The 56,046-nt window shown below is 70.9% G+C and carries 50 protein-coding genes and 1 pseudogene (1 of these 51 cut by a window edge); 24 read left to right on the forward strand and 27 right to left on the reverse strand.

What is annotated here, in order from left to right; translation table 11 throughout:
- Window positions 1–155 precede the first annotated feature (155 nt).
- Window positions 156–677 (reverse strand): GNAT family N-acetyltransferase, encoded by a 522-nt coding sequence (locus tag ACWFRU_RS12115; protein ID WP_453686030.1) that lies wholly within the window; start codon window positions 675–677, stop codon window positions 156–158.
- Between the two features lie 288 nt (window positions 678–965).
- Window positions 966–1,265: a DUF6506 family protein gene (locus tag ACWFRU_RS12120; RefSeq protein WP_363206917.1), complete on the reverse strand. Its 300-nt coding sequence runs from the start codon at window positions 1,263–1,265 to the stop codon at window positions 966–968.
- A 196-nt stretch (window positions 1,266–1,461) separates the two neighbouring features.
- On the opposite strand from ACWFRU_RS12120, the gene ACWFRU_RS12125 reads away from it, so the two are divergent.
- The 5 genes from ACWFRU_RS12125 (at window position 1,462) to ACWFRU_RS12145 (ending at window position 6,709) form a co-directional block, all read left to right on the forward strand.
- Window positions 1,462–2,133, forward strand: coding sequence for an enoyl-CoA hydratase-related protein (locus ACWFRU_RS12125; protein ID WP_453686031.1), 672 nt, complete (start codon window positions 1,462–1,464; stop codon window positions 2,131–2,133).
- Between the two features lie 30 nt (window positions 2,134–2,163).
- Window positions 2,164–2,667, forward strand: a complete 504-nt coding sequence (locus tag ACWFRU_RS12130; RefSeq protein WP_453686032.1) for a hypothetical protein — start codon at window positions 2,164–2,166, stop codon at window positions 2,665–2,667.
- Window positions 2,664–2,921 carry a hypothetical protein gene (locus ACWFRU_RS12135; protein ID WP_453686033.1) on the forward strand — a complete coding sequence of 86 codons (258 nt, stop codon included), beginning with the start codon at window positions 2,664–2,666 and terminating at the stop codon, window positions 2,919–2,921. The genes ACWFRU_RS12130 and ACWFRU_RS12135 overlap by 4 nt, the downstream gene beginning before the upstream one ends.
- A 110-nt stretch (window positions 2,922–3,031) precedes the next feature.
- Complete coding sequence (locus ACWFRU_RS12140; RefSeq protein WP_453686034.1) at window positions 3,032–3,472, forward strand: STAS domain-containing protein; 441 nt, start codon at window positions 3,032–3,034, stop codon at window positions 3,470–3,472.
- Between the two features lie 108 nt (window positions 3,473–3,580).
- Window positions 3,581–6,709: a discoidin domain-containing protein gene (locus ACWFRU_RS12145; RefSeq protein ID WP_453686035.1), complete on the forward strand. Its 3,129-nt coding sequence runs from the start codon at window positions 3,581–3,583 to the stop codon at window positions 6,707–6,709.
- 42 nt (window positions 6,710–6,751) lie between these two features.
- On the opposite strand, the gene ACWFRU_RS12150 is transcribed toward ACWFRU_RS12145, so the two are convergent.
- Window positions 6,752–7,645: an NADP-dependent oxidoreductase gene (locus ACWFRU_RS12150; RefSeq protein WP_453686036.1), complete on the reverse strand. Its 894-nt coding sequence runs from the start codon at window positions 7,643–7,645 to the stop codon at window positions 6,752–6,754.
- 87 nt (window positions 7,646–7,732) lie between these two features.
- On the opposite strand from ACWFRU_RS12150, the gene ACWFRU_RS12155 reads away from it, so the two are divergent.
- The 3 genes from ACWFRU_RS12155 (at window position 7,733) to ACWFRU_RS12165 (ending at window position 9,817) form a co-directional block, all read left to right on the forward strand.
- A complete protein-coding gene (locus tag ACWFRU_RS12155; protein ID WP_453686037.1) occupies window positions 7,733–8,317 on the forward strand; it encodes a TetR/AcrR family transcriptional regulator in 585 nt (194 codons plus the stop codon).
- 450 nt (window positions 8,318–8,767) lie between these two features.
- Window positions 8,768–9,181, forward strand: a complete 414-nt coding sequence (locus ACWFRU_RS12160; protein ID WP_453686038.1) for a (R)-mandelonitrile lyase — start codon at window positions 8,768–8,770, stop codon at window positions 9,179–9,181.
- Between the two features lie 72 nt (window positions 9,182–9,253).
- Window positions 9,254–9,817, forward strand: a complete 564-nt coding sequence (locus tag ACWFRU_RS12165; protein WP_453686039.1) for a GNAT family N-acetyltransferase — start codon at window positions 9,254–9,256, stop codon at window positions 9,815–9,817.
- Between the two features lie 16 nt (window positions 9,818–9,833).
- Here ACWFRU_RS12165 and ACWFRU_RS12170 read toward each other — a convergent pair whose 3' ends face one another.
- On the reverse strand, window positions 9,834–10,784 hold the full coding sequence (locus ACWFRU_RS12170; protein ID WP_453686040.1) for a hypothetical protein: 951 nt from the start codon (window positions 10,782–10,784) through the stop codon (window positions 9,834–9,836).
- 154 nt (window positions 10,785–10,938) lie between these two features.
- Window positions 10,939–12,210, reverse strand: coding sequence for an aminotransferase class I/II-fold pyridoxal phosphate-dependent enzyme (locus ACWFRU_RS12175; protein ID WP_453686774.1), 1,272 nt, complete (start codon window positions 12,208–12,210; stop codon window positions 10,939–10,941).
- Between the two features lie 315 nt (window positions 12,211–12,525).
- Here ACWFRU_RS12175 and ACWFRU_RS12180 point away from each other — a divergent pair, with 315 nt between their 5' ends.
- The 4 genes from ACWFRU_RS12180 (at window position 12,526) to ACWFRU_RS12195 (ending at window position 15,889) form a co-directional block, all read left to right on the forward strand.
- The gene (locus tag ACWFRU_RS12180) at window positions 12,526–14,097 is read left to right on the forward strand and encodes an alpha/beta hydrolase (RefSeq protein WP_453686041.1); all 1,572 of its coding nucleotides are present in this window, start codon (window positions 12,526–12,528) and stop codon (window positions 14,095–14,097) included.
- A gap of 85 nt (window positions 14,098–14,182) precedes the next feature.
- A complete protein-coding gene (locus ACWFRU_RS12185) occupies window positions 14,183–14,590 on the forward strand; it encodes a hypothetical protein (protein ID WP_453686042.1) in 408 nt (135 codons plus the stop codon).
- An 82-nt stretch (window positions 14,591–14,672) separates the two neighbouring features.
- Window positions 14,673–15,233 carry a DoxX family protein gene (locus ACWFRU_RS12190; protein WP_453686043.1) on the forward strand — a complete coding sequence of 187 codons (561 nt, stop codon included), beginning with the start codon at window positions 14,673–14,675 and terminating at the stop codon, window positions 15,231–15,233.
- A gap of 176 nt (window positions 15,234–15,409) precedes the next feature.
- Window positions 15,410–15,889, forward strand: a complete 480-nt coding sequence (locus ACWFRU_RS12195) for an RDD family protein (RefSeq protein ID WP_453686044.1) — start codon at window positions 15,410–15,412, stop codon at window positions 15,887–15,889.
- Between the two features lie 31 nt (window positions 15,890–15,920).
- Here the strand turns inward: ACWFRU_RS12195 and ACWFRU_RS12200 are convergent, their stop codons facing one another.
- Window positions 15,921–17,603, reverse strand: a complete 1,683-nt coding sequence (locus ACWFRU_RS12200; protein WP_453686045.1) for an ABC-F family ATP-binding cassette domain-containing protein — start codon at window positions 17,601–17,603, stop codon at window positions 15,921–15,923.
- A gap of 337 nt (window positions 17,604–17,940) precedes the next feature.
- Window positions 17,941–19,110, reverse strand: a complete 1,170-nt coding sequence (locus ACWFRU_RS12205; protein ID WP_453686046.1) for a damage-control phosphatase ARMT1 family protein — start codon at window positions 19,108–19,110, stop codon at window positions 17,941–17,943.
- 100 nt (window positions 19,111–19,210) lie between these two features.
- On the opposite strand from ACWFRU_RS12205, the gene ACWFRU_RS12210 reads away from it, so the two are divergent.
- Window positions 19,211–21,268, forward strand: coding sequence for a phosphocholine-specific phospholipase C (locus tag ACWFRU_RS12210; protein WP_453686047.1), 2,058 nt, complete (start codon window positions 19,211–19,213; stop codon window positions 21,266–21,268).
- Window positions 21,269–21,288: 20 nt separating this feature from the next.
- Here the strand turns inward: ACWFRU_RS12210 and ACWFRU_RS12215 are convergent, their stop codons facing one another.
- The gene (locus ACWFRU_RS12215; RefSeq protein ID WP_453686048.1) at window positions 21,289–21,909 is read right to left on the reverse strand and encodes a helix-turn-helix domain-containing protein; all 621 of its coding nucleotides are present in this window, start codon (window positions 21,907–21,909) and stop codon (window positions 21,289–21,291) included.
- A gap of 84 nt (window positions 21,910–21,993) precedes the next feature.
- Here ACWFRU_RS12215 and ACWFRU_RS12220 point away from each other — a divergent pair, with 84 nt between their 5' ends.
- Window positions 21,994–22,695: a class I SAM-dependent methyltransferase gene (locus ACWFRU_RS12220; RefSeq protein WP_453686049.1), complete on the forward strand. Its 702-nt coding sequence runs from the start codon at window positions 21,994–21,996 to the stop codon at window positions 22,693–22,695.
- A gap of 3 nt (window positions 22,696–22,698) precedes the next feature.
- Here the strand turns inward: ACWFRU_RS12220 and ACWFRU_RS12225 are convergent, their stop codons facing one another.
- The 6 genes from ACWFRU_RS12225 to ACWFRU_RS12250 form a co-directional block, all read right to left on the reverse strand.
- Complete coding sequence (locus ACWFRU_RS12225; RefSeq protein ID WP_453686050.1) at window positions 22,699–23,214, reverse strand: GNAT family N-acetyltransferase; 516 nt, start codon at window positions 23,212–23,214, stop codon at window positions 22,699–22,701.
- A 199-nt stretch (window positions 23,215–23,413) separates the two neighbouring features.
- Entirely contained in the window at window positions 23,414–23,845 is a 432-nt protein-coding gene (locus tag ACWFRU_RS12230; RefSeq protein WP_453686051.1) for an ATP-binding protein, read from the reverse strand.
- A complete protein-coding gene (locus ACWFRU_RS12235; RefSeq protein WP_453686052.1) occupies window positions 23,845–24,726 on the reverse strand; it encodes an MEDS domain-containing protein in 882 nt (293 codons plus the stop codon). Before ACWFRU_RS12235 ends, ACWFRU_RS12230 begins: the two co-directional genes overlap by 1 nt.
- Window positions 24,727–24,956: 230 nt before the next feature.
- Complete coding sequence (locus ACWFRU_RS12240) at window positions 24,957–25,517, reverse strand: TetR/AcrR family transcriptional regulator (protein ID WP_453686053.1); 561 nt, start codon at window positions 25,515–25,517, stop codon at window positions 24,957–24,959.
- 61 nt (window positions 25,518–25,578) lie between these two features.
- A complete protein-coding gene (locus tag ACWFRU_RS12245) occupies window positions 25,579–26,979 on the reverse strand; it encodes an amidase (protein ID WP_453686054.1) in 1,401 nt (466 codons plus the stop codon).
- On the reverse strand, window positions 26,966–27,187 hold the full coding sequence (locus ACWFRU_RS12250) for a hypothetical protein (RefSeq protein ID WP_453686055.1): 222 nt from the start codon (window positions 27,185–27,187) through the stop codon (window positions 26,966–26,968). Before ACWFRU_RS12250 ends, ACWFRU_RS12245 begins: the two co-directional genes overlap by 14 nt.
- Window positions 27,188–27,361: 174 nt before the next feature.
- Between ACWFRU_RS12250 and ACWFRU_RS12255 the strand changes: the two genes are divergently transcribed.
- A complete protein-coding gene (locus ACWFRU_RS12255; protein ID WP_453686056.1) occupies window positions 27,362–28,282 on the forward strand; it encodes an MBL fold metallo-hydrolase in 921 nt (306 codons plus the stop codon).
- Window positions 28,283–28,318: 36 nt separating this feature from the next.
- Here ACWFRU_RS12255 and pulA read toward each other — a convergent pair whose 3' ends face one another.
- The 7 genes and pseudogenes from pulA to ACWFRU_RS12290 form a co-directional block, all read right to left on the reverse strand.
- Window positions 28,319–31,024 (reverse strand): pullulanase-type alpha-1,6-glucosidase, encoded by a 2,706-nt coding sequence (gene pulA / locus ACWFRU_RS12260; protein ID WP_453686057.1) that lies wholly within the window; start codon window positions 31,022–31,024, stop codon window positions 28,319–28,321.
- A gap of 190 nt (window positions 31,025–31,214) precedes the next feature.
- A pseudogene (locus ACWFRU_RS12265) lies at window positions 31,215–32,636 on the reverse strand (alpha-amylase); the annotation flags it as partial.
- A 396-nt stretch (window positions 32,637–33,032) separates the two neighbouring features.
- Entirely contained in the window at window positions 33,033–34,091 is a 1,059-nt protein-coding gene (locus ACWFRU_RS12270; RefSeq protein ID WP_453686058.1) for a LacI family DNA-binding transcriptional regulator, read from the reverse strand.
- Window positions 34,079–35,728 (reverse strand): glycoside hydrolase family 13 protein, encoded by a 1,650-nt coding sequence (locus tag ACWFRU_RS12275; protein ID WP_453686059.1) that lies wholly within the window; start codon window positions 35,726–35,728, stop codon window positions 34,079–34,081. The genes ACWFRU_RS12270 and ACWFRU_RS12275 overlap by 13 nt, the downstream gene beginning before the upstream one ends.
- Before the next feature lie 61 nt (window positions 35,729–35,789).
- Window positions 35,790–36,692, reverse strand: a complete 903-nt coding sequence (locus ACWFRU_RS12280; protein ID WP_453686776.1) for a sugar ABC transporter permease — start codon at window positions 36,690–36,692, stop codon at window positions 35,790–35,792.
- Window positions 36,693–36,697: 5 nt separating this feature from the next.
- Window positions 36,698–37,726, reverse strand: a complete 1,029-nt coding sequence (locus ACWFRU_RS12285) for a carbohydrate ABC transporter permease (protein WP_453686060.1) — start codon at window positions 37,724–37,726, stop codon at window positions 36,698–36,700.
- The gene (locus ACWFRU_RS12290) at window positions 37,727–38,998 is read right to left on the reverse strand and encodes an extracellular solute-binding protein (RefSeq protein ID WP_453686061.1); all 1,272 of its coding nucleotides are present in this window, start codon (window positions 38,996–38,998) and stop codon (window positions 37,727–37,729) included. It abuts the gene before it with no gap.
- Between the two features lie 334 nt (window positions 38,999–39,332).
- Here ACWFRU_RS12290 and ACWFRU_RS12295 point away from each other — a divergent pair, with 334 nt between their 5' ends.
- The 3 genes from ACWFRU_RS12295 to ACWFRU_RS12305 are packed head-to-tail and all read left to right on the forward strand — an operon-like array spanning window position 39,333 to window position 42,347.
- Complete coding sequence (locus ACWFRU_RS12295) at window positions 39,333–40,373, forward strand: LacI family DNA-binding transcriptional regulator (RefSeq protein WP_453686062.1); 1,041 nt, start codon at window positions 39,333–39,335, stop codon at window positions 40,371–40,373.
- Window positions 40,374–40,418: 45 nt separating this feature from the next.
- The gene (locus tag ACWFRU_RS12300; protein WP_453686063.1) at window positions 40,419–41,357 is read left to right on the forward strand and encodes an adenosine kinase; all 939 of its coding nucleotides are present in this window, start codon (window positions 40,419–40,421) and stop codon (window positions 41,355–41,357) included.
- Window positions 41,358–41,402: 45 nt separating this feature from the next.
- The gene (locus ACWFRU_RS12305) at window positions 41,403–42,347 is read left to right on the forward strand and encodes an aldo/keto reductase (protein WP_453686064.1); all 945 of its coding nucleotides are present in this window, start codon (window positions 41,403–41,405) and stop codon (window positions 42,345–42,347) included.
- A 9-nt stretch (window positions 42,348–42,356) separates the two neighbouring features.
- Here the strand turns inward: ACWFRU_RS12305 and ACWFRU_RS12310 are convergent, their stop codons facing one another.
- Entirely contained in the window at window positions 42,357–43,868 is a 1,512-nt protein-coding gene (locus ACWFRU_RS12310) for an alpha/beta hydrolase (protein WP_453686065.1), read from the reverse strand.
- A 210-nt stretch (window positions 43,869–44,078) separates the two neighbouring features.
- On the opposite strand from ACWFRU_RS12310, the gene ACWFRU_RS12315 reads away from it, so the two are divergent.
- Entirely contained in the window at window positions 44,079–45,146 is a 1,068-nt protein-coding gene (locus ACWFRU_RS12315; RefSeq protein WP_453686066.1) for a YncE family protein, read from the forward strand.
- Window positions 45,147–45,231: 85 nt separating this feature from the next.
- Here the strand turns inward: ACWFRU_RS12315 and ACWFRU_RS12320 are convergent, their stop codons facing one another.
- Complete coding sequence (locus ACWFRU_RS12320) at window positions 45,232–46,527, reverse strand: MFS transporter (protein WP_453686067.1); 1,296 nt, start codon at window positions 46,525–46,527, stop codon at window positions 45,232–45,234.
- A gap of 88 nt (window positions 46,528–46,615) precedes the next feature.
- On the opposite strand from ACWFRU_RS12320, the gene ACWFRU_RS12325 reads away from it, so the two are divergent.
- Both ACWFRU_RS12325 and ACWFRU_RS12330 read left to right on the forward strand, forming a co-directional pair.
- Window positions 46,616–47,935 carry an aminotransferase class I/II-fold pyridoxal phosphate-dependent enzyme gene (locus tag ACWFRU_RS12325; RefSeq protein WP_453686068.1) on the forward strand — a complete coding sequence of 440 codons (1,320 nt, stop codon included), beginning with the start codon at window positions 46,616–46,618 and terminating at the stop codon, window positions 47,933–47,935.
- A gap of 69 nt (window positions 47,936–48,004) precedes the next feature.
- Window positions 48,005–48,544: a GNAT family N-acetyltransferase gene (locus ACWFRU_RS12330; protein WP_453686778.1), complete on the forward strand. Its 540-nt coding sequence runs from the start codon at window positions 48,005–48,007 to the stop codon at window positions 48,542–48,544.
- 15 nt (window positions 48,545–48,559) lie between these two features.
- Here ACWFRU_RS12330 and ACWFRU_RS12335 read toward each other — a convergent pair whose 3' ends face one another.
- Complete coding sequence (locus ACWFRU_RS12335; RefSeq protein WP_453686069.1) at window positions 48,560–49,405, reverse strand: aldo/keto reductase; 846 nt, start codon at window positions 49,403–49,405, stop codon at window positions 48,560–48,562.
- Between the two features lie 161 nt (window positions 49,406–49,566).
- On the opposite strand from ACWFRU_RS12335, the gene ACWFRU_RS12340 reads away from it, so the two are divergent.
- On the forward strand, window positions 49,567–50,706 hold the full coding sequence (locus tag ACWFRU_RS12340; protein ID WP_453686070.1) for a hypothetical protein: 1,140 nt from the start codon (window positions 49,567–49,569) through the stop codon (window positions 50,704–50,706).
- On the opposite strand, the gene ACWFRU_RS12345 is transcribed toward ACWFRU_RS12340, so the two are convergent.
- On the reverse strand, window positions 50,703–51,512 hold the full coding sequence (locus tag ACWFRU_RS12345; RefSeq protein ID WP_453686071.1) for an SDR family NAD(P)-dependent oxidoreductase: 810 nt from the start codon (window positions 51,510–51,512) through the stop codon (window positions 50,703–50,705). The two genes, ACWFRU_RS12340 and ACWFRU_RS12345, sit on opposite strands and share 4 nt — an antisense overlap.
- A gap of 110 nt (window positions 51,513–51,622) precedes the next feature.
- A complete protein-coding gene (locus tag ACWFRU_RS12350) occupies window positions 51,623–53,101 on the reverse strand; it encodes an esterase (RefSeq protein WP_453686072.1) in 1,479 nt (492 codons plus the stop codon).
- A 194-nt stretch (window positions 53,102–53,295) separates the two neighbouring features.
- Between ACWFRU_RS12350 and ACWFRU_RS12355 the strand changes: the two genes are divergently transcribed.
- Window positions 53,296–53,967 carry a hypothetical protein gene (locus ACWFRU_RS12355; RefSeq protein ID WP_453686073.1) on the forward strand — a complete coding sequence of 224 codons (672 nt, stop codon included), beginning with the start codon at window positions 53,296–53,298 and terminating at the stop codon, window positions 53,965–53,967.
- Window positions 53,968–53,982: 15 nt separating this feature from the next.
- Here ACWFRU_RS12355 and ACWFRU_RS12360 read toward each other — a convergent pair whose 3' ends face one another.
- Complete coding sequence (locus ACWFRU_RS12360; protein ID WP_453686074.1) at window positions 53,983–55,764, reverse strand: carbamoyltransferase family protein; 1,782 nt, start codon at window positions 55,762–55,764, stop codon at window positions 53,983–53,985.
- 91 nt (window positions 55,765–55,855) lie between these two features.
- On the opposite strand from ACWFRU_RS12360, the gene ACWFRU_RS12365 reads away from it, so the two are divergent.
- Window positions 55,856–56,046, forward strand: the start of a protein-coding gene (locus ACWFRU_RS12365; protein ID WP_453686075.1) for a hypothetical protein. 256 nt of this gene lie beyond the right edge of the window; the window shows 191 of its 447 coding nt (coding positions 1–191); the start codon lies at window positions 55,856–55,858; the stop codon falls past the right edge of the window.

The raw sequence follows: 56,046 nt of genomic DNA on the forward strand, positions 1-56,046 counted from the left end.
GGGGGGTTTTGTGGTCTGGGGGCAACTCTCCGTTGCCCGGCTGTGGGTCCGCACGGTTTTTTCGGCGCCGCGGGGCCCACCTTCGGTGCGGGCCCCGCGTGGGCCCCGCCACGGAAGGCTTCGGCAGGTTTCAGCAGAGGGACCCTAGAGGGACCCTAGATACCGAACGGCGCCGCGTAGCGCACCATGCCGCCGGGCAGCGGGCGACCGGCGTCGAGGGCGAGGGCCATCATGGCCTCGTCCGGGACGTCGATGCTGATGCCGATGCCGTGCGTCGAGGCGCGGGTGAAGCCGAACCGCGGGTAGTACTCCGGGTGCCCGAGGACGGTGACGAAGCGCTCGCCCCGGCTCTTGGCCGCGTCGAGCGCGGCGCGGATCGCCGCGGAACCCGCACCGGTCTTCTGGTACTCGGGGAGTACGGCGACGGGGGCCAGGCACAGCGCCGGGGTGTCCCCGATGTGACAGCGGGTCAGGAGCGCGTGCCCGACGAGCTTGCCGCCCTGGTCGGTGGCCACGACGGACAGACCGTCGATCCACGCGGGGCCGGCGCGCAGAGCGTCGACGAGGTCGGCTTCCGCGGGGGTGTCGAACGCGGCGGCGACGACTGCGCGAACGGCGGGGATGTCGGCGCTGGTCTCGGCGCGCGTGATCCAGGTGTTGCTCATGCTGTTGCTCATGATGGACGAAGATCCATTTCATGGTGGGTTCGTGTGGGTGGGTGCCCCGCGAGCTCACGCTCCCGGCGAGGCGCATCCGGCTGGGATCAGGCCACGGCCCGGGACGTGAGAGCGGTCCGGGCGGTGCGCATGGCAGTGGCCTTGTGCGCGGTCATCAGCCCCAACTCCTCACTCCATCGATCCGGATCACACGAACGCCGTCGACTTTATCATCCGGCCGCTGTCGGCCACATGGCACGCAGCGAGCCCGGGGCGGGCCAACACTCCCCGCCCCGGGCCTTCACGTGCTCAGGAGAAGATCGCGTGGACCTGGTCGACCGCTTCGGGCCCGTAACCGACGACGCCCACCGGCACCGCGCCGTCGATCGCCTCGATGATGCGCCCGGCCCACACGGGCCCGAAACCACCGCAGAGCTCGATCAACTGAACCCCCTCGTCGACCAGGCGGCGCGCCGCCGCGATGCCCTCCTCGGGCTTGGCCACCCCCACCAGCACCGTGCGGCACTGCCCCGTGTCGACGACGTTCACGTCGCCCTTCGCGTCGCTGCCTGCCGCGGTGTAGATGAAGCCCCAGCTGGTGAGCGCCATGAGCGCTGCCCCCTCACTTCCGGTCGCCCGGAATCGGTCATCGGCGTCGAGGCCGCGCGAACGGTGCGACCCCTTGAATGTTCTATGCCATGCCCCATAAGTTACCGATCAGTATCGACAGTCGCCCGGTTCGCGGCCCCCTCTTCGCCGCTTCAAGAGCGGCGCTTGTCGGCCCCATCGACCCGAGGGAGCGATCATGCCCACACTCGACCGCCAGGACGACGTCTTCATCCTCGACCTCGGGGACGGCGAGAACCGCTTCCACCCCGACTGGCTCGCCTCCGTCGACGCGGCACTCGACGAGGTCGAGAAGGCGGACGGGCCCCGCGCCCTGGTCACCGCCGCGACGGGCAAGTTCTTCTCCAACGGCCTCGACCTGGACTGGCTCTTCGCCCACGCCGACCAGCACCAGGACTACGTCATCACCGTCCAAGCCCTGCTGGCCCGCGTGCTGTCCCTGCCGGTCATCACCGTGGCCGCGCTGCAGGGGCACACCTTCGCGGCCGGGGCGATGCTCTCCCTGGCCCACGACTTCCGTGTGATGCGCGCCGACCGCGGCTTCTGGTGTCTGCCCGAGGCCGACATCAACATCCCCTTCACCCCGGGCATGTCGGCGCTCATCCAGGCCAGGCTCACCCCGCAGACCGCGCACGAGGCCATGACGACCGCCCGGCGCTACGGCGGCCACGACGCCCTGGCGGCCGCGCTGGTCGACCGGGCGGTGGACGAGGGCGCCGTACGCGAAACCGCCGTGGAGCTGGCTCAGGCCCTGGTCGGCAAGGCCGGTCCCACGCTCGGCACCATCAAGGCCCGGATGTACGCGCCCGCCCTGACCGCCCTGCGCGACAAGGACAACCCTCTCGGCTGACGCCGGCGGCCGCTGCGCGAAAATGCGTGGATGAACCCCGACCCCGAACGTGTCGGCCACGCACGCGTCGACCCCTCACTCCTCGACTCCTCCCTCGTCGGCCACTGGAGCAGCCTCCCGTTCTCCTACGGCGTCATGGAAGCCTCCGAACTGGGTCTGCTCGGCGACGGCCGGGGCTGGAGCTCGTGGTTCAACTTCGAGACGCTGTGTGTCACGCGCCTTGTCTGGAGCTGCCCCGAGCCGGGAGTCGTCGAGCTGCGCGCGCGGTGGATCGTGGAGGGGACACTCGCCGACGGCCCGGGCTCCCCGGCGTTCTCCCTCGTGGAGTCGACCACGCAGGTGGACGACGTCACCCGCCATCCGTTCGTCATCGGACCGGCTACACCCCTACCGGGAGCGGATGCCGTGACAGCGCTCACCTTCGACAAGCCGGTCGAGTTCTGCCACCAGTACGCCAGGAGGCCCGGACAGATCCGGCCCGAGGACGACCCTTCTCGCCCCGTACTCGACGTGGCCCGGGAGACACAGCCGTGAACAACGACGCCGCCACCGGCCTGCTCCACCTGATCGCCGCCGAGCCGACCCTGCTCGCCGCCGCGCCGCCCGGCACCCCCGACGAGATCCTGCTGCACCGCGCCCGCGACGAACACCACCCCTGCCTGGCCTGCGGCCGCCCGGCGAACTGCGCCGTCATCGTCCACTCCCCCGTGGACGACCGCGTACTCGACCTGTGCTCGCCCTGCTGGGACACGGTCCGTCAGGCCAATGAGACGGGCAGCCAGGCGTAGAGAGGGATGGACGGGGGACTCGGGACCGAGGCAGATTGTGTGCCGCTCGGGACCGAGGCAGATTGTGCCGGCATGCACACGGGCTTCCGCGACGACCACAGGGAGGCGCGATGTCGACGCAGACCCATCGCCTCATCATCCACGAGCTGGCACGGTGCGAAGAGTGTGCCGTGTTGCGTGTGAGCGGTGAACTCGACCGGAGCGGCGAGAAGTTCTTCCTTCGCACCCTCGGCGCTTCCGTCATGGCGGGTCATCGACATCTCGTGCTCGATGTGACGGCCCTGGTGTTCTGCGATTCGCGTGGGCTCAACTGCCTGCTCGGGGTGCGGTGGTTGCTGCGGCGCCGCGAAGGGCAGTTGCTGCTGGCCGGAGCGGGGCGGCACCTCGCCGAACTGCTGGCGGCGACCGGCAGCACCGAGATCTTCCCCCGCTATCTGACCGTGGGCCAGGCCCTGCTGACTCTGCCGCCCGCACACCGCCCGACCTGGCCGCCCACGCCCGCACCCCGCCCGGACGGCGCGCCGACCGATTCCCCGCCGCTCGGTTCCTGAGTACGCCGCTCGGTTCCTGAGTACCTCGGCACAACCCTTGACGTGCTCGCGAGGCACCCGAAGAATGATCGGACTTTGACAACGTTGTCTACGGGAAGGTCGCGCCCGATGCCGCAGCACCCCTGGGGAACCACACGCCGTCAAGCTCTGCAGCTGCTCGGGGTGTCCGGTGCCGTGGCGGCCTTCCCGCTCGCCCTCGGCACGGGACCGGCCGCGGCTGCCACGGAGGCGCGGGCGGAGACGGAGGCGGACGCCGTCGCGGACACGTACTACCGCGTCCTGCTCTCCCACACGCGCTGGTCCGAGACCCAGTGGGACGCCGCTCAAGGCCACTACACCAACAAGGACTTCGGCTTCGCCGTCGTGCTCGGCAACGCGGTGCTGCTGACTCGCGGCCCCTACGACGCCGAGCGCGCCGGAGTCGCCAAGGACACGCTGCGCACCCGTACGCTCGCCACGCTGAAGCACTTCGCGGCCTCGAACCGGCTGACGGGCGGCACTCAATGGGGCCGCAAGCTGTTCTTCGACACCACCTTCCAGTCCTACTTCGTCCTGGCGGCCCGCCTGCTCTGGGACGACCTCGACGAGGCGACGCGGCGGAACGTCGACACCATCGTCCGCGAACAGGCGCAGTACACCGAGGCGTTGGGCACGAACGACGACCCGGCCTCGGGCGACTGGTCTCCGCACGGGCTCACCGGCGGCTTCAAGGGCGACACCAAACTCGAGGAGATGGGCATCTACGCCCAGGCGCTCGCCCCGGCCCTGGCCTGGGCGAGCGACGACCGGCGGCAGGACGCGTGGCGTGCCGCCTTCGGCCGATGGAGCCGCAACGAGGCGGGACTGCCCGCGGCCGACCTCGCAAACCCCGCCCGGGTGGACGGCGTCGCCGTCAGCGAGAACACCGCGCAGAACCTGTACGACACCTTCATCGTCGAGAACCACGGGTCGTTCGGCCCGCACTACCAGGAAGAGCTCTGGCGCACCTCCGGCCGCAACTCCGCGCACTTCCTCGCGGCGGGTCGGCCCCTGCCCGAAGTGCTGACCGCCCAGCCCAACGCCGCTCCGCTGTGGCGCACCCTGCTCGGCGTGATGAGCGACGCCGGTGAGCCCCTGATGCCGATGGTCGCGGACCGTGAGCACCTCTACGGCCGCGACATCATCCCCCTCGCCTTCCTGGCCCAGGTCCTCGGCGACCGGACCGCGGCCGCCTGTGAACGCGCGCTCGCGGAACGCCTTGAGGGGTATCAGCAGTATCCGCCGCAGTACCGCATCGCGAAGTTCTCCGGTGAGCCCAAGTACGAGCCGGAGGCACGTGCCGAGCTGGCCATCAGCTACCTCCTGCACGAGTGGCGGGACCGGTCCGGGCAGCGGCGCGTCCGTCCCCTTTCCCAGCGCGAGCTCTTCGAGCAGGCCAGCGGTGTCACCGACCACGGCGTGGGCCCAGGCCTCGTCTCCCACCAGTCCCCCGGCGCCTGGGCCGGCGCCGTCACCAAACCGGGCTTCGTGAAGTTCGCCTGGCAACCGGCCCACGACGACTGGCTGTTCGCGCTCAGCGGTCCGACGCCCATGTTCCTGCCGAGCACACGGGCGAAGGTCGTCGAGCGGTCCGCGGTCACGTACACGCGACTGCGGGACGGCTTCGACGGGAGCGCGAGCCTGCTGACCCTGGACCGCGGCTTCGCGGGGTTCACCACGCTGCCGTCGGGCGCCGTGGTCTACGCGACGTCCGGCACAGCGGACGGCGAGGGCCACCTGGAGGTGCGCAACCTGTCCATGGAGGGCGTACCGGGACTGGACGGCAGCCGTACCTATCGCGCCGCCGAGGGAAGTACCACCGTCAAGGCGAAGACCGGAGGCCAGCCGTCGGCCGGGGCGCGCGCCGACGAACTCAGCTTCCCGCGCGGGGAGTTCCGGCACGTGCGGATGCTGGGGGTGCACCCCGACCCGTCGTACGGCTACTCGCTGTACGCCTTCGAGATACGTGACGGCGCCTCGGGCGACGACCTGGCCCGCAGTGGTGGGGCGAAGGCGTCCGCCTCCTCCTTCGAGCCCGGCAGGGAGCCCGCGCTCACGATCGACGGCGACGGTTCCAGCCGCTGGGCGGTGTCGCGCGCGGACCGGCCGCGGGCCGACAGCTGGATCGCCGTCGACCTCGGCTCCGCCCGGTCCATGGACCGCGTGACGCTGCGCTGGGAGGCCGCGGCGGGGCGCGCCTACCGGCTCCAGGGGTCGGCCGACGGGCAGGAGTGGAGTGACCTGGTCGTCTGGCCGCGACCGGATCTCACCAGCCGCGGTCAGTGGCTCGACATCGACGGCCGTGCCGGTCTCGTCGTGCGCGGTGGAGCCCATCCGATCGCGGTGTACGGCGACACGGTCGTCCTCTCGGACGGCCCGGCGGAGAGTCTGGTGATCGAGGGGCTGCCGGGCGCGACGGCGGACGAACTGCGCGCGGCGGCCTCACACAAGACACCCTCGACGGACTCCGAGAGCGTCAAGGCCGCCCTCACCGAGCAGCACCTGAGCCTCTTCAACCTCTCCGCCGAGGCCGTGACCACGACGGTGACGATCCCTCACGCACCCTCGTCCCGGGAGGTCCGGCTGTATGAGGGAACGCAGACCCTCACGGAGTCCGGCACGGCCTTGCGCATCGAACTCCCCTCCGCCACGGCCGTGTTGGCGCCTCCGCGCATCACCCTGTCCGCGAACCGCCTTCCCGTGGGCCTGCGGGCCGAGGTCGTCGACGGCGGCACCGTGCGGCTGAGCGGTCCCGCCTGCCGGGTCACGGTCTCGGCGCAGGGCAGACCGGTCGGCGCCACGGTGCGCGCCGGCCGCACGACCACGGTCACCGTGCCTCGTGCCACGCCGTATCCCAGCTCCGACCTGGCGCTGGGCCGCAACACTTTCCCGACCTCGCCGCTGCCGCCCGGCATGACGGACCCGCGGGCCGCCGTGGACGGCGACGAGAGCACCGCGTGGAAGGCCGGGCAGGACGACCGCATGGTCGTCGACCTCGGCAGCGAGCAGCACATCAGCGAGATCCGCACCCGGTGGCGCGGCGGCCACGCCCCGGCATCCCAGGTGGAGTTCAGCCTCGACGGCCGTACGTACGACGGCTCCGCCCGGCTGTCGACGCGCGGCACCCTGCGCGTCGACCGCACCGCACGCTATGTGGCGCTCCGTGTCACCGCCCGCGCCGGGGGTTCCCTGACCGCGTTGACCATCACCTCGCGGTGAGGCCCGGCGGCTGAAGAATGCACGGGTCAACGGGTCAACGGGTCAGATCACGATGACCCGTCGGCCCCGCGAGTGACCCGCATGGCTGTCGACGTGCGCCGCGGCGGCCTCGGCGAGCGTGTACGACTTCTCGACCGGGATGTGCAGCTTGCCTCGCGAGATGAGGGCCGCGGCCTCGGCCAGCGCGTCCGGGACGCTGCCGGCCACGCCGGAGAACCGGACACCGAACTCGGGCGCACCGAGATCCGCGATGGAGATCACCTTGCCCGGGTCCCCGGTCAGCTCGACGAGTTCACGGAGCACGCCGGAGCCCGCCAGGTCAAGGGCCGCGTCGATCCGGCCGAACTGCCGCACTCGCTCGACCCAGCCGTCGCCGTAGGTCGTGGCGAGCGCACCCAGGCCCCGCAGATAGTCCTGGTTCGCGGCCCCGGCCATGCCGATCACCGTGATGCCGCGGTCGCGGGCGATCTGCAGGACCGCTGATCCAACGCCCCCGGACGCGCCGCTGACCAGCAGCGTCTGCCCGGGCCGCACACCGACCTCGCTGATGACGCGCAGGGCGGTCTCCACGACGGAGGGGTACCCGGCCGCTTCCTCGAACGTCAGGCCCTCGGGCATGCGGGCCCAGGCCGAGAGGACCGCGAACTCGGCGTACGTGCTCGATCCCTCGCCGAACACGTGGTCGCCGACCGCGACTCCTTCGACTCCCTCTCCGACCTCGTCCACCACTCCGGCGGCGTCCAGCCCGACTCCGGAGGGCAGCACGGTCGGGTGCGCCCCCAGTACCTGGCCTTCGCGAATCCTCCAGTCGACGGGGTTCACTCCCGCTGCCCGCACGGCGATGCGTATCTGGCCGGGGCCCGCGTGGGGCTCCTCGGCATCCAGGAGTTGCAGGACCTCGGGGCCGCCGAACTCGGCGAAGCTCACTCTCTTCATGCGACAGACCGTAACACTAACCGTTAGCCTTTCAGAACGGTTAGCCTTTAGAAGCGATTACGGCTTTGTATTTGATAGCGTCAGGCCATGACCGAGCCGTCCGGACGCCGTGAGCGCAAGAAGGCAGCGACCCGCCAGAAGATCGCTGACGCCGCCCTGCGGCTCTTCATGGAGCGCGGGTACGACGCGGTGGGCATCCGCGACGTGGCCGCCGAGGCCGACGTGGCCGTCACCACGCTCTTCTCCCACTTCGCCTCGAAAGAGGCCCTGGTCTTCGAGCAGGACGAGGACTTCGAGCAGCGCCTCACACGCGCGGTCACCGACCGGACGCCGCACGACCCGCTCGTCCCCGCGCTGCGCCGCGAGGTCCTGGCCCTGGTGCGGCATTGCACGGCGCCCGGCTCCGCCCCGATGTGGCGCATGATCGAGGGCTCGCCCGCCCTGCGGGAGTACGAGGAGTCGATGAGGCTGCGCCACGCGGAGTCGCTGGCAGCGGCCATCGCCGCCGATCCCGGCCTTGCACGGACCCCGACGGCCTGCGGAGCCATCGCGAGGTTCGTGATCGACGCCTACGCGGTCGCCCGCGAGGCGGCCGAGCCGGAGGCCGCGGTGGACGAGATCTTCCTGATGATCGAGGCGGCCTGGGAGGTCAGCGCGAAGTCGCGACCTTGACCCGTGACCGATCAGGACGGCGAGCACGCCGGTGCCGGGGCGTCGTCCGTCGCTCGCTCCGGGTGGACCGCTCACCGACGAGATCGCGTCCAGCGTCCAGGGCGTCGGAGCCGTCGGCGGCCTGCGCAAGATTGTGCGGGCGTCTCCCCGGGCGCCCTCGAAGCGGTGGCTCGGGTGCTGCGACTGGACGAGGCCGAACGCGCCCACCTGCGTACTCGACGCCCCTCGTCCGTAACTCGCTGCGCGCCGGAATGCGAGGTTCCCTGGAGGGTGTGGCTCCCCCCGGCGACCCGGCACCCCCGGGGTCCGCCCGAGCCGACCGCACACGGGCTCGGGCTACCGGGCCATGGACGAGCGCCGCGCGATCAAGGCACTCCTCAAGCCGTGACACCGGCCGCGTCCGCGCTCTCTCTCCACCGTCACGCCGCCATCGAACCGACAGGAAGCCCCATGGAATTCATCAAGCCCCAGTCCACCAGCAAGGCACCGGCCGAATGGTTCACCGGAGACGTGTGGTGGGACGTCATCGTCGCCGGCCAAGAGCCGTCGAGGATGCGCGCGAACCTCGTCCGCTTCTCCCCCGGCGCCCGCACCAACTGGCACTCCCACGCCGTGGGCCAGACCCTGCACGTGGTCTCCGGCGTCGCCCTGATCGGCACCCGCGACGGCACCGTCCTCGAAGCTCACCCCGGCGAGACGGTCGGCTGCCCGCCCGACGAGGAGCACTGGCACGGCGCCGCCCCCGACCGGTTCATGGAACACATCGCCATGTGGGAGGGCACCGGCGACGACACCCCCGAGACCCAGTGGGCGGAACCCGTCACCGACGAGCAGTACAACGGCCCGCGCAACTCCAACCGGTAGAAGCACCCGCGGAGCGGTGACCTGCGTAAATGCAGAGGTGCTCCGGAGTGGGGTCGCGTAAGGTGCGGCGGCATGAACCAGGTTTCCGATCACACCGTCCGTCCGATACGCGCCGAAGAGTGGGCCAAGGTCAAGGAGTTGCGGCTCCTCGCGCTCAAGGACCCGGCGGCTCCCATCGCCTTTCTCGACACGTACGAACAGGCCGCCGCCGAACCAGACTCCTACTGGCAGAAGCGGGCGGAGGGCGCGGCAAACGGGACGCGGTTGCGCCAGTTCGTGGCCGAGGGCGAGGACGGGACCTGGAACGGGACGGTGGCCGTGCTCATCGAGGACGCGGACACCGAGGACGTGTTCGGCGGGGCGATCGACCAGCGCCAGGCGCATGTCGTCGGAGTCTTCGTCCGCCCCGAGCACCGCGGAAGCGGAGTGATCGACGCACTCTTCACGACCGCGGTCGCATGGGCATGGTCGGTACCGGACGTGACGCGTGTGCGCCTGTACGTGCACGAGGACAACGCGCGGGCCGAGCGCTTCTACCGGCGCTACGGGTTCGTACCCTCCGGGGCGACCGTCCCGATGAAGGGCGATCCCTCCAAGAGGGAGCACGAGATGATCCTCCACCCGGCCGGCCGCTAGCCCCTTCTGACGGACCTCAGTGGCGGATGCGCACGCCGTGGCGGACGCGCATGCGGCGCAGTTCCCACAGCGCCACCGCCGTCACGGTCACGGGGCCGCCGAGAACCGCGCACCACTGCGCGGCCGGCGGCCCGTGCGGCAGGCCGCCGTCCAGCGCGACACTGAAGACCATCAGCTCCCAGACGAGTACGACGGTGAGCGCGGCCGGCAGAGCGGCGTGCACGTTGGACGTGTTGAAGGCGTAACGGGCGGCGTACGCGGAGGCGAAGAGCAGGAACGGCAGCAGCCAGACGAGACCGATGAGCAGCGCGAGCGCGATGAGGCCGTTCACGAGCGTGCCGTGATTCTGCTTGAGCACCAGGGCGCTGCCCGCCAGTACGAGCGCCACCCCCACCAGGATGCCGACGTACCAGGCCACGGCCTTGAGCGGCGCGCGCAGCCGGGAGCGGAGCACACTCCGCCGCTCGGCGGGCGCGTAACGGATGAAGCCGAGAATGACCAGCGGGCCCGTGAAGATCAGCAGCAGCGGCGCGAGGATCAGCTTCACGACGCCGTCGTTGGCGACGCCGCTCCAGCCGTCGTCCGCGCCGTAGGCGTAGATCAGGCCGAAGCTGGCGGCCGCACCGACGATCGCGCGCCCCAGCTGCACCTTCGACACGAGCGGGTCCGCGACATGACCGGCACCGGGCTGGTTGAAGATCGCCTCGGCACGGCGGCGGGCCGAGCGGATGAACGGGATGAGCGGCGAGACGAAGAACAGCGCGCACCCGGAACGCCCCCGCCGTACGGGCTGCGGCGGGAGCGGATACGGATACGGCTGCGGGGGCGGCGGCGGGTACGGCCCGGGTTGCGGCGGCCCGTACGGATGCGGGCCGCCGCCTCCTTGTGGGTCGTACGGAGCGGGACCGCCGCCCTGCGGATGGCCGTTCCCCGGCGGGCCCCAGCCCTGATATCCCCCGTGTGCCACGGTTCCCCTCGCCTCCTGCGACGCTTCTGAGCGCGCGCAGTTTACTGGCGGGAACCGGACGGGCGTGATCAGGGCCGAGGACCGGGATCGGGATCGGACTCGGGATCGGCCGATCCGCCACACCGGGCGCCCTCGGCGCCCGGCTTCCTCGGAGCTAGGCGGCGACCTGCTGCTCGTAGCCCACGAGCCGTACGCACACGGCGAGGCCGGCGATGGCCTGCTCCAGCTCCGCCAGGCTCGGGTAGCTCGGCGCGATGCGGATGGTGGCGTCGCGCGGGTCGTCGCCGTACGGGTGGGTGGCGCCGGCCGGGGTCAGCACGATGCCCGCCTCGGCGGCACGGCGCACGACCTCCTTGGCGCAGCCGTCGGTCACTTCGAGCGTGACGAAGTAGCCGCCCTTGGGGTCGGTCCAGCGGGCGAGACCGGTCCCGCCGAGCTCCGCCTCAAGAATCCGGGCCACGGCCTCGAACTTCGGCTGGAGCAGGGCGCGCTGGCGCTCCATGTGCGCGCGCACCCCGTCGGCGTCCCGCAGGAACATGACGTGCCGCAGCTGGTTGATCTTGTCCGGGCCGATCGACCGCTTGGCGTTGTTGGCGAGCAGCCACTTCAGGTTCGCGGGCGACGAACCGAAGAAGGCGACGCCCGCACCCGCAGCGGTGATCTTCGAGGTGGAGCCGAAGACGAAGACGCGGTCCTCGTTCCCGGCAGCCGCGGAGGCGGCGAGCAGGTCGGCGATCTCGACGGGCTCATCGGTGAGGTGGTGCGCGGCGTACGCGTTGTCCCAGAAGATCCGGAAATCGGGCGCGGCGGCCTGCATCGAGGCGAGCCGGGCGACGGTCTCGTCGCTGTAGCAGACGCCGTCGGGGTTGCTGTACTTCGGGACGCACCAGATGCCCTTGACCGACGCGTCCTCGGCGACGAGCCGCTCCACGACGTCCATGTCCGGGCCCTCGGCGGTCATCGGCACGGGGATCATGTCGATCCCGAAGCGCTCACAGAGGGCGAAATGCCGGTCGTATCCCGGGGTCGGGCACAGGAAGGCGATCCGCTCCTGGTCCACCCAGCGCGACTCGGCGCCCGGCACCACGCTCAGCAGCGCGTGCACCAGGCAGTCGTGCATCAGCTCGAGGCTGGAGTTGCCGAGCGCGAGGAGCTGGCCCGCGGGCACCTGGAGCACATCGGCGAAGATCTCCCGGAGCTCGACCAGACCCTGCAGACCGCCGTAATTGCGTACGTCCGTGCCGTCGGCGGAGGTGTGCCGCCCGCCCGGCAGGCTCAGCAGGTCCTCGGAGAGGTCGAGCTGCTCCGGCGACGGCTTGCCGCGCGTGAGGTCGAGCGAGAGCCCGCGTCCTGCGAGGTCCTGGTAGTCCTGGCGGGCCCGCTCAAGGAGCCCGGTCACGGCGTCGGGGCTCAGCTCGGTGGTCATCATGTGTCCTTACGTTGTCGGCACTGCCCGGCCTGTGAGCTGCGCGGGCGCGCGCCGGGGGCATCGGCACTGCCCGCCGAGGATACAAAGCAATGGCCCGCCCGTGCCCAGCCAGGTGGCGCGGGTCACTCTCCGGGAGTCCAGGTCACTCTCCGGGGGCGCGGGTCACGCTCCGGGATGCGGGCCGGGCTCCGCGCAAGGCGGGGGCTAACCCCCGCAGGCATCGGCCGGGTGACCTGATGTTCTGTCGCTCTCCGTGCTCATAGCGTCGGCCGCGTCCCTGTTTCTTGCGCCAGTCGACCCCCTAGGAGCACGATGCGCCGCCGTCTCACCCCCTTACTCGCTGTCGGTCTCGGCCTGGCCGGGCTGCTTGCCGGAACGGTGCCCGCAGTGGCGGAGTCTTCCCCGGAGACCCGCCCTGCTTCGGGACCCCGCCCCCTCTCTGCCCACCATCAGCAGCGGCTCCACTGGGGGCCGTGCTCGAAGGCGCAGGAGGAGCTGAACGCCGCGGGGGCGCAGTGCGCCGAGGTGACCGTTCCTCTCGACTACTCCGCTCCCGGCGGGCGCACCCTGCAGATCGCGGTCTCGCGCATCAAGGCCAAGGCCTCCTCACAGCGTCGCGGCATCCTGCTGTCCAATCCCGGTGGGCCCGGCGGCAGCGGCATCGCCAACACCCTCGCGCTGCGGCCCGCGTTGAAGGGGGTGGCGGACGGCTACGACCTCATCGGGTTCGACCCGCGGTTCCTCGGCGAGAGTTCCCCGATCACCTGCGCACCGGCCGGTCCACCGACCCCGCCGGAGCCCTCGACCTCACCCCGCGCGGACTTCGACGCGTCGGTGCGCGGCGCGCGGGACACGGCGCGGCGTTGCCACGAGCACGGAGACAACGCGGAACTGCTGCCCCACGCGTCCACCCGGAACGTGGCCCGGGACATGGACGTCCTCAGGGCAGCCCTCGGCGAGCGGAAACTCTCGTACTACGGCATCTCCTACGGCGCCGATCTGGGCGCCGTCTACACCCAGATGTTCCCCCGCCGCACCGACCGCATGGTCATCGACTCCTCGACGGACCCGGCGGCCACCCAGTACGAACTGTTCCAGAGCTCCGGCGAACCGGCCGAGGAAGCACTGGACGACTGGGCCGCATGGACCGCCCGCCACCACGACACGTACGGGCTCGGCCGAACGGCCTCCCACGTGCGCACGCGCGTCGAGCGGCTCCTCATACAGGCCGAGCGCCGGCCGGTCGACGTCGACGGGCAGCGGCTCAACGCGCCCATCCTGCGGCTGCTGTTGAAGCAGCCCCTTCAGCACGAGGAGAGCGATCCGACGCTGGCCGCCATCGTGCGTGACCTCGTCGACGCCGCGGCCGGCAAGCCCGTCGAGCCGGGCCCCGAACTCGCCGCGTGGCTGGAGCTGCTCGCCTCGCCCGGCCTGGCGGACAGCATGGTGGGCGGTGCGCTGTTCATGTGCGGCGACGGCGGGTGGCCCGCGGGCGGCTGGCCCAAGGACCCGGAGACGTACTGGCGCAACAGCGAGCGCAGCCGCAGCACCCAGCCCGTGTTCGGCCCCTACGTCAACGGCATGATCGCCCCGTGTGCGTTCTGGCCCGCCGCGCCCCGCGAACCGGGCACGGCCATCGCCAACGACGTACCCGTACTGATGCTGCAGGCCCGTCGCGACAACAACACCCCGTACGACGGGGCGCTGGCCCTGCACCGCAAGCTGACCGGCTCACGCCTGATCACCGCGGACATCCGCTCCCACGGCGTCTACGGCCGGGGGCTCGAAGGTCTTCGCCCCGTCCCCTGCGCCGACCGCGCGGTCAACGACTACCTGCGCACCGGCGTCCTGCCCGCCCACGACATCAACTGCGCCCGACGGTAGAGGCAACGGGCACGACCCTGTTCACGGCGGGTGCCTCATTTCCCTCCTGTGCCCGCCGCCGACTCTGGCCTACCATCACTCGGACATGGCCACACGGGAGACGCGACCCCAGGGCGGTGCGGTGCGCACGGCCCTGTTCGCCATGGCCTTCCTCTTCCTCGTCCCGCTGCTCGGGATCGACGGTCCGTCGGGCACCGCGGTCGCCGAGGACCGCGGCGCCACCGCTGTCGCTTTCGGCCCGTACGCCGAGCGCGCGGCCGACAGCCGTGACAGCGGCCGTGACCGGTCCCGCGACGGTGGCCGTGGCTGTCACGAGGGCGAGAACAGGACGCCGCGCGGGGCGTTGCCCGCTCCCGAGCGGATCAGTTCGCCCGCCTTCGAGGCGGCCCCCGCGCCATACGAGCCGCCGGACGAGGCACCCGCGCTGCCCGCCACCTCTCCCCCGGACGCGACATCCGTCGACCTCTACAGAACCCAGGTCATCAGAACGTAGACGGGATCTCTCCACCCGCACCCCGCCGACAGGACCGGTCGGCAGCAGCACATCACCTTCATCGACACCAGGAGAGATCCGCATGCCCCTTTCCACTTCCGCCAGCACCCACACCGCCGCCCCGGGCGGCCCCAACTCCCCGCTCACCTCCGCCCACTACGGCGGTGACATCGGCCTGCTCCTGCTGCGCTGCGCGGTCGGTCTGACCATGGCCGTGCACGGCAGCCAGAAGCTCTTCGGCTGGTTCAACGGCGCGGGCCTCGACAGCACCGCGGGCTTCTTCGCGAGCGACGGCTACTCCGCCCCCAAGGCCATGGCCACGGTCGCCGGTCTGACGGAGACGCTCTGCGGCCTCGGTCTGGCCATCGGCCTGCTCACCCCGCTGGCCGGGGCGGGCATCGTCGGCATCATGCTCAACGCCATCGCCATGAAGTGGGGCAACGGCTTCTTCAACCCGGCCGGCATCGAGTACGACCTGGTCCTGCTCACCGCTGCCGTGAGCCTGGCCCTCGCCGGCCCCGGCAGGTTCGCCATCGACCACGTCCTGCCGGTCCCGCGCACCCACCGCCTCTCCCACGGCATCGCCGCGGTGGCCCTCGGCGCCGTCTCGGCCGCCGTGGTCCTTGTGGTCCTGCACGACTGACCAGGAAGAAGTCCCCTGCCGTCCCCGCCGGGACGGGCCTGCGGCCCGGACCGGTGGGGGCCAAGGGAGCACCCCGCTCACCGGTCGCGCGATCCCGGAAAGTAGCGTGCGGGCCAGGCGGGGGCAGTTCCCGGCCCGTGCGGACACCGAACAGGGAAGAGACCGGAAACAGGACCGTGGTCGATCAGCAGCACGCCCCCTCCCACACCCCCACCCGCACCCCCGCCCGTGCCGTGCTCCCCTCGCAGGCGCGCAGAGCCACGGCGGCGGTCGTGGACGCGCTGTTCGCCCTGCTGTGTGGCATCGCAGCCGGCGCGGCGACCGGTGTGAAGGTGAGTGACGGAGTGGTCGAACTGCGGCCCCAGTCCCCCACGGTGTGGGGGCTGGCGCTCGGCGTCGCCGTGGGAGTCTCCTTCGTCAACCACGTCCTGCTCACGCAGGCGGCCCGGGTCAGTCTCGGGAAACTGCTCACGGGGCTGCGTGTCGTACGCGCCTCCGACGGCCGGCGCCCGGGCCTCGTCCGGCTCACCGGCCGGTGGCTGTTCGGCTTCTACTGGATGATCGTCTTCGTCCCCCTGCACGTGGCGGCGGACAGCGATGTGGAGCAGCAGGACGCGGTGGGAGTGCGCGTGCGGCGACGGACGGTTCGGCCCTGATCCGTCCGTCGCCGCTGGTCCTCTTCCCCACCTACGGCGACGCTTCTCCCGCATCACCCTGGCCCGGCGCCGCCAGCAGGTCGCGTACCTCCTCCGCGGTGGTCTCCGTCAGTTCCTCCCCGACCAGCACCCAGCGGGTGACGCCGACCGACTCCAGGAAGGTCAGGTCGTGGCTGGCGATCAGGAGCGCGCCCTCGTACGACTCCAGGGCTCCGGTCAGCTGGCGGACGCTGGCCAGGTCCAGGTTGTTGGTCGGCTCGTCCAGCATCAGGAGTTGAGGGGCCGGTGCGGCGAGCATCATCGCCGCGAGCGCGGCGCGGAACCGCTCGCCGCCCGAGAGGGTGCCCGCCAGTTGTTCGGCACGTGCCCCCTTGAAGAGGAAGCGCGCCAACTGGGAGCGGATGTGGTTGTCGGTGAGCCCGGGAGCCAGGCGGGCGACGTTCGCCGCGACACTCAGACCGTCGTCCAGGACGTCCAGGCGCTGCGGCAGGAACCGTAGCGGCACCGACGTCTTGACCTCGCCCGACAAGGGAGCCAGTTCCCCGGTGAGGGTGCGCAGCAGCGTCGTCTTGCCGGCGCCGTTGCGCCCCACCAGGGCGATCCGTTCGGGGCCCTGCACATGCAGGTCGCCTTCCTTCAACTTGCCGTATTGGGGGCGCAGTTCGCGCACGCTCAGCACCGTGCGGCCCGCCGGGACGGCGGTGTGCGGGAGGCTGACGCGGATCTCGGCGTCGTTGCGGATCGCGTCGGCGGCCTCCTCGCGCCGCTCGCGCGCCTCGTTGAGCCGCTCCTCGTGCAGGCCACGGAGCTTGTCCCCCGACTCCTGCGCGGAGCGCTTCTTCTCCCCCGCCACGATGCGCGGGGCGCGCCGCTGGGCGTCCATCTTCTTGCTGTGCCGCTGGCGGCGGGCCACCTTGACCTGGGTCTCCTCCAGTTCGCGCTTCTGACGGCGTACGTCGGCCTCGGCGGCCCGCAGCATCCGTCCCGCCGCTTCCTGCTCGGTGGCCAGCGCTTCCTCGTAGGCGGACCAGCCGCCGCCGTACCAGTTCACCGACCCGGCACGCAGTTCGGCGATGCGGTCCACGCGTTCGAGCAGGTCGAGGTCGTGGCTGACCACGACCAGGATGCCGGAGCGCCAGGAGTCGACGGCTTCGTAGAGGTTGCGGCGCGCGAACAGGTCGAGGTTGTTGGTCGGTTCGTCGAGGAGGAGCACGTCCGGGCGCTCCAGGAGCAGCGCCGCCAGGCGCAGGAGCACGGTCTCCCCGCCGGACATCTCCCCCACGGTCCGGTCGAGCCCGATGTCGCCGAGGCCGAGGGTCCCCAACTGGGCAAGGGCCCTCTCCTCGACGTCCCAGTCGTCGCCGATCGTCTCGAAGTGCTCCTCGCGTACGTCTCCGGACTCGATGGCGCGCAGGGCGTCACGCCGCTCGGCGATGCCCAGGGCCTGGTCGACGCGCAGGTTCGTGTCGAGGGTGATGTTCTGCGGCAGGTAGGCGAGGCTGCCGCCGACGGTCACCGACCCCTGCGACGGACGCAGTTGCCCGGCCAGCAGGCGCAACAGGGTGGATTTTCCGGTGCCGTTGGTGCCGACGAGCCCGGTGCGGCCCCGGCCGATGCTGACGGACAGCCCGTCGAAGACGTTCGTGCCGTCCGGCCACTGGAACGACAGGGCCGAGCACGTCAGGGAGACGCTGGGGGTGGTGGGTACGGACATGATGAATCTCGCAGTCGCAGGCGCGGGCAGGGGGCGTCGTATGCGAGCACCACGCGGCGACCGACCGAGGAAAAAGGGGGTGCGGCGGTCCGGGAGACGGAGGGACGGCTCATGCACCGAGGTCGCATCCACGCGGGGTCACGGGCAGGACGGCAAGGCCGCCTGTGGCGTGACGGGCGTACGGCGAAGGCCGTACGGCGCGATGATCGCGAACCTCAGATGCGCAACGTCCACCTCTATCGGAGACAACAGGACCCTGGAAACGATAACGACCGCGCGGGGGAAAGGCAAAGCTTTGTGATCACGGCGGCGCTCTCCGCCGTACTCTTCGCCCTGCTCACCGCCGTGCCTGGATGAGGGCGTGGGTGCCGCTGGTGCGCCAGCCCTGGCCGTGTGCGGCGTTCAGCTCCGCCTCGGTCCGCTCGTCGAGTCCGACGATCACGTCGGACTTCAGCGTCCGCAGGGCCGCCACCGGTCCGGGGAAGTACGCGGTGGGCTCCTCGAAGGGTGTGGTGGCGGGCCAGAGCCGGTCGCCGACCAGGCGTCGGTAGTTCAGGTCGCCCTTCATGACGGTCACGTCGGCCTCGGCGAACTCCTGGCGCAGGTCGTCGGGCATCCGCTCGTACGGCAGCGGGGCGCAGGAGAAGGCGTGGCTGCGGACGGTGAGCCGGCCGGCGCCCATGGCCGACCACAGGCGGTCACCCACCTCTGCCGCGGCGCCCCGCGCGCCGGTCAGGCGGCGCAGGCAGTCGATGACGTCGGCGGTCATGGCGTCCGAGACGTAGTACGGGTAGGGCTTGACGTGCAGCACAACGCGCTCGGCGCGCCCATGGCGCAGGAGGTGGTCGACGAGGATGAGGTCGGGCAGCAGCTCGCGTCCCGCGTTGTCCGCGACCAGGCACAGCGTGGCCGCGCCCCCCTCGGGCAGCAGGGACCACAACAGCTCGGAGTCGTCGGCGACGAGGCGTGAGTCGGCGGCCCCGGCCCCGCCGCCGCCCACGGCGAAGCCCAGGTCGGCGCGGTTGCCCCACAGCGAGCCCAGGAGCAGGGCCTGGCGCTGCTCGTCCAGGGGCCGCGGGGCCAGCCGGTCGAGCGCGGCCAGTTCCTCGTCGGCCTCATCGGTGTGCAGTTCCGCCTGCTTGAACGGGCGGAACGGGTCGATCCCCCGCCAGCGGCCGTCACCGAAGTAACCGACTGCCGCGAGGAGTTGGCGGTAGAAGTAACTCTCGGACCACAGGAAGGGCACGTCGAACCAGGACAGGCCGACGTACTCACGCCCCCACTCCTGCCACAGGTGACGGTCGTGCGCCCCGGGGTCCGGCGGCTCGATCACGCCCTCGGTGGCCTGGGTGAGGAGGGCGTCGAGAGCGCGATGCTGGCGCGGCCCGTAGGGGAAGGCGTCGCGCACCTTCTTGATGAGCGCGGGGTGCCGCTCGGCGAGCACGCTCCTGGGAAAGGAGCCGGGTACGTCACTGAGGATGACGGGGGCTTCGACTGCGTCCGGCATGGCTGCTCCTTCACCTTTTCTTCTCACTATTTGACGGCTTGTGGGCAAGCAGGCCTACGGTGACCCGCCCTCTATCCCCCACGTTCAGAGGTACTGCTTCATGCCCGCATTCAACCGTCGGCGCTTCCTCCAGGCAGCGGGTGGCACCGCCGGCGTCGCGGCTCTGTCCGCAAGCATCATGCGCGCCGTCGACATCCCCGCCTCCACCCGGTCGGGATCGATCGACGACGTCGAACACATCGTGGTCCTCATGCAGGAGAACCGCTCCTTCGACCACTACTTCGGCACGCTGGGCGGCGTCCGGGGATTCGGCGACCCCCGCCCGATGATCCTGGAGAGCGGAAAGCCCGTATGGCATCAGTCCGGTGGCGGCAAGGAAGTCCTGCCCTACCACCCTGAGGCCGACGACCTGGGAATGCAGTTCATCGCCGGGCTGAGCCATGACTGGGAAACCGGCCACCAGGCGTGGAACAAGGGCAAGTACGACGACTGGATCGCGGCCAAGACCTCCGGGACGATGGCCCACCTGACCAGGGACGACATACCGTTCCACTACGCGCTGGCCGACGCCTTCACTGTCTGCGACGCCTACCACTCCTCGTTCATCGGCGCGACCGACCCCAACCGCTATTACCTCTACTCCGGTCACACCGGAAATGACGGCAAGGGCGGCGGCCCCGTCCTCGGCAACGAAGAAGTCGGCTACGACTGGACCACCTATCCCGAGCGCCTGGAGAAGGCCGGGGTGTCGTGGAAGATCTACCAGGACACCGGCGACGGACTCACCGAGAAGGGACTGTGGGGCGTCCTGGAGGACGCCTACCGCGGAAACTACGGCGACAACTCGCTGATGTTCTTCAACAAGTACCGGAACTCGAAACCCGGCGACCCCCTTTACGAAAAGGCACGCAAGGGCACGAACATCAAGAAGAGCGGCCACCTTCTCGACGACCTCCGCGCGGACGTCACGTCCGGGAAACTCCCGCAGATATCCTGGATCGCGGCCCCGGAAGCGTTCAGCGAGCACCCCAACTGGCCCGCGAATTACGGCGCTTGGTACATCTCGCAGGTCCTGGACGCACTGACGTCCGACCCCGAGGTGTGGAGCAGGACAGCCCTGTTCATCACCTACGACGAGAACGACGGCTACTTCGACCACGTGCCGCCGCCCTACCCCCCGGCCGACTCCTCCTGGGGCGCTTCCACCGTCGACACCGAACTCGACCATTTCCCCGGCGACAGCGAGTACAGCGCGGGCCCCTACGGCCTCGGCATGCGGGTCCCCACCCTCGTCGTCTCCCCGTGGTCCACCGGCGGCTACGTCTGCTCGGAGGTCTTCGACCACACCTCCGTCATCCAGTTCATGGAACGCCGCTTCGGCGTCCACGAACCGCACATCTCCCCCTGGCGCCGGGCCATCTGCGGCGACCTCACCTCGGCCTTCGACTTCGGCCTCAAGCACACCGGGCGCGCGGACCTGCCGAGCACCGACGGCTATGAGCCGCCGGACCAGGAACGGCACGACAGCTACACCCCCTCGCCGCCCGCCTCCCCCGCCCTGCCCAAGCAGGAGAAGGGCGCGCGGCCCACCCGACCCCTGCCCTACACGCCGCTGGTCACCGCGTCCGTGAAGCCCTCCGACGGCACCATCGAGCTCACCTTCACACCGGGCGGCGAGACCGGCGCCTGCTTCCTCGTCACCTCGGGCAACCGCGACGACGGGCCCTGGACCTACACCGCCGCGGCGGGCAAGAAGATCTCCGACACCTGGAGCACAGGCCCTTCCGACGGGGTGTACGAGCTAAGCGTGCACGGCCCCAACGGCTACCTGCGGACCTACGAAGGCACCGCCGCGACCCCGGGACCGGAGATCACCTGCCGCCACGACCAGGACACCGGGCGCGTGAAGCTCACCGTCACCAACCCGGCCGAGGCGGCCTGCCGCCTGACCATCACCAACGCCTACGGCGGCAAGAGCACCGAACTCACCGTCCCGGCAGGCGGCCGGCAGACCCGCTCGGTCGACCTCGGCCACAGCAAACGCTGGTACGACCTGCGTGTCCGGTCCGACAGCGACAGCGCCTACCTGCGCAGGTTCGCCGGACACGTCGAGACGGGCAAGCCCGGCACCAGCGACCCCGCGCTCCGCACCGGCTGACCGCCACCCCCGGAAACGCGCTAGACCCCGCCCTCCTCCTCGTCGCTGCCCGGCCTGACGCGTACGTGCATCCGCTCGCCCTGGGCCCCGTACAGAGCGAGGAACTCGACGGGGATGTCACCGGCGTTGGCGAAGCCGTGCGGGGTGCGGGTGTCGAACTCGGCGGCCTCGCCCGCGGTGAGCACCAGGTCGTGCTCACCCAGGGCGAGCAGCAGCCGCCCGGAGAGGACGTAGAGCCATTCGTAGCCCTCGTGCATGCCCTGCTCGGGGCGTGTGGCCTGCCGGGTGCTGCTCCTGGGGACCGGCATGACCTGCTTGTAGGCGTGCATCCCGCCGAGGTAGCGGGTGAGGGGGACCCAGGTGTTGCCGTGGCGCATGAACGGCCGCGGGTGAATGCGCGGGTCGCCCGTCTGCGGGGCGCCCACCAGCTCGTCGAGCGGTACGCCGTACGCCTTGGCCAGCGGCAGCAGAAGTTTCAGGGTGGGCTCCCGCTGGCCGGCCTCGAGGCGCGAGAGCGTGCTCAGGGAGATCCCCGTCTCCTCGCTCAGCCGGGCCAGGGTGGCGCCCCGCGCCTTCCGCAGCGACCGCAGCCGCGGCCCGACGGCGGTCAGCACATCCGTGAGTCGGGCGTCGTCGCTCATCCCTCCATTTGCCGGGACGGCAAATAACTTTGTCAAGCCGCCCTCGCCGCGCGCAGGGTTGCCGCAAGAGCAGAGGAGCCCCGCATGAGCGACCACCCCGTCGACCACACCGACCACACCGACCACGCCGCCGACCACGCCACCACCCCTCCCGCCGCGGATTCGGCCGCGGCGTTCTGGGACGAGCGCTACAACCAGAGCGGCCGCCTGTGGAGCGGTGAACCCAATGCCGCACTCGTCCGCGAAACCGAGGGGCTCGTCCCGGGCAGCGCCCTGGACCTGGGCTGTGGAGAGGGCGGTGACGCGATCTGGCTCGCACGCCAGGGCTGGCGCGTCACCGCCACCGACATCTCCCGCGTCGCCCTCGGCCGTGCCGCCGAGCACGCGGACCAGGCCCAGGTCGCCGGCCGCGTCGACTGGCAGCACCACGACCTGGGCGCCTCCTTCCCGGCCGGCACATACGACCTGGTCTCAGCCCAGTTCCTGCACTCCCTCCACGAGATGCCGCGCGAGCAGATCCTGCGCGACGCCGCCGCGGCCGTAACCGAGGGCGGCACGCTCCTGATCGTCGGCCACATGGGCTTCCCCGCCTGGGAGAGCGCAGCCCACCCGGATGTGGACTTCCCCAGCCCCCAGAAGGTCCTGGCCTCGCTCGACCTGCCGGCCGGGCAGTGGGACGTACTCGTCTGCGACACGCACGAGCACGCCCTGACGGGCCCCGACGGCGAGCCCTCCACGCGGACGAACTACACCGTCAAGCTGCGGCGCCGCCGGTCCGACGGGTGACGATCACCCCGCCGGTGTGCTGTAGCGGGCCGTGGTGGCGTCCGCGCTCAAGCGCCGCAGCCCGGCCTTTTCCAGCACGCGGACCGAGGCCGGGTTGGACAGTTCCACGTCGGCGTACACGGTGTGGACGTCCGGCGAGGTCAGGGCGTACGCCGTGAGGGCCCGGGTGGCCTCGGATGCGTAGCCCCGGCCGCGCCGCGAGGCCACGATGCCGTAGCCGATCTCGAGCGCGCCGTCGCTCGGCGGCCAGAACAGTCCGATGGCCCCGATCACCAGACCGGTGGTCCGCTCGATGACCTGACGCTGCCCGTAGGGGCCCAATGCGTCCGGCCGGTCCGCGATGAAACCGGCGATGACCCGCCCCTCGTCGGCGGGGAAGTCCTCCGCCCAGTGCGCCAGGCGGCGGTCGCCGAGGACGGCGGTGATCTCGTCGGCGGGCCAGGGCCGCAGCACGAGGCGCTCAGTGGTCACGTCCGTACCGGACGTCGAGAACGAGGACGAGGTGAAAGAGGAAGACACGCGATACTCCTGGTCGTTTCAGACGACCGGGCCGCTCGGCAATCTCACGCGGCCCGGACAAGGGCATGCTGATGAAGCGCCTGGCGGGCCATATTCATCAACCTCCCCTGTCGCAGGTGTTCGCGGCGTTCGCGCGTGGGTCGACCGTAGGACAGGAGGTGATCTCCTGTCCCGTCGATATGCGTCCTCGGGTGTTCCCTCAATACGCGTGTTCGGGCAGGCGCACGGTCAGTGTCACCTTGCTGCCGGTGGGGCCCGCCGAGATCGTGAGCTCGTCGGTCAGGAGGCCCGCGAGCCACAGGCCCCGGCCGCCCGGATGGCCGTCCAGGCCGGGCGCCAGCTCGGGGATCACGTCGGCGCTGAAGCCGGGCCCCAAGTCGTGGATGTGGCAGGCCAGATGGCCGTTGCTGCGCTGCAGGATCAGCGTGCCACCGCCGCCCGCGTGCTCGACCGCGTTGACCGCCACCGCGTCCAGGGCCACGATGAAATCGCTGCGCCGCGGTTCGGCCAGTCCCTGGTGGTCGGCGTACTGGTCCACGAGCATGCGCAGCCGGGGCAGATCGTCCTGGGTGAAGCGTGATTCCAGGAGGGTGACGGGGTGGACCTCGCGTGGGTCCGACGTGTTCGTCATCAGCGGTCCACCTCGCTGATCACCATGTGGGGCACCTGGCCGGCGCCTGCTCGGCGCAGTATGCGGGCTGGTGTCGGCGGACATTTGACCTCCACCGTTCCGTGCGGATGTTCCAGGACCAGCCGCAGCAGGTCCACGGCACAGGCGACGCCGAGGAACACGAGGCCGGTCAGGTCCACGACGAGGGGCCCGCGGGAGTCCGCGCCGCGCCTGAGCCCCTGGCGCACGGCGGCGATGAACTCCTCCCGGGTGGCGAGGTCCGCCTCGCCGGCCAAACGCACCAGTCCGTCTGCCTGTTCCGTGTGCAGCGCGCCCAGGCGGGGCAGCAGCCGACAGGGGTGCGCCTCGTGCATCGCGGTCAGAACGTCAGGGGCGAACCAGCGTCGGTCGTAGGCACAGATCTCGGTGTAGGGGCGGTCGGTGAACAGATGCTGGGCGTGTGATTCGCGGTGCATCATCACCTCGACATCGGCGCCCAGGTGCCCCACCCAGTGCATGTCGATATAGGTGCGCAGCCCGCTGTACCCCTCGGCCAACGCCCGGTCGGTCTCCTCTGTGATGCGCTCCCACTGCCGACGGGGAGTGAAGGCGTCCTGGGGGTGGATGAGGGCGCGCATGCTGCTGAGCACCAACTGCCCCTGGTCCCTGGCGGACCCCAGCAGGGCTCCCGGGGCGTCGAGACGGCCCCACACCTGCTTGTCGTCCATGTGCGGAGCGGCGAAGACGATCACCTTCTCGCGCTTGACCAGCCCGGCCCACGCGAAGGCGGACACCACGTCGCGGCCCGCGTCGTCGTCCTCGTAGCTGACGAAAGCGTGGTCTCCCGCCCGTAGATGCTGGACCGGGATTGTTCCGACCGACGCCGAAGCGGCATCCGCCATCTCTCACCTCCGGGGCCGAGACGACGACCCGACGGGAACAACTGCGGGCCATACGGTAGCGGTCCGTACCTCACGGCGGCATATTCACGCGGAGGGCGACAGTTAGCCGACGAGGCGGGCCCTCTTCCCGATCGGGAGTGCGCCTGGGCGACCCCTTGGATGCGGGTTCTGATCGTGGGGTGCCGTCATGCTTCTGCCTGCTGCCGTCGGTCACGGGTACGGATGCGGGCTCAGGGCGCCGAGAGGGCCCGGTCGACGAGTGCGCGCGCGTAGGCGGCGTCCAGTTGGCTGGGGCGGAAGAGGATGCGGTACATGATCGGCGCCACGACCTGATCGATGACCCGCTCCGTGTCCGGGACGGCCTCGCCCCTCTCCTTGGCACGCGCCAGGACGACGTCGATCTGTTCGGCGGCGTAGGCGGAGCACTGGCCGGCGTTGGTCCCGTCCGGGTCTCCGAGAAGGGCGTCCCTGATGTACGCGCGCCCGGGCGGCGAGGCCATCTCGTCGAGGAACTGCTCGGCCCACGCGCAGAGGTCCGCCCGCAGCGCGCCGAGGTCGTCGGGGAGCGCCTCGGGGCGCAGGTGTTCCACCGCGACGTCGGACAGGAGTTCCTGGAGGTCGCCCCAGCGGCGGTAGACCGTCGACGGCGTCACCCCGGCGCGGGCCGCGACGAGGGGGACGGTCAGCGCCTCGCGCCCCAGTTCGGCCTGCAGTTCGCGGACCGCCGTGTGGACCGACTCCTGGACGCGGGCGCTGCGCCCTCCGGGCCGCACCATGGGCTTGGGACTCATGGCTCCACCCTAACGCCTTAACGCGAATTCGTTGCTTCTAGCTAGGGTCATGGGTCACTGGTCACGCCGCGACGGGGGCCAGCCGCCCCGCCCCGACGCCGGTGGCGGCACCCAAGTCAGCGATCTCGTAGGCGTGCCCGACCCGCAGTATGGTCGCCTCGTCGTGCGGACGCCCCATCAGCTGCATGCCGATCGGCAGCCCTGCGCGGTCCTGGCCGACGGGCAGGGTCAGCGCCGGCAGCCCCGTGATGTTGGCGGGCGCGGAGAGCCGGACGTAGGCGTCGGAGACGGCCTCGACCGTGCCGTCCGCCCATTCCACGCTCTCCTGACCGGCCTTGGCGGCCGTCATCGGCACCGCCGGAGCCGCGATCACGTCGACGCGGCCGAGCATCCGCGTCCAGGCATCGCGCATCAGCGTCCGCGCGCGCTGGGCCCTGAGGTAGTCACCGGCGGAGACGAATTCGCCCGCCTCCAGGAGCACGCGGACCTCCGCCGTGTACAGATCGGGCACTGCGCGCAGCGTCCGCTCGTGGTTCGCGGTCGCCTCGGGGACCATCAGACCCCACTGGGTGGCCTGGATGTAGCGCGCCAGGGGGATCTCGACCTCGACGAGTTCGGCCCCGAGCTCCCGGAGCTGCCCGATGGCCCGGCGCACGCTTTCCTCGACTTCCGGGCTGATCCGCTCGAAGTAGTAGTTGCGGGGGACTCCCACCCGCAGCCCCGTCAGGTCACCCTCCGGGGAGGCCTTGGGTCCCGTGGCGGCGGGGTCGTACCGGTCCTGCCCCGTCAGGGCGTCGAGCACGAGCGCCGCGTCCCGCACCGTGCGGGTGAGGGGGCCCACGTGGTCCAGGGACCAGGACAGGGAGGTCACTCCCTGACGGGAGATCAGGTCGTACGTCGGCTTGAGGCCGACCACGCCGTTCAGTGCCGCGGGCACGCGGATCGATCCGCCGGTGTCGGTGCCCAGCGCGAAGGTGGCCTCCCCCGCCGCGACGGCGACGGCCGAGCCCCCGCTCGATCCGCCCGCGACGCGGCCGTGGTCCCAGGCGTTGCTGGTCTGCGGGGTGGTCAGTCCGTAGGCGAACTCGTGGGTGTGGGTCTTTCCCAGCAATACCGCGCCGGCCTCGGACAGCCGCGCGGCGACAGCGCTGTCGTGTGCGGCGACGTGGCCCGTCCTGACGCGTGAACTCGCGGTGGTGGGAACACCTTTGGCGTCGATCAGGTCTTTCAGGCCCATGGGTATTCCGTGCAGCGGACCGCGCGACTTCCCCCGGGCGATCTCGCGCTCGGCTCGGGCCGCTGCCGCCCGGGCGGAGTCCGCCGCGACGGTGACGTACGCCTGGAGGCGTTCCTCCACGGCCCCGATGCGATCGAGGACGGACTCGGTGAGCTCCACCGGGGAGAGCTCTCCCGCGGCGATGGCGCGGGCGGCGTCCGCCAGGGACAGCTCATACGGCCGCATCGGTGCCCTCCTGCCCTGCCGAGTAGGAGATCGCGGGCGGCGTGTCGCCGAAGTCCAGTTCGCGCAGCGTGGCGATGACGGACTGGATATACGTGGCGGTCGACGCCACCACCTCGTGACGGTCGCTTCCCAGTGGCAGTCCCGCTCGGAGGGCGCCCCGGGCGGCCTCCTGGGGGGTGAGTTCGGCGGTGCTTGTGGCGGTGTTCATGTGCGGCCTCTCGACACTCGTGGCGCGGGGCTGGGGCGACGGCTCGACCCCGGCGAAACGCAAAAGCTAACTGTTTGCTTTAACGCGACGATAGGACCTACGCTGCATTAACGCAAACGCGTTGCTTTTAGTTTCGGCAGCGCGCCGCCACCCGGCAGACTTAAGGAACACCGCATGGCCACCACCACCGCCGCACACCACGCCACCTCCACCCCCTCCCCCAGCGCCCCGGCCTGGACCGTGGGAGACCTCACCGTCCAGCGCGTCGACGAAGTACACCTCCCCCCACAGACGGGCCCGTGGCTGCTGCCGGGAGCAACCCCGGAGATCGTCGCCCGATCCCCCTGGCTGCGACCGGACTTCGTGGACGAACAACGCGTCCTGCGGCTGGCGAGCCACAGCTTCGCGGTCGAGGCCAACGGGCTGCGCGTCCTCGTGGACACCGGCATCGGCAACGGCAAGCAGCGGGCCAACCCCGCGTGGGACAACCTGAACAGCGACTACCTCGCGCGCCTGACGCAGGCCGGCTTCGCCCCCGAAACGGTGGATCTCGTCGTCCTCACCCATCTGCACACCGACCACGTCGGCTGGAACACCCGCTCCGACGGCGCCAGTTGGGTGCCCACCTTCCCCAACGCCCGCTACCTCACGACCCGAACCGAGTGGGACCACTGGGCCCGCGCCGACATGGACGAGCCCCGACGTCAGATGTTCCGGGACTCCGTGCACCCCATCAAGGAGGCCGGCCTGCTCGACCTCGTCGACGTCCCCTCCGGGGGCACGGACATCGCCCAGGGTGTGCGCCTGCGCCCCACCCCGGGCCACACACCGGGCCAGGTGGCGGTGGAACTGCGCAGCCGCGGCGAGAGCGCGCTCATCACCGGTGACTGCATCCACCACCCCGTCCAGTTGATCCACCCCGACCTGGGCAGCTGCGTGGACATCGACCCCGCGGCGGCGGCCCGGACCCGCCACCAGCTCCTCAGCGAACTCTCCGGGACCTCGACTCTCCTGCTGGGCAGCCACTTCCCGCCCCCCACAGCAGGCCACGTGATCGCCGACGGTGATTCCTACCGGCTCGTGCCTGCGTCCTAGGGGGCGGTCAGTGGATTACCGTGTCAAGGCCTTGGTTCAGCCCCGCTCGAAGACGGCGACCGTGCGGGCGGGGGCACGGAACGTTCCCGAACCACGCTCGTACGACGACGACTTGACCACCGCGTCGCCGCCCCGCGCCTGGATGGGGTGCAGCCCGTACGCGGTGCCCTTGAGGCCCGTCACCCGCTGCTCCTGTGCCTGCGGGGTCGCGTTGAAGACGACCACGAGGTTCCCGAGCTCCATGGTGATGACGCCGGGGGTCTCGGCGGATGTGCCCGAGAGCGGGAACGAGAGCCGGGACTGGACCTGGTCCGCCGTGGCCAGGGAGAAGGCGGGCTCGGTCGCGCGCAGCTTCACCAGGTCCTGATAGGCGGCCGAGGTTCCGTTGATCTCGGCACACCCCGGAGTCAGGTCCGGAGACGTCAGCAGGGGCTTTCCGTACGCCCACTTGTCCTTGTTGTCGGCGGCCGGGGGCAGGCCGCGTCCGAAGCCGTTGCCGTCCTCGCAGTCCCAGTGCAGGGCGTTGAACCAGTCGCCGCTGTCGTAGGAGTTGCGGTCCAGGGACTTCGAGCGCAGCAGGTCGCTGCCGGCCTGGGACAGGGAAGGGCCCTGGGCCAGGGTCGAGGTCGCCATCGCGAGCACCTGCATACGGGAGCGCTCGGCGGCCGTGGTGTCCGCGGGCAGCTTGAAGGCGAGGGCGTCGTAGAGGGATTCGTTGTCGTGCGCGTCGGAGTAGGACAGGGCGTCGCCCGGAGCGGCCGCGTACCCGGCCGGTGCGCCGTTGTAGTCGACCTCGGAGCCCTTGACCCGGCGGCCGGAGGAGTCCGTGAAGGTGTACGCGGACAGGTTGCCGGTGAGGGCCACCTTGATCAGGTCCTGGTAGTGCAGGAGGCGGGCCTTCTGCTCGGCGGGGGTGCCGTTCGCCTTGGAGGCGTTGGGGTCGGTGAACAGGCCGCTGGCGAAGCCCTGGACGCCGGGGTCCTCGTCGAAGGGGCCACCGCCGCGCAGCGCGTCGCGGCCGCGGTCGGAGAAGGTGGCGATGCCCGTGCCCGCCATGTTCTTCTGGGTGGCCTGCACGAAGCGGGCGTCGTCGGCGATCTCGCCGAAGTTCCAGCCCTCTCCGTAGAGGACGATCTTCTTCCCGTCGACGCCGTCCTTCTTGAGGGTCAGTGCGTCAAGGGCCTTGCGTACGGCCAGGATGTTCGCCTTGGGGTGGTGGCCCATCAGGTCGAAGCGGAAGCCGTCGACCTTGTACTCCTTGGCCCAGGTGACCAGCGAGTCGACGACGAGCTTGCCCATCATGGCGTTCTCAGGCGCGGTGTTGGCACAGCAGGTGGAGGTGGCGACCGTGCCGTCCGCCATCAGCCGCTGGTAGTAACCCGGCACGATCTTGTCGAGGACCGACTTGTCGGCCTGGCCGCTCGCCACGGTGTGGTTGTAGACGACGTCCATCACGGTCCGCAGGCCGGAGCCGTTGAGGCCCTGGACCATCTGCCGGAACTCGACCGTGCGCCGGGTCCCGTCGGGGTCGCTCGCGTAGCTGCCCTCCGGCACCGTGTAGTGCAGCGGGTCGTAGCCCCAGTTGTAGGCGTCCTTGCCCGCGGTCTTGCTCACGCAGGCCTGCTGCTCGTCGGAGTCCGGGGCGAGGGCCGGCAGGTCGCAGTCGGGCGTGGCCTGGTCGGCCGCGCGCTCGGGGATGGTACCGATGTCGAAGGCGGGCAGCAGATGGACGTAGGAGGTGCCTGCCTCGGCCAGCTTGCGCAGGTGCTTCATGCCGTCGGACTTGGTGTCGGTGAAGGCCAGGTACTTGCCCGGGTGGCGCGCCGTGCGGTCCTCGACGGAGAAGTCACGGACGTGCAGCTCCTGGATCTGCGCGTCGCGCAGCGGGGTCGCCTTCGGCTTCCTCAGCTGCTCCCAGCCCTTGGGGGCGAGCTTCGGGTCGTCGAGGTCGACGGCGATGCTGCGTCGCGAGTCGGCCGTGAGCGCCGTGGAGTAGGGGTCGGTGACCTTGTTGGTGACGACCTTCTGGACGCTGGGCGCCCACACCTTCACCACGTACCGGTACTGCTTGCCCGTCCAGCTCTTGGCGCCGGAGACGGACCACACGCCGCTGGCGTCGTCGCGGCGCATCGGCACGCGCTTGCCGTCGAGTTCCAGGCTCACGGACTGGGCGGTGGGGGCCCACAGGGCGAGGGTGGTGCGCCCGTCGTGGAACCGCGGGCCGAGAGCGGCCTTGGTGGCGGTGGCGCCGTAGAGGTCGTCGAGGATGCCCTGTGTCTGGACGCCGGTCGCGGTGAGCAGGGTGCCGTCGGCGCTGGTGCGGGTGGCGATGAGCTGGCCGGTGAGGGCGTGGCGGACGCGGTCGCGGTCGCGCGGGTCGACGGTGAAGGCGGCGTAGCTCTTCAGGTGCGGGAACTTCTTGCGCTGGGCGTCGGTGAGGCCGCCCTCGGCCGGGGTGAGGCGGATGCGCCGCCCCTCGCCCGCGAGTTCGCCGTCCTTCACGGTGAGCCGGCCGTCGCGGGAGTACACCAGCTCCTGTGCGGCGGCCTCGCCCTGGACCTCCCAGGCGAGTGTGTTCTCGTCGATCCACTGGGCCCGGGAGGCGGACAGGTCGAGCGCGGCGGGGGCGTCGGCGGCGGCCGGTGCCCGGGGTGCCGCGACGGCCGAGGGTGTCAGGGGTGCGACCGCGGCGAGCAGGGCGAGGGCCGTGGTGACGAGGGTGCGGCGGGGGGAGCCGGTCAAGGGGAACTTCTCCTTGTGCGTTACGGGGTGCGGGAGGTGAGCGCGCCGGGGGCGAATATCAGCCCCTCCGGCGTTGAGGAGCGGGGTCCGGGGCGGAGCCCCGCGTCGGGGGTGGGCCGCCCGGCGGGCGGGGAAGCGAATGCCGGGCGGCCCGTGCAGCAGGCCGGTCAGCCGCGCGGTGCGGCGCTCAGCAGCTCTTGGCCCCGGTGTGCAGCGCGAGCGCGGTGTTCGGCGCGACGGTGGCCGTGAACTGGCCCGAGCCGTTGACGGTGACGCTCCTGCCGCTCTGGATGTCGCAGTAGCTGCCCGCGGCGAGCGACGTCTGGAAGGTCCGGTCGACCGAGGAGCCCTCGTGGTTGATGACCACGTAGGCCTTGTCTCCGCGGCCGAACGCGATGGCGTCGTTGCCGTTGTCCCACCAGTTGGTCATGCCGGTCCCGCGGGCGGTGTTGCGGAACTTGACCATGTTCTTGATCTCGGGCCAGGCGTGCTGGCATTTCCAGCCGTCGCTGTAACAGGCCTTCACCTGGCCGCCGTTGGGCGATCCGGCGTCGTTGCTGCTGAACTCGTAGCCGGAGTGGACGTCCGGTGCGCCGTAGGGAAAGGCCAGCATGAAGACGTGCGCGAGGGTGTAGTTGGCGCCGTCCTTGTAGCTGAGGGTCTGGCCGTGGCGTTCGGTGTCGTGGTTGGCGACGAAGACGGCGGCCGAGCCGCCGGGCAGGTAGCCCCAGCCCTCGCCGAAGTTCTTCAGATAGGCGAGCTTCTCGTTGTTGAAGACCCGCTTCAGGTCCCAGCCGTAGCGGAACTCCTGGGCGTCACCGGTGGCGGTGTACTCACTCGGGGAGACCGCCTCACCTGCCCCGTAGATCGTCTCCTGCTTGAGGTGGACGTCGGGGTTGCTGAGCCGCGACTTGATGTTCTTCAGGTCGTCCACGGGTATGTGCTTGGCCGCGTCGACCCGGAAGCCGTCGACGCCCAGGGACAGCAGGTCGTTCAGGTAGGCCGCGACCCGCCCCCGTACGTAGTCCTCGCCGGTGTCGAGGTCGGCGAGGCCGCCCAGTTCGCAGTTCTGGACGTTCCAGCGGTCCTGGTAGTTGCTGATGTTCGAGCGGCAGTTGTCCATGTCGGCGCCCGAGTACGTGCCCGGGTAGTCGTACTTGGTGAAGGACGATCCCGCCGAGCCGGTTCCGTTGGCGTTCGTCATGTGGTTGATCACCGCGTCGGCGACGACCTTGACCCCGGCGTTATGGCAGGTGTCGACCATGTTCTTGAACGCGGCCCGGTCGCCGAGCCTGGTGCCGATCTTGTAGCTGACGGGCTGGTAGGCCGCCCACCACGCCTCACCCTGGATGCGTTCCTGGGGCGGGGACACCTGGACGTAGCCGTAGCCGTCGGGGCCGAGCCGCTGGGTGCACGCCTTGGCCACCGAGCTGAATTTCCACTCGAAGAGCACGGCGGTGACGTCCTTGCCGCCGGGCGGTGCGGCCTGCGCCTGCGGGGCTCCGGCGACGATGCTGCCCGCCACTCCCGCGACCAGGGCGAGAGCGGCGGCGAGGGGCCTGCGGGCGGGTCTATGGGCGGGTCTGCGGGCTCTGGACTTCTGGCCAGCCATGAGGGCCTCCTGCATGAGTGAGGTGTGACCTTTGCCTGAGTGAGGTGTGACCTTGTCCGGCAACGCGCCGTGCCCGTAAGGCCGTTGAAGGATGTTGCAGAAACATTTCAACGCCGTTTTCGGTCGAGACCGTACGACCCTCAAGAACCCCGGTCAACCCTCGACGCACACTCTGGCGTCAGATGCGTGATCCCGGGAGTTCACGCCCCGCAAAACCTTTCGCAAGACATTGCGACGGTGCTACGTTCAACCACGACTCCGGTCCGGACGGCCGGGGGACCCGGCAACGGGCCCCACGCGCCCGGCCGTCCGGACCGGAGTCGTGGGACGGAGAGGCCCCGGCGCCACGTCATCACCCCGCTGCCCCGACCGGGGCCGGCACCGGGGGCCTCCCTCTCAGCGCCGCACCTGAGCCGTCGAGCCCCGCACCACGAGCTCGGGCTGGAAGACGAACTCCGTGTGCTGTACGGGGTTGCCGTGCAGTTCCTCAAGCAGCGCGCCCACCGCGGCGCTCGCCATCGCCTGCACCGGCTGGCGCACCGTGGTGAGCGGCGGGTCCGTGAAGGCGATCAGGGGCGAGTCGTCGAAGCCGACGACGGAGACGTCGTCGGGCACCGACAGGCCGCGCTCACGCGCCGCCCGGACGGCCCCGAGCGCCATCATGTCGCTGCCGCAGACGATCGCCGTGCACCCCTGGTCAAGGAGGACGCTGGCCGCCGCGTGCCCGCCCTCGACCGTGAACAGCGTGCGCTGCACGAGCTGTTCGGCCTCCCCCTCCTCCAGGCCGAGCAGCGCGTGCAGCGCCGCCGTGAACCCCTCCGCCTTGCGCAGCGAGGGGACGTAGCGGGTCGGGCCGATGGCGAGCCCGATCCGCCGGTGGCCCAGGTCGACGAGATGACGCACCGCCATCCGCGCGGCCGCGCGGTCGTCGGGCGAGACGAAGGACACCGGGATGTGCTCGTTGTAGCCGTTGATCAGGACGAACGGCACACCGCGGGCGTGCAGTTCGAGGTACCGGGTGGGGTCGGCCGTGGTGTCGGCGTGCAGCCCCGACAGGAAGACGATGCCACTGACCCGGCGCTCCTCGAGCTGTTCGACCAGCTCGTCCTCGCTGGCCCCGTCCGGCATCTGGGTGCACAGCATCGGCGTGTAGCCGTGCCCGGACAGGACCTGCTCGACGACCTGCGCGAAGGCGGGGAAGATCGGGTTGCTGAGCTCGGGGATGACCAGACCGATCAGACCGGCGCTGTGCCGCTTGAGCCGCATCGGCCGCTCGTAGCCAAGGACGTCCAGGGCGGCGAGCACCCGGCGCCGGGTGCCGGCGGCCACCCCCGGCCTGCCGTTGAGCACCCGGCTCGCGGTGGCCTCGCTGACACCGGACTGGGCCGCGATGTCCGCGAGCCGCGGGACGCCCCGGTCGGCGTCCCGCGGCGGGGAAAGGGTCACACCGCCCACCAGACGGTGGTGTCGGCGGGCAGTTCGACCTTGCCGTCCGCCGTCTCCACCTCGGCGTTGGACAGCAGGATCCGGCCGGGAGCCGGAATCCGCACCGCTTCACCGGTGGTGTTGGCCGTGCACACGAAGTCCTCGCGCCGGAAGGCGAGAACGCCCTCGGGGGCCTCCAGCCACTCCAGCGAGTCGCCGGCGCCGAGCCCCGGCAGCTCCCGGCGCACGGCGAGCGCCCTGCGGTACAGCTCCAGGGTGGAGGCGGGGTCGCCGGTCTGCGCCTCGACGCTGAGCTCGCCCCATCCCTCGGGCTGCGGCAGCCAGCTGCCGCCCGCGCCGAACCCGTAACTGGAGCCGTCGGTGGTCCACGGGATGGGCACCCGGCAGCCGTCGCGGAACCCGTCCTGGCCGTTCGCGCGGTGGAAGGAGGGGTCCTGGCGCACCTCGTCCGGCAGCTCGGTGACATCCGGGAGGCCCAGTTCCTCGCCCTGGTAGACGTACGCCGAACCAGGCAGCGCCAGCATCAGGAGCGAGGCCGCGCGCGCACGGCGCAGGCCGAGCTCGCGGTCCCCCGCGGTGCTCAACTGCGTGCCGAGCCCCGGCGGGTTGGCGAACCGCGTGGCGTGGCGGGTGACGTCGTGGTTGGAGAGGACCCAGGTGGCCGGGGCGCCGACGGGGCGCATCGCGGCCAGCGACACGTCGATGACCTCGCGCAGCTCCGCGGCGTCCCAGTGGGTGCCCAGGTACTGGAAGTTGAAGGCCTGGTGCATCTCGTCCGGGCGGACGTAGGCGGCGGCGCGCTCGACGGTGGGGGTCCACGCCTCGGCGACGAGAATGCGCTCGCCCGCGTACTCGGTGAGAACCTTGCGCCAGCTGCGGTAGATCTCGTGCACGCCGTCCTGGTCGAAGAACGGCATGACATCGTTGCCCAGCAGCTTGAGCTGGTCGCTGCGGCCGATGTCCGGCAGCCCCGCGGCCTTGACCAGGCCGTGGGCGACGTCCACACGGAAGCCGTCGACGCCCATGTCGAGCCAGAAGCGCAGGATCGAGCGGAACTCGTCGTGGACGGCGGGGTGTTCCCAGTTGAAGTCGGGCTGCTCGGGGGCGAAGAGGTGGAGGTACCACTCGCCGTCCGGCGTCCGCGTCCAGGCGGGGCCGCCGAAGACGGACTCCCAGTCGTTGGGCGGGAGCTCACCGTTCTCGCCCTTGCCCGGCCGGAAGTGGTAGCGCTCGCGCAGCGGGGAACCGGGGCCCTCGCTCAGGGCCCGCCGGAACCAGTCGTGCCGGTCGGACGAGTGGTTGGGCACCAGGTCGACGATGACGCGCAGGCCCAGGCCGTGGGCGTCCCGCAGCAGGGCGTCGGCGTCCAGGAGGCTGCCGAACATCGGGTCGATCGCGCGGTAGTCGGCGACGTCGTAACCGGCGTCGGCCTGCGGCGAGGAGTAGAAGGGGCTGAGCCAGACGGCGTCGACGCCGAGGTCCCTGAGGTAGGGCAGGCGGGCACGGATGCCGTCGAGGTCACCCATTCCGTCACCGTTGCCGTCGGCGAAGCTGCGCGGGTAGACCTGGTAGATCACCGCGCCACGCCACCAGTCCGTGTGGGTGCCGGAGGCGGGGGCCGCAGGGGCAGCGAGATGCTGGGTCATGTCTTCCCTGAGATCGAGAGGTCGAGTGCGAGGGGGGTGTGTGCCGTAGGAGGACTTCGTGTCAGGACTTCGTGGCGCCGGCCGTGAGACCGGAGACGAGGTGGCGCTGGACGAAGCCGAAGATCACCGCGGCGGGCACGGCGACGATCACGGCCGAGGCCGTCAACGAACCCCAGTCGCTGGTGTACTGGTTGACGAAGGTCTGCAGGCCGCCCGCCAGGGTGAGGTTCTCCTCGCCGGTCATGAAGGCGGAGGCATAGGCGACTTCGGCCCAGCCGGTGATGAAGCTGTAGAAGCCGGTGACGGCCAGACCGGGCTTGGCCAGCGGCACGATGAGCCGCCAGAACGTGCCGAACGGGTTGAGTCCGTCGACCCGGCCGGCTTCGTCGATCTCCACCGGGATGGTGTCGAAGTACCCCTTCATCATCCAGGCGCAGAAGGGCACGGCGATCGTCAGATAGGTGACGACGAGGCCGACGGGCTGGTTGAGCAGGCCCAGGCTCGCCAGGAGGTTGTAGAGCGGCACGATGAGCACCGCGACGGGGAACATCTGGGTGATCAGCAGGAGCCACATCAGCGGCCGCATGCCGGGGAACTTGAAGCGGCTGACGGCGTAGCCGGTGGTCGCCGAGATGAAGACGCCGATCACCGTGGTGAGGCCCACGACGAGCAGGGAGTTGGCGAGCCAGTTCAGGAACTCGGTGTCGTTGACGACGTGGTCGTAGTTGCGGAACGTGAAGTCCTTGACCAGGTCGGTGGAGAACGCCTCGCTGGTCGGCTTGAACGAGGTGATGAGCAGCCACAGCGGCGGGAGCACCGCGGTGGCGGAGGCGACGAGCAGGCCCACGTGGAGCGCGACCGAGGCCAGCGGCCCGCGTTCGCCGCGCTCCCTGACCTTCTTGGGCCGACGCGCCGACGCGGCGGACGAGGCGGAGGAGGACGACGGGGTCTTCGGGTCGGTCATGGTGGTCACCACACTTCTCCCTGCTTGCGGAGCGCGCGGCGGTAGACGACCGCGAAGAGCGAAAGGAGCAGCAGAATGATGACGCCCCAGGCCGCGGATCCCGCGAAGTCGCGCGGACTCACGACGAACGAGAGCCGGTAGGCGTACGTCACCAGGATCTCGGTGGCGTCTCCCGGACCGCCCCGGGTGAGGAGGAAGATCACCGGGAACATGTTGAAGGTCCAGATGCCGCTGATCAGGATCACGGTGCTGCTGACGGTCCGCAGGCCCGGCAGGGTGATGTGCCGGAAGCGCTGCCAGGCGTTCGCGCCGTCCATCTCCGCGGCCTCGTAGAGCTCGCCGGGGATGGACTGGAGGCCGCCGAGCATGGCGACCAGCATGAACGGGACGCCGAGCCAGACGTTGACCGTGATCACCGAGAGCTTGGCCCAGGTGGGGTCGTTGAGCCACGGGATCGCGTCGATGCCGCCACCGGCGAGGATCTTGTTGAGGAGGCCGTTCTTCTCGTTGAACAGCAGCCGCCAGGTGAAGACGGAGACGAAGGCCGGCACCGCCCAGGGCAGGATCAGCGCCATCCGGTAGAGGGAGCGCCCCGCCAGCTTGCGGTTGAGCATGTTCGCGAGGACCAGGCCGAGCCCGAAGGAGATCGCGACGCAGGAGACGGTCCAGACGATGGTCCAGGTCAGCCGGTCCCAGAACACGCCGTCCTGGAGGACCGCGGTGTAGTTGTCCAGGCCGACGGACTGGTAGGTCGCCGGGATGTGGTTCATGCCGATGGTGCGCTCGACGTTCGCCTCGTTGGCGTCGGTCGTCGACAGGTACAGGCCCCGCACCAGCGGGTATCCGATGATCACGCCGATGACGGCCACCACGGGGGCGACCATGCTCCAGGCGTACCAGTGGGTGGAGAGCGACCTGCGCAGCCGCCCCGGCGTCTTGCCGGTGTTGCCGGTGTCGCCGGTCCGCCGGCCGCGGCCGCGGGCGCCGGGGGCGTCCGCGGCCTTGGCCAGAGACCGGCTGCTGTCAACAGCCATTTACTTGTAGTCCTTCAGCAGCTTGCGGTAGGCGTCGCCGACACCCTTCGCGCCGTTCTCGGGCGAGGTCTTGCCGCTGAGCACCTTCTCCATCTGCAGCCGGATCGGCTCGAACAGGGCGTTGGCCTGCGGGATCCACGGCCGCTCGACGGACTTGTCCACGGCCGGCTTGAAGAACTGCACCATCTGGTTGTCCTTGACGGACTTCACGTCGTACACCGAGGTGCGGGTGGGCAGCAGGCTCAGCTTCTCGGTGGTCTGCTGCTGCACCTTGGCCGAGCTCATGTACTTGATGAACTCGTAGCTCGCGTCGAGGTTCTTGGAGCCCGCGTAGGCCGCGAGGTTCCAGCCGCCCTGCGGGGAGGCCTGGCGGTCGCTGCCGCCGGGCACCGGGGCGATGCCGAGGTTGTCCTTGTCGCCCTTGAACTCCTTGCCCTGCATGGCACCCTCGATCGACCAGGGGCCGTCCAGTGCCATCGCGACGTCGCCGTCCTTGAAGGCGTTGAGCTGGTTGTTGTAGCCGTCGCTCGCGTCGGTGGTGGCGGCCTTGGAGTCGACCAGGTCCTTCATGACCTTGAAGGCCGCGGCGCCCTCGGGGTCGTCGACGGTGATCTTCTTGCTCTTGGTGTCGAGGAGGTCGCCGCCCTCGCCGTAGAGGTACGGGAGGTAGTAGTACGGGTCGTCGCCGCGCAGGTAGAGGCCGGTCTTGCCGGACTTCGACTTGATCTTCTTGGCGGCGGACTTCACCTCGTCGAAGGTCTTGGGTACCTCGACGCCGGCTTCCTTGAGCATCTTCTTGTTGTAGAAGAGCGCCAGGGTGTCGATCGTCTGCGGGGCGGCGTAGGTCTTGCCCTTGAACTTGGTGCTGGCCGCGGCCTGCGGAAGGTAGTCGTCCGCCTTGTCGAGGGCGGGGGTGCCCTCCAGCGGGGCGAGGTAGCCGAGGTTGGCGAAGTCCGCGACCCAGGCGACCTCGGTGCGCATCACGTCGGGGGCGCCGGAGTTGCCGCCCGCGGCGTTCTTGAACTTGGCGTTGGCCTCGCCGAACGCGACGCTCACATAGTTGACCTTGACGCCCGGGTGGAGCTTCTCGAAGCCCTTGGCGAGCTTCTCGTAGGTCCCCTTCTCGGCGTCGTTCGAGGTGTCCCAGAAAGTGACGGTTCCGGACAGCTTGCCCGAACCCTTGTTGCCGCTGTCACCGTCATCGCCACCGCACGCTGCCACTGTCAGGGCCAGGGTCGCGACCAGTGCGGTGGCCGCTATGCCACGCCGCATGTGAACTCCTTCAACTGATCCCGGAACAAGGGGAGGCGAACCCCCAACAGAGCTGCCTCCTACGAGCCGCACTCGACGCGGCGCCGGGTTGCCAGGGAACGTAACAGGATTGAAAAGCGCCCGAAAGACCTTGCGAGAAATTTCTGCAAGGGCTGCTGATCGTTACCGCCGTGTGTCCTTACGGTTGCTCTTGCCGCGCTTGACAAGCCCCTGAGGTGGCACTGGTCGCCCCTGCTTGCCCCCAGATGTCCCGCAAGGTCCTTGCATGACAGGAACTTTCTGCAAGCTTTCACAACCGGTGTGCAAGACGACCGATCACCGGTACAGTCCCCGCATGACCGCACGGCTCGTCGACATCGCAGCGCAGGCGGGGGTGAGCGAAGCCACCGTCAGCCGCGTCCTCAACGGCAAGCCCGGTGTGGCGGCGGCGACCCGCGAATCCGTCCTGGCCGCCCTGGACATGCTCGGCTTCGAACGTCCCTCACGGCTGCGGCAGCGCAGCAGCGCCGGCCTGATCGGCCTGATCACGCCCGAGCTGGACAACCCGATCTTCCCCGCCCTCGCCCAGGTCATCGCCCAGGCCCTGACCCGCCAGGGCTACACACCCGTCCTGGCCACCCAGACGCCCGGCGGCTCCACCGAGGACGAGCTCACCGACATGCTGGTGGACCGCGGCGTCTCCGGGATCATCTTCGTCTCCGGTCTGCACGCCGACACCACCGCCGACATGGAGCGCTACGAAGTACTGCGCGGCAAAGGCGTGCCCTTCGTCCTCGTCAACGGCTTCTCCCCCAAGGTGCAGGGCCCCTTCGTCTCCACGGACGACCGCGCCGCGGCCCGGCTCGCCGTCACACACCTCGCCTCACTGGGTCACACCCGCATCGGGCTCGCGGTGGGACCCAAGCGTTTCGTGCCCGTCCTGCGCAAGATCGAGGGCTTCCAGATCGGCATGCGCGAACGCCTCGGGATGTCACCCGCGGACTCCGAGCAGTTGATCGAGCACTCCCTCTACACCCTGGAGGGCGGCCAGGCCGCGGCAGGCACGCTGATCGGCCGTGGCTGCACCGCGATCGTGTGCGCCAGCGACATGATGGCGCTCGGCGCCGTCCGGGCGGCGCGGGAACGGGACCTTCAGGTGCCGCGCGACATCTCGGTGGTCGGCTACGACGACTCGCCGCTCATCGCGTTCACCGACCCTCCGCTGACCACCATCCGCCAGCCGGTCCAGGCGATGGGACAGGCCTCCGTGCGGACGCTCCTGGAGGAGATCGGCGGGACCCCCGCCCCGCACAGCGAGTTCCTCTTCATGCCGGAGCTCGTGGTCCGCGGCTCGACGGCGTCCGGCCGGCCGGACCGGCCCTCGGACCAGCACTGACGAGCCCGGTCGAGCCCAGTCGAGCACTGACGAGCAGGAGCACCCGTGCCCACTGACACCGAGATCGACGTCCTGGTGCTCGGCGGCGCCGGAGTGGACTCGATCGTCTACGTCCCCGAGCTGCCGCTCCCCTACGCCGACAGTTACATGGTGCCCGCGATCGACATGCGCGCCGGGCAGACCGGTGACTTCGTCGCGATGGGCGTGCGGGCGCTGGGCCTGCGCACCCATCACATCGACCTCATCGGCGACGACCACGAGGGCGACCTGGTCCGCGCGCTGCACCGCGAACGCGCCATCCCCTTCACCGAAGTGCTCTCACGCGGCGGCACCAAACGCGCGGTGAACCTGGTCGGCCCCGACGGGCGGCGCCTCTCCCTGTACGACAACAGCCGCGCACAGGACACCGACCGGCTGCCCACGGCGACGGTCGAAGCCCTTGCCGCGGTGAGCCGGCACGCCCACGTCTCGATCACGCATCCCTGCGCCTTCGCCCTGCCCACGCTGCGCGCGGCCGGGGTGAGCATCTCGACCGACCTGCACAACTGGGATGGCACCGAGCCGTACCACGAGGCCTTCGCCCACGAGGCCGACATCGTCTTCCTCTCGGCCACCGCCCTGAGCGACCCGGAGCAGACCATGCGCCAGATCGCCGCGCGGGGCCGGGCCGAGGCGGTCGTCGCGACGGCCGGTGCCGAGGGAGCGCACCTCCTCGTCGACGGAGAGCTGTCCCGCGTGCCGCCCGTCACGCCCCCGGCGCCCGTGGTGGACTCCAACGGCGCCGGTGACGCCTTCGCCTCGGCCTACCTCTTCGGCCGCCTGGCCGGCGAGTCCCCCCTGCGGTGCGCCCGCTACGGCGCGATCGCCGGGGCGTACGCCTGCACCGTCCCGGCCACCGGCACCGACGTCATCACCAGGGAACAACTCCTGTCCCTGGCCGCCGAGTCGCCGGGCGGACCGCCCGCCGAACCACCGCGGGCCTGAGCGAGGATGGCCGAGTCCACCACGCAGCGACACGGAGGAAGAGACATGGCATCACGGACCGACGTGCGCACCGGTCGTGTGCTGTACGGATGCATGGGACTCGGCGGCTCCTGGGACACCACGCCGTACGCCGCCGAGGACATCGCCACGGCCGAGGCCGCCGTGGCCGCCGCGCTGGAGGCCGGCATCACGGTGTTCGACCAGGCCGACATCTACCGGCACGGCAAGTCGGAGGCGGTGTTCGGGGAGGTGCTCGCCAGGGCGCCCGGGCTGCGCGAGCGCATCGTCCTGCAGACCAAGTGCGGCATCCGCCTGGCCGACGGCGACCGGCCCGGTCTGTACGACCTGCGCGGGCCGACCCTCGTCCAGCGGGTCGAGGAGAGCCTCACCAGGCTGCGCACCGACGTGATCGACGTACTGCTCCTGCACCGCCCCGACCCGCTGACCGGACCGGAGGAGATCGCGAAGGCGCTGGCCTCGCTGCACGGGCAGGGCCTGGTGCGCCGGTTCGGCGTGTCGAACATGAGCGCCGCGCAGATCGCGCACCTGCGCGCGCACCTGGACGTACCGCTGGTCGCCAACCAACTGGAGATGAGCCTGGAGTGCCGTGACTGGGTGGAGGCCGGGGTGCTGGTCAACACCCCGGCCGCGGCCGACAGCGGCTTCCCGCACGGAACAATCGAGTACTGCACCGCCAACGGCATCCAGTTGCAGGCCTGGGGAGCCCTCGCCCGGGGCCGCTTCACCGGCGGCGGCGAGACCCCGACCGCACGGCTCGTCACCGACCTCGCCGCACGCAAGGGGACGACCCCGGAGACGATCCTCCTGTGGTGGCTGCAACGGCACCCGGCACAGATCGCCCCCGTCATCGGCACCAGCCGCCCGGACCGCATCCTGGCCTGCCGCGACGCCGTGCACCGCGAACCCGACCTCACCCACGAGGAGTGGTACGCCCTGTGGACCACGGCCCGGGGCGCGCCGCTGCCCTAGTTCCCCGTCTCACTCGCAGTAGGTGTCCCGCCCGGGCCGCTCCCCCGTCGCCAGGTAGTGGGAGACGGTCCGGTCGCCGCACTCGTTGCCGTTGGCGAGATAGGCGTCGTGGCCGGTCGAGTCGACCGTGACCATGACGGCGCGCTTGCCCAAAGCCGTGCGGAGCTTGAGGGCGCCGCTGAGCGGGGTCGCCGGGTCGCGCTCGTTCTGGACGAGGAGGATGTTGGACGGGCCACTTGAGGTGATCCGCACGGGTGCCTCCTTCGGCTTGTAGGGCCAGGCGGCGCACGGCATCGCGTTGCGTGGCATCCCCGCCGTCAGGGGGTACTTGGCCCGGCTCTCGACGACCCTCTTCTCGTACGCGGCCGCCGCCCTGGGCCACTCGACGTCGTTGCACAGGACGGCGGAACCCACCGCGACGGCGTTCTGCATCATGGCCTCCGGCGGAGCCTGCGGCGCGGGCGGGACCGTGCCCTTCCGTGCGGCCAGGATCAGTTCGGCAAGGGCGGGGAAGCCGTCGGGGTCGTAGAGCGTGTTCAGCAGGGTCTGGCGCAGGACGTTGCCGTTGAGCTCTTCGGGGTTGGCGCCGGGCCACGGGATCGGCTCACGGTCGAGGTCGGCGGCCAGGCGCAGGAAGAGCGGGCGCACGTCGGCCGCGGTCCGGGCCAGGCGGTTCGGATTGCCGGGCGCCGAGGCCCACTTGGCGAACTCGGGGAAGGTGTCCTCGACTCCCTGCTCGTGCCCGGCGACCCAGGCGCGGGAGACACGCGTGGGGTCGGGGTCGTCGTTGCTGTCCAGGACGACGCGGTCGGTGCGGTGCGGGAAGAGCTGGCTGTAGACCGCCCCGACGTAGGTGCCGTAGGAGACGCCCCACGCGGAGATCTTCCGCTCGCCGAGCGCCGCCCGGACGCGGTCGATGTCACGCGCCTCGTTGGCGGTGCTGATGTGGCGGATGAGGTCGCCGCCGTTGCGCGCGCAGGCGTCCGACATCCGCTGCGCGGTGGCCATGTTCTCGCTGATGGAGCCGTCGGCGGCGGGCCAGGGCCGCAGTCTCGACGTGGCGAGGTCGGTGTGCTCGAAACCGCAGCTGACCGGCGTCGAGTGGCCGAGACCGCGGGGGTCGAAGCCGATCAGGTCGTACGTGTCGCGGACCGCTTGCGGCAGCTTCTGGCCTTTCCCCGAAGGGGTGTCGAGGCCGAGGCCGCCGGGCCCGCCCGGGATCAGGAACAGGGCGCCGCGGCGTGCCTCGGGGTTCTCGCTGGGGATGCGGGAGACGGCGATGCCGATCTGTCTGCCCGTGGGGTCGGCGTAGTCCATCGGGACCTCGACGGTGGCGCACTCCTGGCGGGGGTCGATGCGGCTGCCCTCGCACGGCTTCCAGTCCAGGGGTTCGGCGACGGAGGTAGTGCTGGGGGCGGCGGGGGTCGAGGCCGTGGCGGCTGTCGCGGCCAGTGGGGCGGTGAGGCTGAGGGCGGCGGCCGAGGCGGCGAGCAGGGCTGCGTTGCGCTTGATCTGTGTCATGGGGAAGAGCCTCGCCGATCACGACCGGCCGTCACATCCTGCCAACTGGCCGACGGGGGTGGGGGTTTACCCCTCCTCACCCTTAGGGGACGGAGGGGCTGATGTGGCGGGCGCCACACGGTGCACGATGTGCAACTTAGGCAAGCCTAAGCTAAGTTATCGAGTGATCGCCTCTCCTGGAGGCGCCTCAGTCAAGGAGATTGACGCAGCATGTCCTCACTCACCTGCCGCATCCGCCGTACCGCCGCAGTCGCCGTGGCCCTCGCCGCCGGCAGTGCGCTGGCGCTGACCGGTACCGCCTCAGCGCAGCCCGGCCAGGCCTCCGGCAAAGCGTCCGGCTCGACCGTCGAGTCCGCGCCGCTCGTGAAGGGGCTCTACCAGTCCGCGTACTCCGAGCGGAACAACGTGCTGTGGGCCACCGCCGCGGTGGGCCGGCCGCCCGTCACCAACTCCAGCCTGCTGAAGGTCGACCCGCGCACCCTGAAGGTGAAGGCCAGTTACACGCCTCCGGTCACCAACGCCACGACCGGCGCCGTCGAGGCCGTCTACGGAATCGCCGTCGACGACGAGCACAACACCGTCTGGACGACGAACACCCGCGACAACTCCGTCGCCGTCTACGACCAGCGCACCGGCAAGCACCTCACCTCGCTGCCCGGCGTGAACCACGCCCGCGAGGTCGTCGTGGACACCAAGCACAACACGGCCTGGGCGAGCAGCTTCGGCGACGGCACCCTCGTCGCCTTCGACACCCGCACCCTCAAGGAGAAGAAGCGCGTCACGGTCGAGGGGGCAGGCCCGACCGGCCTCGCCCTGAACGCGCGCACCGGCGCCCTCTACGCCGCCGACCTCAACGGCGACCGGATCATCGAGGTCACCCCGAAGGGCGAGAGCCCGCGCCTCATCCCGGTCGGCGACGGCCCGATCTCCGTCGCGCTCTCCAAGAACGGCCGGACCGCCTACACCGCGAACCAGGCCGCGGGCGGCCTCTCGGTCGTCGACCTCAAAAAGGGCACCGTGACGAAGTCCGTGCCGACCGGCGCGGGCGCCCTGTCCGTCGCCACCGACCGGCGTTCGGGCAAGGTCCTGGTCGCCAACCGGACCCCCGGCAACGTCACCGTCGTCGACCCCGCCAAGGGCGCCGTCGTCGAGACCCTGGCCACCGGCGCCAACCCCAACCACGTGCAGGTGACGGGCGGTACGGCGTTCGTGGTCGACAAGTCCGGCACCGGCCCCGAGGGCCAGGACCAGGCGCACCGCATCCGCATCGGCCGCTGAGCTCGCGCACACGGGCGAGAACCACTCGACGCCCCGCCCGCCACGCGACCGTGGCGGGCGGGGCGTCCGCGTGCGCGGTGCCGGCTCACGGCGTGAGCCGCCGGCCACGCTCACTCACGGCGCCGGGCGCGTCCACCGGACCGCTCGCACGGACCAGCCTCTTGCGTACGAGGTGACTCTGCGCCGCGACGGTCGCGATCACACCCGCGCCGAGCAGCGGCCAGGCAAGGGGGCCTGCGGCGATCACCGCCGTGACCAGGAGCGGTCCCCCGCTGCGCTGGGCCGACGAGGAGAGGCCGTGCACGCCGAGGTAGGCGCCCTGGGCGTCATCGGGGGCGAGCGCGATGGAGAGTTCCCAGGACGCGATGGCGTGCAGTATCTCCGCGAAGGTGAAGGCGATCGCCGCGGCCACCAGGGCGGTGACGGCCTGCCAGGTGCCGCCCGCCACCGACGCGGTCATCGCGGCGCAGCCGACGACGAAGCAGGCGGCCAGCGGTACGAGGAGTGCGCGGGCCGCGTCCGGTGTGCTCCCGAAGCGGGACAGCGGGACCTGGCAGCAGACGACGAGCACGCAGTTGAGGACCATGAGCAGCGGCGCGAGGCCGTGCGGGGCGTCCGTGGCGTGCACGATCCACAAGGGCATGCCGACCTGGAGCACGGCGTCGTCCAGGAAGAGCGCCGCCTCGGTGGCGGTGAAGAGCAGATAGGGGCGGTCGCGCCATGGGTTGGACGGCGGAGCGTGACGCTCGGACGCCGTGGAACCGGTGACCACCCGGGAGGGGGAGGGCGGCTCCGCGCACCGCAGGGTAAGGAGGGCGGCGACGCCGAAGCTGAGCACGTTGCCGATGAGCAGGGCCTGGTAGGCGTGGTCCGTGCCGACGGCGAGGGCGAGCGCACCGGCAAGGCCGCCGATGGCCCAGCCCGCGTTGGACACGGTGCGCTGGACGGCCTGGTACTTGGTGCGCTCGGGGCCCGCGATGCGGGCGGCGTACAGCTTGGTGAGGACGTTGGCCCCGCGGTCGGCGAGGCTGTTCACGGACGAGTAGAGCAGGAGCAGGGAGAAGTTGTCCGTCGTCAGCAACGCCGCCAGGGCGATGGCCTGTTGGAGTTGGGCGCCGATGATGACGCGGGTGACGGGGAACCGGTCGGCGAGGTGACCCGCGAGCGGCGCACCCGCGATGCCGACGGCGCCCGAGACCCCCATGAGCACGCCGACCTCGGCGACGGAGAGCCCGGTGACCAAGGTGAAGTAGAGGGCTGCCGCCCCCATCCAGAGTCCGGTTCCCACCTTGTTGATCAGGGCGATCCAGAGCATGCGGCGGCCGTCGAGACCCCCTGGTATGCGTGCGTACAGCGCGGCCCGCCGACGGCTGATGCCCACCACTCCCCCTTGTTTTCCCACTTGGCCCCGACTTCCCGCGCGACTTCCCGCTTGACGCCTTCTTTTGTACTGATACATACTTGTTTACGTGGCAGCACAATATGCGATCAAGGGTACGACCGCCAAGGGCATTACCTCGTCGGTCGAACAGGCCGTGGCCGAAGGCGGGTTGGGCCCCGGCGACGCCCTTCCTCCGGTACGGAGACTGGCCGATGACCTCGGGGTCAGCGCGGGGACGGTGGCGACGGCCTACAAGGAGCTCCGGCAGCGCGGGATCGTGGTGACGCGGGGACGTGGCGGGACGGTGATCGCGCAGGCGCCCGCGGTCGGCGCGCGCCGGCCCCCGAGAGTGCCGCACGGGGTGTGTGATCTGGCGGGCGGACATCCGGACCCGGCACTGATGCCCGTGCTGCTGCCGCCCGAGCGGGTGGTCCCCGTCCTCGGTTCACACCGCGGCTCGCCACGCCGTACGCGCCTTGAGGAACTGTCCCGCGAGTGGTTCGCCCGCGACGGAGTCCCCGACAGCCGGGTGACCTTCGCGCACGGGGCACTGGACTGCATGGCGCGGCTGCTCTCCACGGAGTTGAAGCCCGGCGACGCGGTGGCCGTGGAGGACCCGGGCTTCCACCATCTCCTCGATCTCGTACCGGCGTTGGGCCTGCGCATGCTGCCGGTCGCGGTGGACGACGAGGGCATCAGGCCGGACGCGTTGACCGTCGCACTGCGGGCCGGGGCCAGGGCGGTGGTGTGCAGCCCTCGCGGGCAGAACCCGATGGGCGGCTCCTTCTCGGAGACACGACGCGACGCCCTGCTCGAAGCGCTCGGCGGCTTCCCGGACATCCTGGTCATCGAGGACGACCACAACGCGGAGATCGCGGGCGCACCCTCGTACACACTGGCCTCCGGCGGCCTTGAGCGCTGGGCGCAGGTACGGACCGTGTCCAAGCATCTGGGCGTCGACCTGCGGTGGGCGGCACTCGCGTGCGACGCGACCACGCTGGCCCGGCACGAGGGCCGGATGCTGCTCACTTCGGGGTGGGTCAGCCATCTGCTGCAGGAGACGGTCGAGCGCACGATGCCCGATCCCGCCGCACGAAAGCTGATCGAGCGGGCCGAACGGGCCTACACCGAGCGGCGCGAGGCGCTGATCGCCGAGCTCGCGCGGCACGGGATCGCGGCGCGTGGAGCGAGCGGGATGAACGTGTGGGTGCCGGTGCGGGACGAGTCCGCCGTGGTCAACGGCCTGCGTTCACAAGGGTGGTGGGTGGCCGCGGGCTCACGCTTCCGCATCGCCACGCCCACCGCCGTACGGATCACCACGGCCACGCTCGACGTGCCGGACGCGGCCCGGCTCGCAGCGGACTTCGCCGCGGTGCTCGACGACTCCGAGGCAACGTACGGAGGTTGAGGCCACAGCACGACAGAATGCGAGAGGCGAGAGGCAGGAGGCGGGAGGCAGACGGTGGATGGCAAGCAAATCATCAGCTGGCGTCGGCTCGACGAAGCGGACTTCCCTCTGCTGCGGCGGTGGCTGGAGCAGCCGTTCGTCGCACGCTGGTGGAACCACGAGACATCGCCCGAGGCAGTGGCGCGCGACTTCGGCCCGGCGGCGCGTGGCGAGGAGCCGTCCGAGGATCTGCTCATGCTGCTGGACGGCGAACCGTTCGGCCTCGTCCAGCGCTCCCGCTTCGCCGACTACCCCGAGTACGGGGAGGAGTTGGCCGGCCAGGCGGAGATCCCCGAACGCGCCATGAGCATCGACTACCTGATCGGGGAGCCCTCGTACGTCGGCCGGGGCCTCGGCACGCGCATGATCCGGGCGGTCGTCGAGGCCACCTGGAGCGACCACCCCGAGGCCACCGCGGTACTCGTCCCCGTGCACGTGGGCAACCGCGCCTCCCGGCGCGCCCTGGAGAAGGCGGGTCTGCGGCGGATCGCCGAGGTGTCACTGAAACCGGACAACCCCCTCGACGACCGCGCCCACCACCTCTACCGGATCGACCGGCCCACACCCTGAAGCGGACGGCCCGGCTCAGCCCCGCGCGGGGAGCGTGATCCGGTCGAGCCGCTCTCGCTGCTCCGCGCTCAGCCGGATGTCGGCCGCTGCGACGTTCTCCGCAAGGTGGTCGAGCGAGGCGGTGCCGGGAATCGGCAGCACGACCGGCGAACGGTGGAGCAGCCAGGCCAGCGCGATCTGCGCCGCGGTGGCGTCGACTTCGGCCGCGACGGCCGCGATCTCGGCCGCTCCGGTCGAGGCCGCCGGGTGGACCGGCCGCCAGGGCAGGAAAGCGATCCCCGCCGCGTCACAGGCTTCGAGCACGGCCTCGTGCTCCCGGTCCAGCACGCTGTAGCGGTTCTGCACGCTCGCCACGTCGACGATCTGCCGCGCCTCGTGCAGCTCGTCGACGGTGACCTCCGACAGGCCGATGTGGCCGATCTTTCCGTCGAGTTGGAACTCCCGCAGCGTGCCGAGCTGATCGGCGAGCGGCACCTTCGGGTCGAGTCGGTGCATCTGGAGGAGTCCGATCCGCTCGACGCGCAGTCGGCGCAGGGCCTGCTCGACCTGCTCACGCAGGAACTCCGGCCGCCCGTTGGTCCGCGCCTCCTCGCCGGGACTCGTGCGCTCGATCGCGACCTTGGTCGCGATGAGCAGGTCGTCGGGGTACGGATACAGCGCTTCGGCCAGAAGTTCCTCGTTGGCGCCCCATCCGTACATGAACGCCGTGTCGATCAGCGTGATGCCCAGCTCGACGGCCCGCCGGGCCACCACGACGGAAGCGTTCCTGGCCGCTCCGGCCTCGGTCGCGAGGCGCATCGCCCCGAACCCCATGCGACCGACAGGGATCTCGCCGCCGATGCGGAAGGTGCTCGTTGTCATGTGTCGTGTCTCCCCCTCGTCACATCGACGACGAACCGACTGCGTGATCAGTTCCCGCCCGTCCCGCCGGGAATTGCGCACCCCGGTGCATTGACGGCCCACGACGCCCGGTTCAGGGTGTTGCCTCCCAAAAGGTCTCAAGCCCCAAGAAGGGTTTCTTCATGCGAAGACGAGTCTTTGTCCGCGGCCTCGCCCTCACCGGCGCGGGATTGACCCTGCCCATCCCCTTAGCCGGCGCCGCCACCGCACGACCCGCCACCGCCACTGCGGCCGCGGCCTGGCAGCAAGTCGCCGCGCCGGCCGCTCAGGAGGCCGCCCACCTCCTCGCGGTCACCGCCGCGGGCCCCCAACTCGCTTGGGCCGTGGGCGAACAGGGCCGCTACGGAGGCACGCTCGGCACCCCGCTCGCCCTCAGCTGGGACGGCTCCGCCTGGTCACGGACCGACCTCTCCCACCTGACGTACAGAGGCGGACTCCGCGCGGTCGCCGCCTCACCGGACGGCACGTCGGCCAACGGCACCGCATGGGCCCTCGGCACGGACACCGCCGGGCACGACCAGCTCCTCGCGTGGAACGGCACCACCTGGCGCGAGACGGACTTTCCCGGACGCGGCGAACCAGGGACACGGCTGACCGACGTCACCGCTGCCCCCGACGGCCGGTTCTGGGTCTCGGGGCGGCACGGTGACCGCGCCGGCCTGATGTGCGGCGACGGCACGACGTGGCGCTGGTGCCGGCCGCTGCCGGACGAGGCCGCGCCCACGCCGACCGGCGTCCATGTGACGCCCGGCGGTGAGGTGTGGGTCTACGGCGACATCATCGCCCGCTGGGACGGCGCCTGGACGGTGGTGCCCCGCACGCTCGGCATCCGGGCCTCGGTGACGGGACTGCTCCCGGTCGCGCACGACGACATCTGGCTCACCGGATTCGCGTACGGCGTGGGCGGACCGCCCGGCAAACCGCCCGGCGTCACACTGCAGCACTGGGACGGCGCCCAGTGGGCCAACGTCCAGGCGCCGTTCACCGTCGGCCTGTTGAGCGGCATCGCGGGGGACGCCACAGGGCAGCCGGGCCGGATCTGCGGCTGGGACTTCTGGGATCAGAAGCGCGCCCACTACCTGCGCTGGGACGGGGCGGCCTGGCTCAGCGAACGCGGGCCGGAGACGCCGTCCACCTTCCTGCCCCAGGCCATCGCCCCGATCCCCGGCACGGACGGCGGCCACTGGTCGGTGGGCACGACCTCCTTCTCGCCATACCCACCCGCCCAGCTCCGCGTGGAACGCTTCGGAGAAGGCCCCTAGGCCCTCGGCGTGATGCCGAAGTCGAAGGCGGAGGTGCCGGGGTCGACCGCCGTCACCCCGCCGTCGACCGTCAGCGTCGCGCCGTTGACGAAGGAGGCGGCGGGCGAAAGCAGCCAGGAGATCGCCTCGGCGACCTCCTCCGGCTGCCCCGGCCGTCCCGCCGGGATGAGCCGGGTCGCTTCGTCGTACGCCGCGTCGGCCCCGCCGTCCCCCAGGCCCGCCTCCTCGGCGAACCGGGTCATCCGCCGGTCGGCCATCTCGGTGCGCACCCAGCTGGGGCACACGGTGTTGGCGCGCAGTCCGGCCTTGCCGTAGTCGACGGCGAGGGAGCGGCACAGCTGGAGCAGCGCCGCCTTGGACGTGGCGTACGCGGCGTTGGCCACGCCGTTGCGCAGCGCGGCGACCGAGGCGACCGCGACCACCGAGCCGCGCGCCTCCAGGAGATGGGGAAGCGCGGCCCGCATCAGCAGGAAGGGGCCCGTCAGGTTGGTGCGCAGCACGGCGTCCCAGTCCTCGTCGGACAGATCGCCGACCGCCCCGCTGCGCCCGACCCCGGCGTTGAGCACGAGCCCGTCGATGCGGCCGTAGGCCTCGACGGTCGCATCGACAAGGCCGGTGACCTCCGCGGGGTCACCCGTGTCGGCGGGGTGGGCCAGCGCACCGGTCTCCTCGGCGAGGCGGTGCAGCGGCTCGGGGCGCCGTCCGGAGACGACGACGCGGTGCCCGGCAGCACGCAGCTGCCGGGCGGTGGCGGCGCCGATGCCCGTTCCGCCGCCCGTGACGACGACAACTCGGCTCTCCGTCATGTCTGTTCAGCCTCCGAACACGGTCGTGAGCACTTGGCCGCGATCATACGTAGGCCGCTCACGACCGTGTTCGGTCGACCTGCCCGAGGGCCCTCGCGGGCCGTCGGCCCTTACTCGTCGATCGCCGCGCCGAACGCCGCGCCCGTGCCCGGCGCGCCCAGCGACTCCGCGCCGTAGGTCCACGACCCGGACGCGGTGATGCCGCCCGAGCCCGCGGACAGGACCCACACGATGCCGTCACCGGCGTTCTCGCGGGGTGCGGCGGCCAGGAGACCGAAGCGGCCGTCGCTGTTCGGGTCCGTCAGGCGCACCTGGGCGCCCCACTTGTCGCCCTTCTCGGCCGCGCCGGGGATGTCCGTGGAGTTCTGGTCCCACGACTTGGCGCCGACCCCCGTCAGGCCGTGCTCGGAGCCACGCAGCACCCAGGCCGCCCCCGCGTCCGCGACCGTGCCGATGTCCTCGCCGGGAGCGCCGATGGCGACGTCCGCGTATCCGTCGCCGTTCGTGTCCGCCACGGACAGATCGGCGCCCCAGGCGTCGCCGCGCTCGGCGACGCCGGGCACGTCCACGCTGTCCTGCGTCCACCACTTGGCCTCGTCCTTGAGGCCGCCCGCGTCGCCGTAGCGGACGCCGACCAGGCCGCCGGTCTGCGTCTCGCCCCCGTCGTCCGGGGAGTTGGGCTCGCCGGTCACCAGGTCGTCGAAGCCGTCGTGGTTGATGTCGCCGGACGCGGCGACGGGTCCGCCGCGCAGGTCGTGCTCGTACTTGAGGCCGTCGGCGTTGCCCGAGAAGTACGCGGACCAGCCGTGCCCCGGCTCGTCGCCCACCGTCACGCCGGACACGACGAGGTCCGCGTATCCGTTGTTGTCGTAGTCGCCGGTGGTGAGCGACTTCGGCGTGATGTCGCGCTCCTCGGCCGCCGCGGCGAGCCGCTTGGTCTCCTGGCGCCGCAGCGGGGCCTGCCCATCGGCCTGCGGCGCGGCGTCGTACGCGAAGAGTTCCAGGTCGTCGCGGTCCAGTACGGCGAGGATGTCGCCGGGTGTCTCGTCGGTGTGGTGCGCGGCGGCCAGGCTCAGGCCGAACTGCTCGCCCTGGGTGGGCTCCTGGGTCTCCAGCCAGTCGCTGGCGTCACCGCTGAGGCCGTCCTTCGAGCCCCACAGGATCGCCACCCCGCCCGCGTCCGCCGTGTCGCCGATGTCCTCGCCGGGGATGCCGACGATCGCGTCGTCGAAGCCGTCGGCGTCCAGGTCACCGGTGGCGACGGCCGTCCCGAAGCCGTCGGCCGCCTCGGCGGCGCCCGCGACACCGGCCGTCGACTGGCTGAACCGGTCGACGGAGGTGGTGTTCATGCCTCTGGAGGAGCCGTACTGGGCGGTGACGAGACCGGCGCCCTTGTGCCCGCTCACCGTCGCCCCCGGGGCTCCGACCAGCACGTCCTCGTATCCGTCGCCGTTGAAGTCACTGTTGCGGTCGTCGGCGTGCGTACCCCCGGGGGTGCCGGCGACGGCGGAGGGGGCGGCGACGATGCCGGCTCCGCTGAGAAGGAGGAATGAGGCCGCGGCGAGGGCGGCCGAACGGTTCTTGCGCACGAGCGGCTCCTGAGAAGGAAAGTGGCCGGGCAGGCGCGAGGGTGTCCGGAAAGGGCCCGTTCCTTGTCCGGCGCCCTGTTCGACACCGGATGGGGCACAAGGGTTGTACGCGACCTCCTGGCCAAAAGCGGGGCGTGTCATTCCTCTGGGATCATGGCCGCGACAAGAACGCCGCAGAACGGGAGAGACAACGCGTGCCCCAGAACCGAGTGACTTTCCGGGTGGCGTACGCGACGGATCCGCCGGTCGTCGCCGGTTGGGGCGGCGGTGAACGGCACGGCGCCGACGACGCGTTCGGCCGCCTCTGGCGTGACCCGGCCGGGCATGAGCGGGACCCCCGCCGCTCGCTGCGTTCCTTCCACATCGTTCCCGACGGCCGGGCGCCGGTCGTGCGGGTGAGCACCGAGCAGCCGCTCGGCACCCGTGCGAGCGGTCGCCCCGCGGTCTACCGCGTCGATGACGCGGGCGGCGCCCCGCTCGCCAGGATCACCTTCCGGCGCCGCCCCCTGCTGCGTCTGGGCCGCGCTCGATGGACCGTGGAGCCCGTGGCGGGGCCCGCGCTCCTGGGCTACCAGGGCCGCCTGGTGTGGTGGGTCCTGTGGTGGCCCGTCGGCCTGCCGCTCAGCCTGGTGTGGGGCATCACCTCGCTTCTGGGGGAGGGCGACGGCGGCTTCGGTGCCCCGCGCCGGATCATCTGGCGCGACGCGTCCCGCCGGGCGCGGCTCGTCTTCCGGGGTCTGGCCGACGAGTACCGGGTGCTCGGCCAGGACCTGGACCCGCGTGTGGTGGCCGCGCTGGTGGCGCTGCACCAGTCCTTCGACCCGTCCGAGGGTGGCGGGGCGCTGGGCTGGTACGAGAAGGCGTGAGCGGCGCCCGGCGGGTCAGCGGGCCTTCTTGGTGACCACGAACCGGTCGATGACCAGGTGGTCGATCTCGGTGGCGAGGAAGCACTCCAGCGCGTCCCGCGGCGAGCAGACGATCGGCTCTCCGGCCACGTTGAACGAGGTGTTGAGCAGGCAGGGCACGTCCGTCCTCGCCGTGAAGGCGCGCAACAACCGTGCGAGCGCGGGGTTCTGCCGGTCGTCGACCGTCTGGACGCGCGCCGTGCCGTCCACGTGGCAGGCGCCGGGGATCCGCTCCTGGTACTCCTCGCGCACCGGGAAGACGAACGTCATGTACGGGGACGAGGTCTTCTTGCCCATCTCGAAGACGCGGGGCGCCTCGGACGCGAGGACGACCGGCGCGAACGGGCGGAAGGGCTCCCGGTGTTTGACCCGAAGATTGATGATGTCCTTGATGTCGGGGAAGGCCGGGTTGGCGAGGATGCTGCGGTTGCCCAGGGCGCGCGGCCCGAACTCGGCACGGCCCTGGAACCAGCCCACGACGTTCTTCCCGGCGAGCAGCTCTGCCGTCCTCTCGGCGGCAGCGGAGACATCGGGCTCTTCCTGCCACTCCACACGGTCCGCGTACTCCCCCAGCACGGCGAGGATCTGCCGTTCGTCGTACGAGGGTCCCAGGTAGGGCGTGGTGACCGCGTCCGCGGGCCGGTTCCTGAGACCGGCGGCGTGGACGGCCGCGCCGATGGCGACGCCCGGGTCGCTGGCCCCGAAGCTGACCTCCATGCCGGTGAACGACGACCGCTGCAGCATCTTCGTGTTGGCCACGCAGTTGAGCGCGAGGCCGCCCTCGAAGAGCAGCGTGTCAAGGCTGGAGGCGGCGGTCAGCTTCCGCACCTGGTGGGCGGTGACGGCTTCGACCATGTGCTGGGCGAACCCGGCGACCTTGACCCGGAAGTCGAACTCCTCGCGCTTCTCGCTGTCACCGCCGAACAATTCGTCGAAGAGCGCGTAATAGGCCCCGACGTCCGCCGGGACGGCCAGAGTGTACGAGCCGTCCTCGTGGAGGCGCACGACACGTTCGAGCAGCGGGTTGTGCTGGGGCGACGGGCCGTAGGCGGCCAGGCCCATGACCTTGTACTCGTCGTTGTTGGGCACGAACCCCAGATAGCGGGTGATTCGTCCGTAGACCACACCGAGCGAGCTGGCCATGTCGACGGTGCCCTCGTCGAAGAGGTGGACCACGCCGTCGCGCAGCTCGCCCATGACGGAGGAGAGCGTCTCGGCCCGGCCGTCGCTCACCAGAAAGGCCGCGTCTCCCCCGCCGGCCAGGTAGGCGCCGCACATGAGGTGGGCCAGGTGATGCGGCACCAGGGTGAGCTTGTTGGGGTCCAGCGCGTGGCCGGTGCGCCGGACGAAGTCGTCGTACACCGCCTCGCGGCTGAGCATCCCGGTGTAGAGCTCGCCCGTGCGCCGCAGTGAGTCGAACTTCTCGGCCACCGGCAGGTCGCAGTCGCATATCTTCGCGATCATCTCCTCCGCCACGGTCGGCGAGAAGCGCCAGGGGAAAGCGACGACGTCGACCTGGTCGAGTGTGACTCCGGCGGATTCCAGGCACCATCTGATCGCGTCGGCCGGGAAATCGGAGGTTTTCTTGACGCGGCTGAGCTGTTCCTCCTCGACGGCGGCGACCACTTCGCCGTCGATGGACAAAGCAGCCGCAGCGTCATGCCCCACCAGAAGATTCCGACCGACACCGGTCGCCCCGTAGAGACGTCCGAAGAGTTCCGCACCCCTGGTGAATCCGTTGTAACCGAGCACGATCACGGGCTTTCATCCTCCTTGTCGGAACACCTTGCCACTGCAATTCAGGCGGTCATAACCTGGGCCGGACACCCGTGACCGAAAGGATCCGTTCGTGGGCAGCAATTCTTCCGCAACTCCCCTGACCAGCACAGTCGTCGCCGAAGGCTTCGACCGCTGGAGCCCTCCGCTGCACAAGGAATTCGAGACCAACACCCAGAACGGGCGCGTGGGCCAGACGCTGGTGAAAGAGACCGAATCGGCGCGCATCTGGGAAACACATCTCCAGCCGGGAGAACGCATTCC

The sequence above is a fragment of the Streptomyces sp. NPDC055099 genome, assembly GCF_053607685.1.

Bases quoted from the DNA above. Each gene is read 5' to 3' on its own strand.
- ACWFRU_RS12255 (WP_453686056.1), top strand. From the start codon at position 27,362: ATGGCCACCACCACCGCCGCACACCACGCCACCTCCACCCCCTCCCCC.
- ACWFRU_RS12230 (WP_453686051.1), bottom strand. From the start codon at position 23,845: ATGACGAACACGTCGGACCCACGCGAGGTCCACCCCGTCACCCTCCTG.
- ACWFRU_RS12180 (WP_453686041.1), top strand. From the start codon at position 12,526: ATGCGCCGCCGTCTCACCCCCTTACTCGCTGTCGGTCTCGGCCTGGCC.
- ACWFRU_RS12310 (WP_453686065.1), bottom strand. From the start codon at position 43,868: ATGACACAGATCAAGCGCAACGCAGCCCTGCTCGCCGCCTCGGCCGCC.
- ACWFRU_RS12150 (WP_453686036.1), bottom strand. From the start codon at position 7,645: ATGAAGAGAGTGAGCTTCGCCGAGTTCGGCGGCCCCGAGGTCCTGCAA.
- ACWFRU_RS12155 (WP_453686037.1), top strand. From the start codon at position 7,733: ATGACCGAGCCGTCCGGACGCCGTGAGCGCAAGAAGGCAGCGACCCGC.
- ACWFRU_RS12240 (WP_453686053.1), bottom strand. From the start codon at position 25,517: ATGAGTCCCAAGCCCATGGTGCGGCCCGGAGGGCGCAGCGCCCGCGTC.
- ACWFRU_RS12145 (WP_453686035.1), top strand. From the start codon at position 3,581: ATGCCGCAGCACCCCTGGGGAACCACACGCCGTCAAGCTCTGCAGCTG.
- ACWFRU_RS12185 (WP_453686042.1), top strand. From the start codon at position 14,183: ATGGCCACACGGGAGACGCGACCCCAGGGCGGTGCGGTGCGCACGGCC.
- ACWFRU_RS12290 (WP_453686061.1), bottom strand. From the start codon at position 38,998: ATGCGGCGTGGCATAGCGGCCACCGCACTGGTCGCGACCCTGGCCCTG.
- ACWFRU_RS12295 (WP_453686062.1), top strand. From the start codon at position 39,333: ATGACCGCACGGCTCGTCGACATCGCAGCGCAGGCGGGGGTGAGCGAA.
- ACWFRU_RS12190 (WP_453686043.1), top strand. From the start codon at position 14,673: ATGCCCCTTTCCACTTCCGCCAGCACCCACACCGCCGCCCCGGGCGGC.
- ACWFRU_RS12210 (WP_453686047.1), top strand. From the start codon at position 19,211: ATGCCCGCATTCAACCGTCGGCGCTTCCTCCAGGCAGCGGGTGGCACC.
- ACWFRU_RS12235 (WP_453686052.1), bottom strand. From the start codon at position 24,726: ATGGCGGATGCCGCTTCGGCGTCGGTCGGAACAATCCCGGTCCAGCAT.
- ACWFRU_RS12275 (WP_453686059.1), bottom strand. From the start codon at position 35,728: ATGACCCAGCATCTCGCTGCCCCTGCGGCCCCCGCCTCCGGCACCCAC.
- ACWFRU_RS12285 (WP_453686060.1), bottom strand. From the start codon at position 37,726: ATGGCTGTTGACAGCAGCCGGTCTCTGGCCAAGGCCGCGGACGCCCCC.
- ACWFRU_RS12130 (WP_453686032.1), top strand. From the start codon at position 2,164: ATGAACCCCGACCCCGAACGTGTCGGCCACGCACGCGTCGACCCCTCA.
- ACWFRU_RS12305 (WP_453686064.1), top strand. From the start codon at position 41,403: ATGGCATCACGGACCGACGTGCGCACCGGTCGTGTGCTGTACGGATGC.
- ACWFRU_RS12125 (WP_453686031.1), top strand. From the start codon at position 1,462: ATGCCCACACTCGACCGCCAGGACGACGTCTTCATCCTCGACCTCGGG.
- ACWFRU_RS12120 (WP_363206917.1), bottom strand. From the start codon at position 1,265: ATGGCGCTCACCAGCTGGGGCTTCATCTACACCGCGGCAGGCAGCGAC.
- ACWFRU_RS12245 (WP_453686054.1), bottom strand. From the start codon at position 26,979: ATGCGGCCGTATGAGCTGTCCCTGGCGGACGCCGCCCGCGCCATCGCC.
- ACWFRU_RS12335 (WP_453686069.1), bottom strand. From the start codon at position 49,405: ATGACAACGAGCACCTTCCGCATCGGCGGCGAGATCCCTGTCGGTCGC.
- ACWFRU_RS12200 (WP_453686045.1), bottom strand. From the start codon at position 17,603: ATGTCCGTACCCACCACCCCCAGCGTCTCCCTGACGTGCTCGGCCCTG.
- ACWFRU_RS12340 (WP_453686070.1), top strand. From the start codon at position 49,567: ATGCGAAGACGAGTCTTTGTCCGCGGCCTCGCCCTCACCGGCGCGGGA.
- ACWFRU_RS12115 (WP_453686030.1), bottom strand. From the start codon at position 677: ATGAGCAACAGCATGAGCAACACCTGGATCACGCGCGCCGAGACCAGC.
- ACWFRU_RS12160 (WP_453686038.1), top strand. From the start codon at position 8,768: ATGGAATTCATCAAGCCCCAGTCCACCAGCAAGGCACCGGCCGAATGG.
- ACWFRU_RS12165 (WP_453686039.1), top strand. From the start codon at position 9,254: ATGAACCAGGTTTCCGATCACACCGTCCGTCCGATACGCGCCGAAGAG.
- ACWFRU_RS12250 (WP_453686055.1), bottom strand. From the start codon at position 27,187: ATGAACACCGCCACAAGCACCGCCGAACTCACCCCCCAGGAGGCCGCC.
- ACWFRU_RS12215 (WP_453686048.1), bottom strand. From the start codon at position 21,909: ATGAGCGACGACGCCCGACTCACGGATGTGCTGACCGCCGTCGGGCCG.
- ACWFRU_RS12220 (WP_453686049.1), top strand. From the start codon at position 21,994: ATGAGCGACCACCCCGTCGACCACACCGACCACACCGACCACGCCGCC.
- ACWFRU_RS12315 (WP_453686066.1), top strand. From the start codon at position 44,079: ATGTCCTCACTCACCTGCCGCATCCGCCGTACCGCCGCAGTCGCCGTG.
- ACWFRU_RS12205 (WP_453686046.1), bottom strand. From the start codon at position 19,110: ATGCCGGACGCAGTCGAAGCCCCCGTCATCCTCAGTGACGTACCCGGC.
- ACWFRU_RS12345 (WP_453686071.1), bottom strand. From the start codon at position 51,512: ATGACGGAGAGCCGAGTTGTCGTCGTCACGGGCGGCGGAACGGGCATC.
- ACWFRU_RS12140 (WP_453686034.1), top strand. From the start codon at position 3,032: ATGTCGACGCAGACCCATCGCCTCATCATCCACGAGCTGGCACGGTGC.
- ACWFRU_RS12280 (WP_453686776.1), bottom strand. From the start codon at position 36,692: ATGACCGACCCGAAGACCCCGTCGTCCTCCTCCGCCTCGTCCGCCGCG.
- ACWFRU_RS12175 (WP_453686774.1), bottom strand. From the start codon at position 12,210: ATGACCACCGAGCTGAGCCCCGACGCCGTGACCGGGCTCCTTGAGCGG.